This window comes from Herbihabitans rhizosphaerae (assembly GCF_004216555.1).
Classification (GTDB): Bacteria; Actinomycetota; Actinomycetes; order Mycobacteriales; family Pseudonocardiaceae; genus Herbihabitans; species Herbihabitans rhizosphaerae.
This window is the reverse complement of record NZ_SGWQ01000004.1, coordinates 111,817-167,504: the sequence shown is the minus strand read 5'-3', so window position 1 is coordinate 167,504 and position 55,688 is coordinate 111,817. Positions and strand designations below refer to the sequence as shown.

The following is a 55,688-nucleotide window of genomic DNA, read 5'->3' as shown; positions in this document are numbered from 1 at the left end:
GAGGTGTCCTCGTTCCTCGGCGGCGGGCGGCCGGTTCGCCTTGTCCGCCCGGAGACCGCGAAGACCGTCGAGGTGCGCGTCGAGGTGCCGGTCGCCGACATGACCACGATCGAGGCCAAACCGGAGACCGACGACGAGGAGTTGCCCCGGCCGCAGCGCCCGTCGATCTGGCCGTCGGTCGAGGAGCGGATCCTCGCGCTGATCCGCGAACACTCCTCCACGATCGTGTTCGCCAACTCGCGGCGGCTCGCCGAGCGGCTGACCTACCGGCTCAACGAGCTGGCCGGCGAGCACGAGGAGATGGAGCGCTTCCCGGCGGAGGCGATCGGCCAGTCCGGCATCGGCACGCCGAGTACGGAGGTCATCGCGCGGGCGCACCACGGCTCGATGGCCCGCGAACAGCGCACCCTGGTGGAAGAGGACCTCAAGTCCGGCCGGCTGCCATGCGTGGTGGCCACCTCGTCGCTGGAGTTGGGCATCGACATGGGCGCGGTCGACCTCGTCGTGCAGGTGGAGGCGCCGCCCACGGTGTCCTCCGGCCTGCAGCGCATCGGCCGGGCCGGGCACCAGGTGGGTGCGGTGTCCAAGGGCGTGGTGTTCCCCAAGTTCCGGGGCGATCTCGTGTCCTGCGCGGTGGTCGCCGAGCGGATGGCCGGCGGTGCGATCGAGGCGATGCGCTACCCGCGCAACCCGCTGGACGTGCTGGCGCAGCACATCGTCGCGATGACCGCGGTGGACACCTGGACGGTCGAGGAGCTCGGCACGCTGGTGCGCCGCGCGGCACCGTTCGCCTCGCTGCCGGATTCCGCGCTGCACGCCGTGCTGGACATGCTCGCCGGCCGCTACCCGAGCGAGGAGTTCGGCGAGCTGCGCGCCCGCATCACCTGGGACCGGATCACCGGCGAGCTTCGCGGAAGGCCTGGGGCGCAACGACTCGCGGTCACCTCGGGCGGCACGATCCCGGACCGGGGGCTGTTCACCGTGGTCACTCCGGCCGCCGAGGGCGAGACCGGCCGGCGGGTCGGTGAGCTCGACGAGGAGATGGTCTACGAGTCGCGTGCCGGCGACACGATCATGCTCGGCACGTCGTCGTGGCGGATCGAGGACATCACACACGATCAGGTGATCGTCACGCCCGCTCCTGGCGAGCCGGCCAGGCTGCCGTTCTGGAAGGGCGACGCGCCGGGCCGTCCGCTGGAGCTGGGCCGGGCGCTCGGCGCGTTCCTCCGCGAACTGTCCACTTCGGACCCGACGGCCGCCCGCGCGCGGGCCGTGGCGGCCGGACTGGACGAGTGGGCGTGCGACAACCTGCTCGCCTACCTGGACGAGCAGACGGCCGCCACCCGGCACGTGCCGAACGACAGAACCATGGTGCTGGAACGGTTTCGCGACGAGTTGGGCGACTGGCGGCTGATCGTGCACTCCCCGTTCGGCGCGCAGGTGAACGCACCGTGGGCGCTGGCGATCGCGGCAAGGCTGCGCGAACGGCGCGGCATCGAGGTGCAGGCCATGCCGGCCGACGACGGGATCGTGCTGCGGCTGCCGGACACGCTGGACGAGGCCGGCAAGGAGATCGTCGCCGGCGCCGAGGACGTGCTGCTCGACCCGGACGAGATCGAGCAGATCGTGGTCGCCGAGGTGGGCGGCTCGGCACTGTTCGCCTCCCGGTTCCGCGAGTGCGCCGCCCGCTCGCTGCTGCTCCCCCGCCGTGATCCGCGCCGCCGCACGCCGTTGTGGCAGCAGCGCCAGCGCTCCGCCGCGCTGCTGTCCGTGGCGTCCAAGTACGAGCGGTTTCCCGTTGTCCTGGAAGCGATGCGCGAGTGCCTGCAGGACACCTACGACCTGGCCGGGCTGCGCGAGCTGATGACCGACGTGCGCGCGCGGCGGGTGCGCGTGGTCGACGTGGAGACGCCGTCGCCGTCGCCGTTCGCGCGCAGTCTGCTGTTCGGCTACGTCGGCATGTTCCTCTACGAGACCGACGCGCCGCTGGCCGAACGGCGGGCGGCCGCGCTCTCCCTGGACTCGGCGCTGCTGGCCGAGTTGCTCGGCGCTGAGGCGATCCGGGAGCTGCTCGACCCGGACGTGCTCGCCGAGATCGAGCGCTCGCTGCAGCGGCTGGAGCCGGCCAGGCACGCCCGGCACGCCGAGGACGCCGCCGACCTGCTGCGCTTCCTCGGCGATCTGTCCACGACCGAGGGCAAGGAACGCGGGATCGCCCCGGAATGGTTGCGGCAGCTGGAATCCGAGCGCCGCGCGATCCGGGTGCGCGTGGCCGGCGAGGAACGCTTCGTGGCGATCGAGGACGCCGGGCGGATGCGGGACGCGCTCGGTGTGGCGCTGCCGGTCGGCGTGCCGGAGGCGTTCACCGAGCCGGTGGCCGATCCGCTGGGCGACCTGCTCGCCCGCTACGCGCGCACGCACGGACCGTTCCCCGCGCACGACGTGGCGCAACGGTTCGGGCTCGGCGTCGCGGTGGTGACCGGTGTGCTGGACCGGCTGGTCGGCGAGGGCCGGCTGGTGCGGGGCGAACTGCGGCCCGGTGGCACGCACACCGAGTACTGCGACAGCGAGGTGCTGCGCCGGATCCGCCGCGCCTCACTGGCGAAGCTGCGCGCCGATGTGGAGCCGGTGGAGCCGGCCGCACTCGGGCGGTTCCTCCCGGCGTGGCACGGGATCAAGCCACGCGGCGATCGCCGGCTGCGTGCCGCGCCCACCCCGGACGACGTGCTGTCCACCGTGGAGCAGCTCGCCGGGGCACCGTTGCCGGCGAGCGCGCTGGAGTCGCTGATCCTGCCGTCCCGCCTGCCCGGCTACTCGCCCGCGCTGCTCGACGAGCTGACCGCGACCGGCGAGGTCACCTGGTGCGGCTGCGGGTCGCTGGCCGGCGGTGACGGCTGGATCGCCGTGGCGCCGACGGATGTGGCCGATCTGCTGCTGCCCGACGTCGAGGAGACCGTCGACACCACACCGCTGCACGAGGCGATTCGGTCCACATTGGACGGTGGAGCGCTGTTCTTCCGCCAGCTCGCCGACCGGGTGAGCACGGCGCTGATCGAGGGTGGCGAGCAGGCGCCGGCCGACGACACGGTGGTCGGCGCGCTCTGGGATCTCGTGTGGGCGGGCATCGCCACCAACGACACGATCGCGCCGCTGCGCGCGCTGGTCTCCGGACGGGGCGCCGCGCACAAGGCTCGCCGGCCGGCCCCGCGCGGACGGTACGCGCGGCTGCGTTCCGGCCGCGCCTCAATGCCCAGCCGCACCGGCCCGCCGACGGTCGCCGGTCGCTGGTCACTGGTGGCCGACCGGGCGGCCGATCCGACACGGCGAGCGCACGCCAGAGCCGAGGCGTTCCTGGAGCGGCACGGCGTGCTCACCCGCGGCGCGCTGGACACCGAGCGGGTCACCGGCGGGTTCAGCGGGGTGTACAAGGTGTTGCGGCGCATGGAGGAATCCGGCCAGGTCGTGCGCGGCTACGTGGTCGAGGGCCTCGGCGCGGCCCAGTTCGCCGCCCGTGGCGCGGTCGACCGGCTGCGCGCCGTGTCCACAGTGGACAGTACGGGCGAGGACCCGGTAGCGGTCGTACTCGCGGCGGCCGATCCGGCCCAGCCGTACGGCGCGGCACTCGACTGGCCCGACCCGGTGGGCGACGGAAAGCACCGTCCCGCACGAAAAGCCGGCGCACTGGCGGTGCTTGTGAACGGTGCCGCCACCCTGTACGTCGAGCGCGGCGGGCGCACTCTGCTGTCGTTCACCGAGGACGAGCCGGCCCTCCGCGCGGCCGCGTCGGCGCTGTCCAACGCGGTGCACGACGGATGGCTCGGGCAGCTCGTGGTGCAGCGGGCCGACGGTGCGCGAGCGATGTCGTCGAACCTCGCGGCGGTGCTGCGCGAGGTCGGTTTCCGGGCGACGCCACAGGGGCTGCGGCTGCGCGCGTAGGCTCGCGGACCATGGACACAGCCGTCGCGAAGCTGCTGGAACGGCAGGAGCCGCCGGTGCGCGCGCTCGCCGAATCGTTGTACGACAAGCTGAACCGCGCGTTCTCCGGCGCGGTGATCACCTGCGACGACCAGGGCTTCGGGTTCGGCACCGACACCGGCTACAAAGGACTGGTGTTCAGCGCGATGCCGCACCGCGCGCACGTGAACCTCGGCTTCAACCGCGGTGCCGAGTTGCCCGACCCGGCCGGCCTGCTCGAGGGAACCGGCAAGGTGCACCGGCACTACAAGGTGCGCACCGTGGCCGACCTGGACCGGCCGGAGCTGGACGAGCTGATCATCGCGGCGCTCACCAAGGCCGGTGTCCGGTGACCGCCCAGCAGCCGGACAACCAGGCGCTGATCGACGCGTTGCGCCGGGCCTACACCGAGCAGCGCCCGCCTGGCGAGGACTTCGCGGCGGCACTCGTCGGCGCCACCCTGTTCGTGCCGCTGACGCCGGAGGGCGGGCCGGTCGGATTCGGCGATCCTCCGGCGCTGCACGCGTTTCCGGACCAGGAGAGCATGATCGCCTTCTACGCGGCCAACACGACGGCCGGGGAGGTGCCACGCGCCGCGCTGGTGCCCGCCCGCGACCTGTGCGCGATGAGCCTGCAGCACCACTACGACGTGGCCGTGACGATCCCGGAGACGGCGTACCGGCTCGGCCGCGGCGAGACCCAGGCGGTCGCCGAGGGCGTGGTCCGCGTCGACAGCGGCGCGGTCGTCACCACCGACAACACGCCGATCCGGATCGGCCGGCCGGCCCAGGATCCGTCCGCCGAGTGTCTGGCCGACCTGCGCGCCGCCATCGCCGACATGCCCGCGCGGGTGGTCTGGTTCTGGATGCGGCTGGGCGACGGGCCGGCTCACCTGGGGCTCGCCGTGCGGCCCGACACAGCCGAGCTGCGGCAGCGCGTCGGCCACGCGATCCAGCCGGTGTGGGAGCGGCACTCGCCGGACAACGCGGTGATCACGGTCCTGCCGGTGCGGCCGCCGTACGACGCGCACATCGCCGAATCGGGCGAGCCGCTGGAGCCGTCCGCATAACCGGCACCGACTCGGGGTACTCGGGTGGGCACCCGAGCGAGGAGGTGCACGATGCCGCGGCAGGCATGGAGCGACAAGCGAGAACGCCAGTACGAGCACATCAAGTCGGGCGCGAAGAAGCGCGGCACCGGCGAGGACCGTGCGGAGGAGATCGCGGCGCGCACGGTGAACAAGAACCGGGCGCGGACCGGCGAGTCCACGCGCGCCAGCAAGACCTCGACGCGGGACGTGTCGCCGCAACACCGGGGCGGCAAGCGCTCCGGCAAGGGCCTCGGGCCCGGCGGGCCGACGCGTGACCAGCTCTACGAGGAGGCCCGTAAGAAGGGCGTGCACGGCCGATCCAAGATGAACAAGCGCGAACTGGCCAAGGCGCTGGGGCGGTGACCGCCGTTCATGTCGGTGCGCACGACGTCCAGCTGTCCAATGTGGACAGCTGCTCTTCCCCGATGACGGGGTCGGCAAGGGCGACGTGATCGAGTACTACCGGGCGGTGGCGGACGCGATGCTGGCGAACCAGGCGACCATCGAGTTCCACATCACACTGTCCACTGTGGACGCTCTGGAGTGCGCATCTCCCGAGTGTCGATCACGACGTTGATCAGCCGAGTGGTCACGATCACACGGTAGCCCGATTCACTTGGTCGCCAACCGCATCAGCGCCCACAGTTGCGCCACCGCGTCCGGGTCACGGCCCCGGTCGATCGGCAGCACGTAAGTGGGCATCCGGCCCCATAACCACAGGTACACCTGCTCCGCGGTGCCGGTGATCTCCGCGTCGACGTCGGCCACGTCCTCCGGCGCGACCCTGGTGGCCGAGGTGCCCGACGGGCCGGCCTTCGCCCGCCAGATGTGCTCGCCCACCCGCACGGCGACCGACTTCTCCGTGGTGCCGACCATGCCGAGCACGCTCAACCGGTGCTCGAACCACAGCGTGAGCGCCTCGTCCACGCCGTCGATCGCGACATCGTCGGGAATCTCGTCGATGTCCTCCCGCGACCCGAGCGCGCCCTGCACGTCGTACCGGTGGATGGTGGTCTCGTGCGCCATGCGCCGCCGCCAGAACCCGTAGTTCTGATGGCTGGTCCACCACGTCGCGCACGCCTCCTCGGCGTCGTGCGCGACGAGCACCTCCACCAGTTCTCGTTGTCCGGCAAGGAAGAACTCCACGAGGCTCTGACCGGGCGCCGGGTGAGCCTGCCAAGTGGCCGGCGAGTCGCCGGACTCGATCCACGCCTTCGCCGTCCGGTACGCACCGCCGAGATGCCGCACCGCCTCGCCGAGTGTCAGACCTGGACAGTTGGGCACCCGCGCGTCCTCGCTCGCCCCCTCGGCCGACCTGGCGACCAGCCGCGCCTCGATACCGATCACCTCGAGCAGCCGGCCGTAATCGATCAACGGACGGTTCACGGCGGCGGTACCGCCGATCTCGGGCTCGCCCGCAGGGCGTCGCGCACCAGGTCGAGGAACTGGCCGGTCTGGCGGACCAGATCGTCGGCCGCGCGGTCGGTGATGGTGCGGGTGATCCCGGCCTGGATCGCCGCGCGCGTCGACGAGCACGCCGCGAAGAACTCCGCCCACTCCCGCAGCTCCGGCGCCTTCGCCGGCAGCAGCTTCCACACGCTCGTCGGCCGTGAGCGACCGCGGTGCGGGCGGCCGCGCAGGGCGACCAGCGCCGCCGCGCCGCGCAGCGCGGCGAGGTACGCGTCGGCGAACCGCTGCGCCGGCTGCCGCTGCCAGGCCGCCTCGATCAGCCCGCGCTCGGCCTGCTCCAGCAGGCCACGCGCCGAGGAGGCGGGACGAGGGGCGCGAACCGCTCGATGCCCGCGCGGCCGGGCCGCGAGGTCGAAATCGATCACACTGGTCATCGGTGGCCTCCCTGGGTAGGCAGCACTCGTTGTCGCTGCTCCGCCGTGGGGAAGCCGGCGGCGCCCGGTGGCGAGGTGCTTCCCCCACCCCGCCACCGGACAGCTGACGGTCGAACATTTGTTCGAACACGTCCAGAGTAACCCGAGCGCACGCGTGGTTCAACCCGGCCCCGGCGACCACGCTGACGGCACGCAAGGTCACGCCCATAGGGGGCTGCGCCAGCCGCGCGGAAGGAGGATGATCCCCCCTGTGACCGCGCTGCACTCCTCTCGCGTCGCACGCTTCGAGACGCTCACCCAGGAAGCACTGCGCGCCAGGCTGAACGAGGCCCTGGCGCTGTACGTGAGCGCGATGCGGTACCCGAGAGGCACCGTGGAGCAGCGCGCGCCGATGTGGCTCGCGCACATGCTCAGGGACGACTGGCGCTGTGTCGCCGCGTTCGACCAGCAGGACCGTCTCGCCGGGATCGCGTACGGCTACAAGGGGACGCCGGGCCAGTGGTGGCACGACCAGATCGTGCGCGGCATCACCGAACAGGGCCGGTCCGACCTCGCCGAGACGTGGCTCACCGACTACTTCGAGCTGACCGAGCTGCACGTGCGACCGACCGAGCAGGGACGCGGGATCGGCGAGCGGATGTTGCGCATCCTGCTCACCGACACCGGGATGAGCCGCGTGCTGCTGTCCACGCCCGAGGGACCGTCGCGGGCGTGGCGGCTGTACCGGCGGCTCGGTTTCACCGACGTGCTGCGCGACTACCGGTTCGTGGGCGACCCTCGCCCGTTCGGTGTGCTCGGCCGCGACCTGCCGCTCGATCCGCCGACGGAGTGAACGAATTCAGCTCGGCCCGGCGCCCTTCGCGGAAGACGCCTTGGCGTCACTGGAGAACACAGCCCCGACGATCGTCCTCGGCGCGCCGCGCAACAGATCCCGCCGCATCCGCCGCTGGCGCTCGCCCTGCGGAATCGGCAGGCGCATCCGCTCGAGTGTCCTGGCGTTGGCGTACATCTCGTCGGTGTACCGGCGGCGCGCCTGCCGCGGGAGCAGCGAGCCGACCAACTCGATGACGTACTCGGTGCGGTCCAGCGGACTGCCGACCGTGTAGGCGACGGCACCGAAACCGAGTAGCTGCGCGAGCCGGACGGTGACCGGCAGCGCGGTGTGCACGACGGCGGCGAGCACGATGACCCAGGCGAGTACGCCGAGTGCCACGAAGGTGTCGAGCCAGGTGAGCAAGACCGCCGCGGCGATCACATTGAGAGCCCGCAGAACGCCCCAACCGACGCGGCGAACGAGCCCGGTGCGTCGCAACGCCCGGCGCGAGGACCCCCAGCTTCGCAGCATGGTCCGTCCATCTTCCTCCGGACGAGCGTGCGGCGCTACCCCGTTCCCTCCACGGGGCGCAGCCTGGCCCTGGGGCTGGCGCGGCGGGCGTCGGCCAGGTCCAGCGCGCTCCTGGCCGCCTCGACACCTCCCGGCGTGAGCCGGTAGAGCCGCCGCCTCGGGCGCTTCTCCCGCACCGGATCGATGTCCTCGGTCTCGTCGACGACCCAGCCGAGGGCGAGCAGCCGCTGCAGGATCGGGTAGGTGGTGCCGGGCAGCAGGCCGGTGATCTCGGCGATCTGCAAACCGTAGAGGCCCTCGGTGCGCTTCTCGTCGAAAACCGCCAGCAGCGCCTCGACGACGGCTCTGGTCGTCGTGGTCATGCGCGGCACGCGCCCTACGGGTTGCACCTATCCACGGTAATACACACAGGTGGGGTTCATCTAGATCGAGTCACATTGACATCCCCAGGTCAGACCCTATACTAAATACTACATAGGCGGACCTGGGGTGGTCGCGATGAAGAACAAGGTGTTGGCGGGTCTTTCCGCCGTCAGCGCGATACTCGCTCTTTGCGACCGCATCCAGTTGTCCACAATGGACAGTTGGCTGGAGTCGATCGCACAGGGCGAGCGATGTGAGTACCGGGTGGAACGGCCCGCGGAGGTGCGCGCCGAACCGAGCGGCCGCGCGAAGGTGTACGGGCACCACAACCGTGGCGTGATCGTCACCGGGCCCTGCCGGGAACGCTTCGACGACGGCGTCCTGTTCACCGCGGTGAACAGCGGCTGCCCGTGCTCCGGATACGGATGGGTCCGCTCGGACCAGTTGGCCCGCTAGGCCGTGTCCTCAAAGCCAGATGGTGAGGGTGGCCAGGTCGAGCATGGCTTGGTAGGACAGGGCGGTCTTGTCGTAGCGGGTGGCGATGGCCCGGAACTGCTTGAGTCGGTTGAAGCAGCGCTCGACGACGTTGCGGCGCTTGTAGATCGCCGGGTCGAAGGCCGGTGGGCGGCCACCCGCTTGCCCGCGCCGGACACGGTTGGCTTGCTGGTCACGGCGTTCGGGGATGGTGGCCCGGATGCCGCGCTGGCGAAGGTGGGTGCGGATGGCGCGGCTGGAGTAGCCCTTGTCCGCTATCACCCGGTGCGGCCTGGTCGCCGGACGGCCCGCAACCTGTCGCTGGAACACAACACCGGCCAGGACATCGTGGAACATGGTGCAGTCGTTGGTGTTGCCGCCCGTCAACACGACCGACAGCGGACGGCCGTGCCCGTCACACGCGAGATGGATCTTGGTCGAGGGTCCGCCGCGTGACCGACCGATAGCATGATCATCTGGTTCGGTGTGCCCGCCACACGATCCGCTCGCCCCCTGTGTGAGCACGCGGGCGGCGGCGGGCACCGGCCGCGTGCTGATGGGCACGCACGATGCTGGAATCGACCGAGACTTCCCGGTCCAGCTCGTCGATCGCCTCCGCGATCACCCGCACCTTGCCCACCAACATGGTCAAGGTGCCATCGCGCGACCAACGCCAGAACCGGCCGTAGACCGTCTTCCACGACCCATACCGCTCCGGCAGATCACGCCACGACACCCCGGTCTTAGCCTTGAACAACATCCCGTTGATCACACGCCGGTCATCCACCCGCGGACGACCCTTCACCCCCGACGGCGGCAGCAACGGTTCCACCACACACCACTGCTCATCAGTCAACTCATGCCTACGCACCACGACCGAAGATCAAACCAGGTCAGCCAAATCACCTTTGAGGACAGGTCCTAGCCGCCGAGGCGCTCGCGCAGGGTGTCGAGGCCCATGCCGCCGAGGCGCAAAGCGTTGGTGTGGAAGGCTTTCGCGTCGAACGTCGGCCCCTCGCGACGACGCGCCTCCTCGCGCAGCGCCAGCCACAGCCGCTCGCCGAGCTTGTAGGACGGCGCCTGCCCCGGCCATCCGAGGTAGCGGTCGATCTCGTCGCGCGCGTGCGCGGCCTCCGACAGCGTGCGGGTCAGCAGGAACTCCAGCCCCAACTCCGGTGTCCACGTCTGGCCCTCGTGGAACCCGGTGCCGGACGGGATCTCCAGCTTCAGGTGCATGCCGATGTCCACGATCACCCGCGCCGCGCGGAACAGGTGCGCGTCGAGCATGCCGAGGTAGTCGCCGTCGTCGTCGAGGTAGCCCAGCTCGCGCATGAGCCGCTCGGCGTACAGCGCCCACCCCTCGCCGTGCCCGGACACCCAGCACATCAGCCGCTGGAACCGGTTCAGGCCGGCCTCGTGCACCGCGGTGGCGACCTGGAGGTGATGCCCCGGCACGCCCTCGTGGTACACGGTGGTGACCTCGCGCCAGGTGGAGAAGTCCTCCTTGTCCGCCGGCACCGACCACCACATCCGGCCGGGACGGGAGAAGTCGTCGGTCGGGCCGGTGTAGTACATGCCGATCGTGCCGCCCGGTGGGGCGATCCTGCACTCCAGCGTCATCAGCTCGTCGGGGATCGCGAAGTGCTTGTCCCGCAAGGCGATCAGCGCCTTGTCCGACAGTTGCTGCATCCACTCCTCGAACGCCGGCTGCCCGTGCACGCGGTAGCGCGGGTCGGCGTCCAGCGCGGCGGCGGCCTCCGCGGCGGTGACGCCAGGGCGGATCCGGCCGGCCACGGTGGCCATCTCCGACTCGATCCTGGCCAGCTCCTCCCAGCCCCACTGGTAGGCCTCGCGCAGGTCGAGGGAGGCACCGATGAAGTAGCGCGACCACAGCCGGTAGACGTCCTCGCCCACCGCGTCCTCCTGGGGCGCCTTGGGGGCCAGTTCGTCGCGCAGGAACACGGCCATGTCCCCGAACGCGGCACCGGCGCCGGACGCGGCCGTCTCCAACTCGCCGGCCAACGCCGTGGGCACGTCGGCCTGCTTGACGAACGTGGCGAAGAACGGCGTGGCCCCCGTCTGGCCCGACCAGGTCTCGCACTGCTCGGCGGTGCGCACGACCTGCCGGACGGCGGCGACGTTGCCCTGCTCGGCGGCGTGCCGCAGGGACTCGCGCAGGCTGTCCAGCGCGCCGGGCACGGCGGCGAGCCGGTCCCTGATCGTCGTCCAGTCCTCCGCCGTGTCGGTCGGCATCAGGTCGAACACCTGCCGCATGTTCTGCACAGGGCTCTCGATCACGTTCAGCGCGGAGGCGTCCAGACCGGCATCGTGGATCTCCAGTTCGAGCCCGACCCGCTCGGTGAACACGGCTCTCGCCGCGGCCTCGCCGTCGTCGACCGGCTCCGCCTCGGTAACCTGGCGCAACGTGTCCGACGCGAGCCGGGCCCGCTCGTCGTGGGCGTCAGGGGAACAATCGGTGAGCCGGGCGTCGTGGCCGGGGATACCGAGGTATGTGGCGAGAATCGGATCGAGCGCGGCATACCGGTCGACGTAGCCGTCGCTGATCTCGTGCACACTGGGTCGGGCAGAAGACATGACGCGCACGCTACCCGTTCGGGCTGTGCTGACACAGGTATGCGAGCGAAGCTCGGACTCGACTGGCAGGATGGCGCGGTGCACAAGGTCAAGACCGATCGGGCGAAGCGTTTTCGCAGGTGGTTCGCGTTACCGCTGCTCGCGATATTGGTCGTGCTCTCGGCCGGCGGGTGCGTCCGGGTGCGTGCCGCGCTCGCGGTGGCCGGTGACGATCACGTCTCCGGCGACGTGATCATCTCCTCGCTGGCGATCAAGACCGGTGACACCGGCCCGGCGATCACGATCCCGCCGGAGCTGTCCAAGAAGATCAAGGTCGAGAAGTACAGCGCGGACAACTACGTCGGTCAGCGGCTCACCTTCGAAAAGCTGAGCTTCGTCGAGTTCGAGAAGCTGGCCAAGACGATCACCACGGGCAGCTACTTCCAGCTCGGCTTCCGCCGGTCCGGCGACCTGGTGACGCTGTCCGGCTCGGCCGACCTGAACTCGCTGCCGGCCGACCGCGCCGACGTGCAGCTCAAGATCGCCTTCCCTGGCGCGATCACCCGCACGAACGGGATCGCCAACGAGAACGAGATCTCCTGGAAGCCGACGCCCGGCACGGCCAGCGGGTTCGACGCGACCGCCGAGTACACCAGTGGCGCCAGCGGCTCGTTGATGAAGTGGGTGCTGATCCTGGGCGGCGCGACCGCAGTCGTGGCGCTGCTGGTACTCGTTCTCGCGGTCGCCGCGCACCGGCGTCACGTGCGCAAACTCAAGCGCGAAGCCGCTGTGCTGTAACGGGCCATCACGGCGGCGGATCAACGAGCAGCAGTCTTGTCGAACTATGGTCGGTCTTGTTGTCTATGACAACGTTCCTGCCGTATCGACCTGGGCCCATACCCACGTGGACATTGATGGCCCGCTGAGGCTTTCCGTTGCGAAAGAGAACAAGAAGCGTCTTGAATACCGTATTCTTGGCAATCTCGATACTTGCGCCGATATCCTCTTCTACTGTCGAGATCGTAAACCATCCATGCTGATAATACTTGACATAGACAGAATCCCAATCGCCACCAATGACGTCGCGTAGCGGCACAATCTCTTCACGCTGCAGCATCTCGTTGAGCCGGATCCCCGCAGGCGTGGTCTCGCCGAGATCTTCGTAAGGAATTCCCCCCTCGTCTGTCGACTCGCCACCGCCACAGGCCACAGCTAACATCAGCACAAGAGCCGTGACCACGATGTGACCCCATCGCGGCCGATCGCTACCGTGGTCCACGGTGAGGACCATAGGGAGGATCGGCCGGCGACGGTAGAGGCGGACTCGTCCCCGGAGGCACGACCGTGCGCGAGTCCTTCGCGAAACCAGTCTTTCCGTCGAGGACCTCATTGCTGTGGACAAGCTGCCCATCAGAATTGACTACCACCATTTCACCGTTTCGGACGGCACGCTCGACGTGGCCTTTGAGTTCGTCCAACGAGGCACCTGGATGCTCCGCGGCGATCCGACGGCCGACTTCGTTGTTGTGCATGTCCATGGCGACCGTCGTATCGCTCGCGTCAGGTCTGTGCGTCCCTTCGTGTGCGGTGGTGAAGCGTTCGGCCCATTCGTGTCCGAAGCGATTCGCGAGCATGGCGCTCCAATACGTGTGCCGGAACGCGTCCCGATGTCCGTCACCCTCACCGAGTGCGTCGAACATCTGACTTTGCGCGGCCTGGGCGCGATCATAGATATCACCGAATTTGCTCAGTTCACCGAACCCGAGACCGTTGAGCATTTGCGCCTCAGTGGCGGTTATCTCCCGCGGCTTGACATCGAACGGCCACGAGTCGGTCGGCCATTGGTTCGGCCATGTCACCATGCCGCCTGGGTCCTTGGCGACCTTGTACTTCGCGAGGAGTTCCTCATGCAGGGAGCCTTGATGCTCACCAGCCCTGGCGGCGCTCTCGAGAGTCGCTGCGGCGCCGTCAGAGATCATGTTATGCACCGCCTTGGTGAGCACCTTGTCCAGATCCAGATCGATGCTCTGCGCCTGCTCCAGGATGCGCTTCACGCGATCGCCAAGCTCAGCTTTGACGCGATTGCGTTCCTCGTTCACCTGCTGTTGCTGGTCAGGTGGAACGTCCCGAGGTGGATTGACGTCGTGAATCGCGCCGTCATCACTGATGGAGAATCCGTGCCGCGAGGCGAGGTGTTCGGCTTCGACGATCGCGTGTCGCAGCGGAACGACCGCATCGGAAGCACGAGCTACGGCGGTGCGAACCGCCGAGAGCTCCGCGACCAAGTGCTCCATGTCGTTCGCCATGCGGTTGCGCTCGGCAGCCGCAGCATCATGCGCGGTTCCGTGCCAGACATCCGTGGTGGCCGCGCCGAGGAGTTCATCTTGAAGCGTGAGCAGATGATCTTGTCGTGACTTGAGGTCCTTTTCCACGGTGTCGAGTGGCTCGGGTCGCCAGGTGCGCGTCTGCCCGAATGTGAGCATCAGCGGGGCCTTTCCGCGCGGCGGAGATTGGCCTTGGCGCTTTCCTCATTGCGTTCGTACTCGGTGGCGGACGCGTTCAGGCTGTCGGCATAGCGGTCTGCTTGCGAGGTCCACCCACCGATGGTGTTCTGCCAGGTCGTGCCGACCATGCTGGTGGTTTGCGCGGCCCAACCGCCGGGCAACGCGTCCTTGATTCCGCGTACGACGCCCGCAAGATCGACGGATCGAGTCTGATCAGCGGCACTGCGCGACGCGCGTGCGGACTTTCTGATGCTTTCGATCTCAGCTTGAAACCCCAATGTGCACCCCCAGTGCGCAATCGTGCGACTACGGTAGCCAAGCTGCAGGCGCGAACGCAAGGAGTGTGCGAGTGGTTACAACTATCTGAGCAACAAGGCGTTCTCGCGGTGGCCGCGCACCGGCGTCACGTGCGCAAACTCAAGCGCGAAGCCGCTGTGCTGTAGCGGTCCGCCCGGGCACCAGGCCGAGGCGCGCGACGACCTCCCTGGTCGCCTTGGAGCGGTTCAGCGTGTAGAAGTGCAGCCCTGGCACGCCCTCGGCGATCAGCCGCTCGCACAGCTCGGTGACCAGGTCGATCCCCTCCGCGCGGAACGCGGCCGGATCGTCGGCCAGCGGGTCCAGTCGCGCGGCGACCTTGGGCGGCACCTGCGCGCCGGACAGTTCCACGGTCTTGTTCAGCGTGCGCGGGGTGGTGAGCGGCATGACGCCGGGCACGAGCAGCGCGTCGCCGTCGTACCCGCTGGCCGCGACCCTATCGCGCATCCGCAGGAAGTCGTCGGCCTCGAAGAACAGCTGCGCGATGGCGAAGTCCGCGCCGGCGTCGAACTTGCGCACCAGGTGGCGGGTGTCGGTGTCCAGGTCGACCGAACGCGGGTGGCCGTACGGGAAAGCGGCCACGCCGACGCAGAAGTCGCCCAACTCGCGCACCAGGCGCACCAGTTCCTCGGCGTAGCTGAGGCCCTCGGGATGGGTGCGCCACTCGCCGTTGGGGTCGCCGGGCGGATCACCGCGCAGCGCGAGGATGTTGCGCACGCCGACCGCCGCGTACCAGCCGATCACGTTGCGCAGCTCGGCGACGGAGTGCTCGACCGCGGTGAGGTGCGCCATCGGGACGAGCGTGGTCTCCTGGGCGACCCGGCCGGTGGTGCGGATCGTGCGGTCCCGGCGCGATCCGCCGGCGCCGTAGGTGATCGACACGTAGGCCGGGTCGAGCGACTCGAGTTCGCGCACCGCGCGCCACAGGACGCGTTCGTCCTCCTCGCTCCTCGGTGGCATGAACTCCACCGAGAACACCGGGCGATCGACGCGCAGCCGCTGAACCACCGAATCCACGTGGCCAGGGTACCCAGTGCCCGCTTATTGGGATAACCCTCCCGAATCGCGGGCATCGGTTCTCAGGTGAGGGACCCGGCGCGCCGCTCGGATGGGCGACAGCGGACGATGTAAGCGTGCACGTCAACGCCACACCGGACACCCGCTCGGTCGATGCCACTCCCCCGGCGCACGTCGAGGCGGCGCTGCGCGAGTACCTGGATACCCGGCTGGCCGAGATCACCTCGCTGGACGAGGCCGTCGGTGCCGCGGCACGGGCGCTGGCCGACTTCGTACTGGGCGGCGGAAAGCGGATCCGGCCCACGTTCGCCTGGTGGGGCTGGCGCGGCGCGGGCGGCGCGGCCGACGGGCCCGAGGCGCACCGGGTGCTGACCGCGGTGAGCGCGCTGGAGCTGCTGCAGGCGTGCGCGCTGGTGCACGACGACGTGATGGACGCCTCCACGATGCGCCGTGGCTCGCCGACCGTGCACGTGGCCTTCGCCGCCCGGCACCGCGACAACGGCTGGCACGGCGACTCCGACCACTTCGGGCTGGCCGCCGCGATCCTGCTCGGCGACCTGGCGCTGGCCTGGGCGGACGACATGTTCGCCTGCTCCGGTGTGAACCCCGCGGCACTGGCCGCGGCCGCCGAGCCGTGGCGGGCGATGCGCGGCGAGATGCTGGCCGGCCAGTACCTCGACGTGCTGAGCCAGGTGCGCGGCGACGTGACCGAGGACGCGGCGCTGCGGGTCGCCCGCCTCAAGACCGCCGCGTACACCGTGGAGCGGCCGCTGCACCTCGGTGCCGCGCTGGCCGGCGCCGCACCGTCCACAGTGGACTCATTGCGCGAGTTCGGGGCGGACATCGGGGTGGCTTTCCAACTGCGCGACGATCTGCTCGGCATGTTCGGCGACACCGACGTGACCGGCAAGCCGGCCGGCGACGACCTGCGCGAGGGCAAGCGAACCCTGTTGGTGGCACTGGGTTTGCGGTCCGACCGCAGCGGGCTCCTGCGCGCCGCGCTCGGCCGGCCGGACCTCGATACGGACACCGTCGAGCGGGTCCGCTCGATGCTCGCCGACGTGGGCGCGGTGGCCGATGTGGAGCACCGGATCGGTGAGCTGACCGACTCCGCCATGCGCGCGCTGGACGCGGCGAACCTGGCCGAGCCGGCCGCCGGCAGGCTGCGCGAGCTGGCGATCGCCGCGACGAAGAGGAATCGCTGACGCCGTGCGCACTGTGCCAGGGAAGACCGACGACGTCGTGGTGATCGGCGCCGGGCTCGCCGGGCTGTCCGCCGCGCTGCACCTGCTCGGCGCCGGCCGCAACGTCACCGTGCTCGAGTCGGCCGACACCCCTGGCGGCCGAGCCGGTCTGTCCACAATGGACGGTTACACGGTGGACAGCGGCGCCACCGTGCTGACCATGCCGGAGTTCGTGGACGAGGCGCTCGCCGCGGTCGGCTCGTCGCTGGCCGAGCGGGTGCGCCTGCGGCAGCTGCACCCCGCCTACCGCGCGCACTTCGCCGACGGCAGCTCGATCGACGTGCACACCGACGCGGACGCGATGGAGGCCGAGGTGCGCCGGTTCGCCGGGCCGACCGAGGCCGCCGGGTACCGCTCCCTACGCCGCTGGCTCACGAAGCTGTACAAGGCGCAGCGCAACAGCTTCATCGACGCCAACTTCGACTCGCCGCTCGGGCTCGTGACGCCCGCGCTGGCGAAGTTGGTGGCACTCGGCGGTTTCGGCCGGCTGTCCCCCGCCGTGGCGCGGCACCTCAACGACGAGCGGGTGCGCCGGCTGTTCTCGTTCCAGTCGCTGTACGCGGGGGTGCCGCCGGCCCGCGCGCTGGCCGCCTACGCCGTGATCGCCTACATGGACACGGTCGCCGGGGTGTACTTCCCGCGCGGCGGGGTGGGCGCGGTGGCGGCCGGAATGGCAAGTGCCGCAGGCGAATCCGGCGCGCGGATCCGGTACGGCACGACGGCGGCGTGGCTGGAGCGAATCGGCACGAGGGTCACCGCGGTGCGCACCACGTCCGGCGAGCGGATCCCGTGCGACGCCGTCGTGTGCACCGCCGACCTGCAGGCCAGCTACCGGCTGCTCGGGGTGGCGCCGCGCCGGCCGCTGGCACTGCGCTGGTCGCCGTCGGCGGTCGTGCTGCACGCCGGGGTGCGCCGCTCCTGGCCGGTGCTGGACCACCACACGATCTTCTTCGGCCAGCGGTGGGACCGCACGTTCGACGAGATCACCCGGCGCGGCGAGCTGATGTCCGACCCGTCGCTGCTGGTCACCCGCCCCACGGCGACCGAGCCGTCGCTGGCCCCGCCCGGCCGCGAGCTGATCTCGGTACTCGCGCCGTGCCCGAACACGCTGACCGGCCCGATCGACTGGCGGCGGATCGGGCCGGTGTACCGCGACGAGCTGCTGTCCACATTGGACGCTCGCGGACTGTCCGGTGTGGACGGTGAGATCGAGGTGCAGCGGCTGGTCACGCCGGCCGACTGGGAGGAGGCCGGACTCGCCGCCGGCACGCCGTTCTCGCTGGCGCACACGTTCGGCCAGACCGGCCCGTTCCGCCCGCGCAACCTGGTGCCCGGCGTGGACAACGTGGTGCTGGCCGGCTGCGGCACCACGCCGGGCGTGGGGATCCCGCCGGTGGTGCTGTCCGGAAAGCTTGCCGCGCAACGGATCGTGGGCGCCGAACGCCGCCGCGCCGTGCGCCGCCAGGTCGAGACACCGGCGAGCACGACGAGCTGATGGGCGAGCTGACCGCTGCCGGGATCACCGATCCGGCGATGCGCGCGGCCTACCGGTCCTGCCGCGCGATCAACGCCGCGCACGGCAGGTCCTACTTCCTGGCCACCCGCCTGCTGCCGGCGGCGCGCCGGCCGGCGGTGCACGCGCTGTACGGGTTCGCGCGGCTGGCCGACGAGATCGTGGACTCCGCGCGACCGAGGCCGGTCGAGGAGCGCGCGTCCATGCTGGACCGTCTCGCCGCCGAGTTACACGGCACGCTGGCCGGCGAACCCGCGTCGCCCGCGCTCACCGCGCTCGCGGACACCGTGCGGCGGCACGACATCGCGCCGGAGCTGTTCGACGCGTTCCTGGCGTCGATGCGGATGGACCTGACCGTGCGCTCCTACGCCACGTTCGCCGATCTGGGCGGCTACATGCACGGCTCGGCCGGGGTGATCGGGCTGCAGATGCTCCCGGTGCTCGGCACGGTGTGTCCGCGCGAGGAGGCCGAGGCGCCCGCAATGGCGCTGGGCGAGGCGTTCCAGTTGACCAACTTCCTCCGCGACGTCGGCGAGGACCTGGACCGCGGCCGGGTGTACCTGCCGGCCGACGAGCTGGCCGTGTTCGGTGTGGACACCGACCGGCTGCGGCGTGCCCGCCGAACCGGTCGGCCGGACCCGGCGATCCGTCGCGCGCTGACCCATCTGGTGGCGCACACCTACGCCGTATACCGCCGCGCGGAACCCGGGATCTCGTTGCTGCACAAGGAATCCCGGCCGTGCATGCGCACCGCGGCGACGTTGTACCGGGGCATCCTGGACGAGATCGTGGCGGCCGACTACGCGGTGCTGGACCGGCGCGTCGTAGTCTCCCGCGCACGACGCGCGGCGGTGGCCGCACGCGGGTTGATCGCCGGAACAAAGGAACGCCGATGGAGTGGGTGAGCTCGGCCGATCTCGACAAGCACGACGAACTGCGTGAGCAGGTCCGCCGAGCGATCGGCGAGCAGTGGGGCGAGCGGCCGAACGTGGCGTACTTCCGGCGCCGCAAGACCGTGGTGCGCAAGGCCCGTCCGGTGCACGGGTCGAGCAAGACGATCGTGGGCGAGATCTACCAGGCGGTGCGGAACTACGGCGCCCAACTGCTCGGCATCTGGTTCCGCGACGTCGGGCGAGTCGCGCGAACCCTCGTGGTGCACGGCGACCTGCCCGACCTGGTGCGCGCGATCGGCGACCGAAAGGAGCTGTGGGTCGTCTGGTCGGCGTCGCACACCGGGTTCGCGTTCGCCGACGGTCACCTGCCGCCACAGTTGATCTGGGAGGGCCGACGAGACCGGCGGCCGGCGGTCAACGCCACCCGCCTGGCGATCGACTGGCCGGACGGGAACATGGTCGTGGCGCATCTGTCCCGCCGCGAGCGCGCCTGGGCCAACCGGCACGACGGCAGGCCTTGATCACGGCGTGAGCAGTTGCACGACGTTGGCCTCGAAGTCGGCGGCGGTGGGCGGCGTGCTGGTGAGCAGCGCCTGCAGCAGCAGCCCGTCGTAGGCGCCGACGAAGTTGTGCACACGCACCGGATCATCGGTGTGCCGCCGCGCGAACTCGGCGAGTGCCGCCTTCCAGCGGTCAGTCGCCGCGCGCAGTTCGACCTTGCGCGCGGCGAGCAGGTACAACTCGAACTCGGCGAGCAACCGGCCCGGCTCACCGGCCACCAGGTCGGCCATCAGCTCGGCGAGCTCCTGGATGTCTTGCACCGCACGGATCTTCTCGGCGTCCTCGTCCAGGCAGCTGGTGAGCGCGGCGGTGAGCAGATCGTCGATACCGTCGAAGTAGTAGGCGGCCATCGTGGGCGGAAGGCCGGCCTCGCGGGCGACCGTGCGATGGCTGACGCCGGCCACACCGTCCCGCGCGACGACGCGCAGCGTGGCCTCGGTCAGCTCACGCTTGCGGCGCTCCCCCTTGATGCGGCGCCCGTCGGTCGTCTTCTCCTCGATGGACATCAGCGCGACGGTACCCGTTCCGCGCGTGCGGTCAGCGGCGCGTGCGCGAGCAGGGCGATCAGCAGCGCGGCGCCGCCCGCCACGATCGCCACGACGAAGCCACCGATCGGGCCGAACGCGTCCACCGTCCGCCCGGACACCGCGGCGCCGAGTGCGACACCGGTACTGAGGCCGGTGATCGCCCAGGTCATGCCCTCGGTGAGCCGTTCGGACGGAACGAGCCGCTCGATCAGGCTCATGATCGTGATCATGCTCGGGGCGAAGAACACACCGGCGACGAAGACCGCCGCGGACAGGCTCAGGATGCCGTCGACGAGCAGCAGCGGCACGGTGGTGACGGCGGTGCCGGCGACCAGGAGCACGAGCAGGCGCGGGAACGGCACGGTCACCCGCAGCGTGCCGAAGATCAGCCCGGAGACACCGGAGCCGACGGCGTAGACCGACACGACGATGCCGGCCGACGCCGGGCTGCCGAGGTGTTCGGCGAACGCGACGCTGACCACGTCCACGGTGCCGACGATCACGCCGCCGGCGAGCAGGATCAGCACCAGCAGGAGCACCGGAGCGTCGCGGATCACCGACCGGGTGCGCTCGGCGGTCGCGGGCAGCACGGGCGGTTCGGTCGAGCGCTGCGCGGCGAACAGCACGACGCCGATCGCCAGGAAGATCGCCGCCAGGAGCGGGCCGGCCTCCGGGAAGACGATGGTGCACAGCGCGACGGAGAGCGCGGGCCCGACGACGAAGGTGAGTTCGTCGATCACCGCCTCCAGCGAGTACGCGGTGTGCAGCCTCGGCGAGTCGCGGTAGATCTCGGTCCACCGGGCGCGCACCATCGCGGCCAGGTTCGGCAGACAGCCGGCGACGGCGGCCAGTACGAACCAGGTCCAGGCCGGCGCGCCGGCGCGGACCGCGAGCACCAGCCCGCCGAGTGCGGTGGAGCTGACGATCGCCGCGGGCACGATGACTCGCCGCTGGCCGCGCCGGTCGACCACCCGGGACACCTGTGGACCGAGCAGCGCCATGGACATCGTGAAGGTCGCCGAGACGGCGCCGGCCAGCCCGTAGGAGCCGCTTGTCTTGGCGAGCATCGTGATGATCCCGATCCCGATCATCGGGACCGCCATCCGCGCGACGAACCCCGCCAGCGTGAACGCGACGGCGCCGCGCGCGGTGAACAGCTGCCCGTACGGATTGCCCACAGGTATCTCCCAGTCCAACAACTTGAACACTCGTTAGAGTTTGAACAGTCGTTAGACTTTCTACCCGCGGCGCTCATCGGATCGCAAAGATCAGTGACGCCCGCCACGTCGGCGAGAAACCTGTCGCGGCCGGGCCGAATCAGTTAAAGTCAGTAACAGTTTAAGGCGAACGCAGATCGTGAGCGGCAGATGGTGGACAGACGAGACCTGCCGCCGGGCATCGGGCTGGCCTGGGGGGACAGCCCGCTGTCCCGCCGTGGACCGAAGCCGGCGTACAGCGTCGAGCAGATCGTCACCACGGCGATGGCGGTGATCGACACCTATGGGTACGCCGCGCTGTCCATGCCGAAGGTCGCCAAGCGCCTCAGGATCACGCCGGCCGGGCTGTACCGCTACGTCGCCTCGAAGGACGAACTGCTCGTCCTGCTGTCCGACGCGGGCTGGGGCGAGCCGCCGGCCGACCTGTACCGGCCGGGCGACTGGCGTGCCACGGTCACCGCCGTCACGCACGCGATCATCGATCGGCTGTGCGCCCGTCCGTGGCTGCTCGACATTCCGATCCCCGGAGCCCCGGTGACGCCGAACCTGTTGCGGTGGACCGAGGTTCAGGTCACCGCGTTCCTCGGCGCCGGCCTGGACGGGACGGAGGCGCTGCGGTGTGTCGTGCTGCTCGACGGGTACGCGCGGAGCATCGCGAGGCTCGCCCGCGACATCGATCACAGCAAGGCCGCGCCGGTGCAGTCGGCCGCGATGACCGCGTTCCTCGAGCCACTGTTGAAGGAGCGCGGCTATCCGGTGCTGGCGGCGATGCTGACCGAGGGCCAGTACCGCGACCCCGAGCGGATGGCGTCGGCCATCCTGGACGACGATCTCGACTTCGGGCTCGAGCGGATCCTGGACGGCATCGAGAAGCTCGTCCAGACCAGGGCCAGCGGCTAGGACCTAGAACGCGGACGCTTGTGCGCGCCGTTTGACCTCGCGGCCCCGGTTGCCCCGCAGCGCCTCGATCGGCGTGCCCGGCAGCGTGTCGTCGGCGGTGAACAGCCAGCTCAGCGTGTCCGTCGGGGTGTAGCCGGCGTCGGCGAGCACGGTGATCGTGCCCGACAGCCCCTTCACCACGTTGCCCTCGTCGTCCAGCATGTCGGCCGGGATGAACAGCTCTCCCCCGCGCCGCACGGCGAGCAGCTGCCCGTCCCGCAGCGCTTGCTGCACCCTGGTCAACGGACAGTCCAAACGCTTGGCCACATCATCGAGCGACAGCACGTCGACACCGGAGTCGAGCACGTCGTCAGCGACAGGAATCGCACCCACGCGAACACGATGCCACAGGTAGGGGTCCTCGCGCGTCACGAAATAGCCGCCCTGCACACATGTGCCGGCCGTGCTCCGTACGATCGCCATCGTGGAGGACCGGGGAGCCCATCTGATCGGCACGCTGCTGGAGCAGCGCTATCGCGTGGACGCATCGCTCGCGCGTGGCGGCATGTCCGCGGTGTACCGCGGGTTGGACACGCGGCTGGACCGGCCGGTGGCGATCAAGGTGATGGACCAGCGGTTCGCCGACGACCGCTCGTTCGTGGAGCGATTCGAGCGTGAGGCGCGCTCCGCCGCGAAGATTCATCACCCGAACGTGGTGGCCGTGCATGATCAAGGTGTCGACTCCTCCGCCTCCGGGCAGCAGCTCGTCTTCCTGGTGATGGAACTGGTCAACGGCGGTACCCTGCGCGACCTCGTGATGGACCGCGGCGCGCTCGGCGTTCCCTTGGCGTGCAACGTTTTCGAGCCGGTGTTGAGCGCGCTGGCCGCCGCGCACGGCGCCGGGCTGATCCACCGCGACGTGAAGCCGGAGAACGTGCTGATCGGCCGCCAGCGCGCGGGCCAGGAAGGCGCGCCGACCGTGGTCAAGGTCGGCGACTTCGGGCTCGTGCGCGCGGTCTCGTCGGCCGGCACCACGAACAGCAGCGTGATCTTGGGCACGGTGGCCTATCTGTCACCCGAACAGGTCACCACCGGCGCCGCCACCGCCCGCGGTGACGTCTACTCCGCCGGCATCGTGCTCTACGAGATGCTCACCGGCCGCCCGCCCTACACCGGCGACACCGCGCTGTCGGTGGCCTACCGGCACGTGAACGACGACGTGCCGCCGCCGAGTGCCACCGTGCCGGAGATCCCGAAAGAACTCGACGACCTGGTGCTGCGCGCGACCAGCCGCGACCCCGCCGCGCGCCCGGCCGACGGCGCTGCGTTCCTCGCCGAGCTGCGGCAGGTCCGGTCCGAGTTGGGCATCGGCACCGTGCACGTCCCGGTGCCCGGACACGCCACCGATGAGCCGGCGTGGCCCGCCGAACACGAGGACCTCGACCGGCTGCTCGAGTCCCCGCAGGAGCGCACCGACCAGATGCCGGTCGTCGCCGGCGCCACCGCGATCGGTCGCCCGGCCGGCGGGTCGGGAACCGTTGGGCCACAAGGAACCCGGTCGATGCTGCGGGTGGAGCTCGGCCAGGCGGTGAGCACGCCGCCGGTGCCCGACGACGTGCCGCCGCGCGCCGCGCCGCGTCAGCGTCCACGCCGCCGTCCGTGGCTGTGGGCGATCATCGGCGTACTCGTGCTGGCACTGGCCGGCACCGGCATCTGGTGGTTCGCCGCCGGCCGGTGGACCGAGGTGCCACAGCTCGCCGGGCGCGACTCGTTCGCCGCCGAGCAGGCGGTCACCGACGCGAAGCTCACCCCGAAGATCAACCGCGTGCGGCACAACACCGCCCCGGCCAACACAGTGATCAACACCACACCGCCGGGCGGCGAGAGCGCGCTGCGCGGCGACGAGGTGATCCTGACCGTGTCCGCCGGCATGCCGGTCGTGCCCGGCGCCCGGCCCGGTGCGCCGGTGCCCGAGGTGGAGGCCTTGATCCGGGCCGTCGAGCTGGACCCGATGCGCGGCGACCAGGTCTACGACTCCGCTGTGCCCAAGGGAGCCGTGGTCCGCGTCGACCCGCAGCCGGGTACCCAACTGCCGATCGGCGCCCGGGTGAGCCTGGTGCTGAGCAAGGGCCCAGAGCCCAAGCCGATTCCCCCGGTCGCCGGCAAGACTCGCGACGAGGCGTTCAAAGCCTTGCAGGCGGCCGGTTTCGAGCCCTACGACCTGCCGCAGGAGTTCTCCGACGAGGTCGACGGCGGCCAGGTGATCCGCACCAGCCCGACCGGCGGCACCAAGATCGACTCCGACGGCAACCGGCGCGTCGGCGTCGTGGTCAACAACGCGATCACCGTGCCCGACGTGAAGGGCATGCGGGTGGCCGACGCCCAGAAGACGCTCGCCGACGCCGGCCTCACCGCCCAGGTCCGACACGTGTTCGTGCAGACCGACGGCAGCCAGGTGGTCAGTCAGGACCCGTCGTCGGAGAGCAAGGTCGCCAAGGGCACCACGATCACCCTCCTCGCCCTCCCCTGATCGTCCACAGTGGACTCAAGCGTGCCGCCGCACCGCGTCCCCGTGTCCGAAACTGAGCGATCGCTCCGTTCATGTTTTGCGTACTTTAGCCCGCTAAAGTACGCAAAACACGAAGGCAGCTCGAGTCAGGAGCGCAGCATCTCGGCGACGAGGAAGGCCAGCTCCAGCGATTGCTGGGTGTTCAGGCGCGGGTCCATGGCGGTCTCGTAGCGCCCCTCGAGGTCCAGGTCGGAGATGTCCTGCGCGCCGCCGAGGCACTCGGTGACGTCCTCGCCGGTCAGCTCGATGTGCATGCCGCCGGGGTGCGTGCCGAGCCGGCGGTGCACCTCGAAGAAGCCCTGCACCTCGTCCACGATCCGGTCGAAGTGCCGCGTCTTGTACCCGGTGGACGACTCGTGCGTGTTGCCGTGCATCGGGTCGCACTGCCAGATCACCTTGTGCCCGGACGCCTCCACCTTCTCGATGATCGGCGGCAGCACGTCGCGCACCTTGCCGTTGCCCATGCGGCTGATCAGCGTGAGCCGGCCCGGCGTGTTGTTCGGGTCGAGCCGCTCGACGTACTCGACGGCCTGCTCCGGTGTCGTGGTCGGGCCGATCTTGAGGCCGATCGGGTTGGCCAGCATCCCGGCGAACGCGATGTGCGCGCCGTCGAGCTGACGGGTGCGCTCCCCCACCCACAGGAAGTGCGAGGACAGGTCGTACAGCTTCGGCTCGTCACCGCTGGTGTCCAGCCGCAGCATCGCCCGCTCGTAGTCCAGCAGCAGAGCTTCGTGGCTGGCGTAGATGTCCACCGTGTGCAGGGTGGAGTCGTTCACGCCGCACGCCTGCATGAACCGCAGGCCGCGGTCGATCTCGGTGGCCAGCGCCTCGTACCGCTCGCCGGCCGGCGAGACGCGCACGAAGTCCTTGTTCCAGTCGTGCAGGTTGGACAGGTCGGCCATGCCCGCGCCGGTGAGCGCGCGCAGCAGGTTCATCGCGGCGCTGGCGTTGGCGTAGGCGCGCACCATCCGCGACGGGTCCGGCACGCGCGCCTCGGGTGTGGCGACCAGCGAGTTGACGATGTCGCCTCGGTACACCGGCAGGCCGAGCGCGTCGAGCGGGTTGCTGCGCGGCTTGCCGTACTGGCCGGCGATCCGGCCCACCTTCACCACCGGCGTGCTGGCACCGTAGGTGAGCACGACCGCCATCTGCAGCAGGGTGCGCATGTTCGCGCGGATGTGCGGCTCGGTGTTGTCCGCGAACGTCTCGGCGCAGTCGCCGCCCTGCAGCATGAACGCGCGCCCCTCGGCGACGTCGGCGAGGCTCGCCCGCAGCTTGTCGATCTCGGCGGGCACGGTGATCGGCGGCACGCTCTCCAGCACCGTGCGGACCTGACGCACCTGCTCGGCGTCGGGCCACTCGGGCTGCTGGGCGGCCGGGCGGGCCAGTGCGTCGTCGAGTTGGGTACGCAGGTTGGGCGGCAGCGGTGGCAACTCGGGAAGGGTGTCCACCGGCACGTCCACGGTCCAGTTCACGACTCCAAGAGTAAGCCGCGCACGCTGAGGCGACTCTCACGGGTGGCTGTCCGGTCGGGCATTGTCACGTGAGGAGCACGGCGACCAGTGCCACGGCGACGGCCAGCGACAGCAACACGCCTGCCGCCGTGCGCGGGATCGGTTCAGTCGGCACCGTCGCCGTCCTCATTCGACGCCGCCGCACGCGCCCTCCGCGCGATCTCCTCCAGCACGGGAACCAGCCACTCGCGTACCCGGTCGGCGGTGATGCCCAGGTTGGCGAGCGTGCGCCCGCCGGGGCCGTCCGGCTCGTCGAGCACGCCGAGCAGGATGTGCTCGGTGCCGATGTAGTTGTGCCCCAACTGCAGCGCGGCGCGGGCGGTCAGCTCGAGCGCCTTCACCGCGGTGGAGGTGAGCGGGACCTGCTCGCGGGTGGTCGATTCCCCGCCGGGAAGGTGTTCGACGATCGAGGCGCGCAGTTCGGCGGCGGACACGCCGAGCACCTCGATCGCTTTCGCGGCAAGGGCTTCCGGCTCGCTGAGCAGTCCGAGCACCAGGTGGTCGGTGTCGATCTTGGCGCTGCCGGCCTCGCGCGCCTCGGTCTGCGCGGCGACCACGGCGGAGCGCGCCCGGTCGGTGAAGCGGGTGAACAACCGGAGGTCGAGCGCCGGGCCGTCGTCGGATTCCTTAGGCACGAAGCGCTTCTGCGCGGCCTGTTTGGTGACGCCCATGCTCTGGCCGATGTCGGTCCAGGACGCGCCGGATCGGCGGGCCTTGTCGACGAAGTGCCCGATCAGGTGATCGGCGATCTCACCAAGGCGCTCACCGAGCACCACGGCGTCGGACAGTTGGTCGAGCACGTCCTCGTCGGGGTCACGGTGGCGGGCGACGGACAGGTTGCGGACGACCTCGATCAGGTCGTCGAGTCGTGGCGTGGTCTGCATGCCGTCAACCCTAGGTTGACGATCGCCTGTCGTCAACCACGAGTTGACGCGCTGGCGGATTACATGATTACACTGTTGGCGTGGCTGACCATGTGATCGAGCACGTCCACTACCGGGTGCCCGCCGAGCGCGCGGCCGAGTTCGAAGAGGCGTGCCAGCGTCTCAGCACCGAACCGGAATGCGTCGAATACGAGCTGACCCGCGGCGACGACGAATACATTCTGCGCATCGTCTGGAAATCAGCGGCCAATCCCCTACCGGAACCGCTCAACGCGGAGGCGCGACACTTTCGCGCGACCGGAATCGCCGGTCGAGGCGCGGCGATTCCGACCCTGTACGAATGGCTCGGCGGCACCGAGGCACTGGAGAAACTGTTCGACGCGTTCTACACGCGGGTGCGCGACGACGACGTGCTCGAACCGGTGTTCCGAGGCATGGATCCCCGTCACCCCAAGCATGTCGCGGCGTGGCTCGCCGAGGTTTTCGGCGGCCCGGCACGGTATTCGGCCGACCACGGCGGGCACCGGCACATGGTCGGCCGGCACCTCGGCCGGGCGATCACCGAGGAACAGCGACAGCGCTGGATCGCCTTGCTTCTCGACACGGCGGACCAGGTCGGCCTGCCGGACGATCCCGAATTCCGCGCGGCGTTCGTCGGTTATCTGGAATGGGGCACGAGAATGGCCCGCATTCTCTCCCAGCCGGGTATGGACGCACCACGGGAGGAGCCGATGCCGAAATGGGACTGGCCCCTCCCGCCGTGGCAGCCGGAATAGTCCGGGAACGACTCAGCCGAAGAACACCTCGGCCTCGGCGTACCGCTCCAGCGGCACCGTCTTCAACTCCGCCGTGGCGTCGGCGAGCTTGACCCGCGCGATCTCGGTGCCGCGCAGGGCGACCATCGTGCCGAAGTCGTTCTCCGCGACGGCGTCCACCGCGTGCAGCCCGAACCGGGTGGCCAGCACCCTGTCGTAGGCGGTCGGCACACCGCCGCGCTGGGTGTGCCCGAGCACCACGGCGCGCGACTCCTTGCCGGTGCGGTCGGCGATCTCCTCGGCCAGCCAGGTACCGACACCGCCCAGCCGCACGTGCCCGAACGAGTCCCGCTCACCGCTCTGCAGCACCTCGGCGCCACCCTCGGGCAGCGCGCCCTCGGCCACCACGATGATCGGGGCGTACTGCCGCTCGAACCGGCGGGTCACCCACTCGACGACCTTCTCCACGCTGAACGGGCGCTCCGGCACCAAGATCACGTTCGCGCCGCCGGCGAGCCCGGAGTGCAACGCGATCCAGCCGGCGTGCCGGCCCATCACCTCGACGACGAGCGCGCGGTGGTGCGACTCGGCCGTGGTGCGCAGCCGGTCGATCGACTCGGTCGCGATGTGCACCGCCGTGTCGAACCCGAACGTGTAGTCGGTGCCGGCGAGGTCGTTGTCGATCGTCTTCGGCACGCCGACCACGCCGACGCCGTCGTCGGTGAGCCGCTTCGCGACGCCGAGCGTGTCCTCGCCGCCGATCGCGATCAGCGCGTCGACGCCGTGCTCGGCCAGGGTGCTCTTGATCTTGTCAACACCACCGTCGACCTTGTACGGGTTGGTGCGCGAGGAGCCGAGCACGGTTCCGCCCCTGGCGAGAATGTCCTCGACGTGGTCGAGGCCGAGCGGCTTCACCAGCCCCTCGACCGGCCCCTGCCACCCGTTGCGGAAGCCGAGGATGTCCCACCCGTGCGTCTCGATTCCCTTACGCACCACCGCGCGGATCACCGCGTTGAGTCCTGGGCAGTCACCGCCACCGGTGAGCACGCCTACCCGCATCTGCCTACCTCCAAGCCGAATTCGGGGACGCCGCACAGCCTGGCACGGAACCGATCCAGACGCCACCACCCACCGCTACCCTTTCCGGGTGCGTCAGATGTGGACCGGACGGACGCTGCGGGTGTCCGGCCCCGCGGTTCCCGATCTTCGGGTGGAGCTCGCCGGCGCGGGACTTTTCCTTCTGCGCCAAGGGGGTCAGCCGGTGCTGATGGCCCGGCGGCGGTACGACTGGTACGGCGTGCACCTGCGCAGGGCCGGCAGGTATCGCTCGCCGCTGCCGCCGCCGACGGCGGATCTGGCGCGATCGCTCGGCGGTGACCCGGCACGCTGGGCCGAGTGGTTCGCCGCCTCACTCAGCGCGGCCGGCACGCCGCTGCACGCCGGCGAGTGGCTGTTGCGCTCGCCGAGCCTGCCGTCTGTCCACAGCGGACTCGTGGAGGATCGGGTGCTCGGCTACGTGGACTGGTTCCGCCCTGGCCGGCGGATCGTGGCGCTGCGCGAGCCGTCACCGCCGGACGCCGCGCGGGTGAAGGCGTACCGCCGACAGGCACGGGAGGGCGTGCTGCCCTCGCTGCTGCTGTGGTGGGTCAGCGGGCTGGACGCGTGGGTGCTGCTCGACGGGCACGACCGCCTGGCCGCCGCGATCGCCGAGGACACCAACCCGGACGCACTCGAACTGTGCCGCGCGGCCGAGGCACCCACCCTGGCATCGCCCCTGCCAGGTGGCTCGACCGCGTGGCGCCGCCTCGCCCGCATCCACGCCACCGGCCCGTGAACGCGGGTGCGGGGCGCGGAACTCGCGGATGCAGGGCGCAGGACTCGGGGGTGCAGGGCGCGGGACTCGCGAGTCAGGCCGGGAAGCCGCGCTTGTGGCGGGCCTCCTCGATCACCCGCCAGCGCGCGAGGTTGTGCCGCGCGTCGGCCAGGGCGTCGTGCGCGTCGTTCGGCGCGCTGGGCAGGGACGGCTTTCCGACGTCCTCCCAGCGCTGGCGCAGTTCCCGGGTGAACCTCGGCAACTGGCGCGGCAGCTCGACCATCGGCCCCCACAGCTGGGCGAACACGACGTGGTCGTACGCGGCGAACCACGCCCACAGCTCGACCTTCTCGCCGCGCGGGGACAGGAACTTCAGCAGGTCCTCACGAATTCGCTCCCGGCTGCGCCACGCCTGGTCCGCCGGTGACGGCAGTTTGTCCAGCACGTTCGCGCGCACCCACGCGCCGGCCTTCTCGGGGTCGAACTCGGTGGACACGGCGTAGAACTCTCGCCCGTTCTCGTCGACGACACCGATCGAGACCAGGTCGATGGTCACTCCGTCTTCGATGAACTCGGTGTCGTAGAAGAAACGCACCCGAGCACCTTAGGACCCCAGGTACCGGAGCACGGCGAGCACCCTTCGGCTGTAACCGGAGGTATGCGTCAGATCGAGTTTGTCGAAGATCGAGTTCACGTGCTTCTCCACCGCGCTCTGCGAGACGAACAGCTTCTCCGCGATCGCCGCGTTGGTGTGCCCCTGCGCCATCTGATCGAGTACCTCGCGTTCCCGAGGAGTGAGACGGCGGAGCGGATCGGTGTGGCTGGTGCGGGCCAGCAGCTGCCGCACGACCTCCGGATCGAACGCGGCGCCACCATCGCCGACCCGTTGCAGCGCGGTGAGAAACTCCTCGACCTGCGCGACGCGATCCTTGAGCAGATATCCCACGCCGGTCGTGTCGGAGGTGATCAGCTCGGTGGCGTACCGCTTCTCCACATACTGGGACAACACGAGCACGCCGATGCCCGGCCAGCGTCGCCGGATCTCCAGCGCGGCGCGTAGCCCCTCGTCGGTGTGCGTCGGCGGCATCCGCACGTCCAGCACCACCACGTCCGGCTGATCGGCGGCCAGCGCCTCCAGCAGCGCCTCGCCGTCGCCCACGGCGGCCACCACCTCGTGGCCCTCCTCGGCGAGCAGGCGCACCAGCCCCTCGCGCAGCAGCGTCGAGTCCTCGGCGAGTGTCACGCGCACGGCAGCTCCGCGGTGATCACGGTCGGGCCGCTGGCCGGACTGTCCACTGTGAACACCCCGTCGATGGCGGCGACTCTCCTGGCCAACCCGGACAGCCCGTGGCCGGACGGGTCCGCACCGCCCCGGCCGTCGTCGCTGACACACACGGTCACGAGTGTGTCATTTCGTTGCACCACAACGGAAATCGCCCCGGCGCCGGAGTGCTTCGCCGCGTTGGTGACCGCCTCGCACACCACGAAGTAGGCCGCCGTCTCCACGGTCGGCTCCGGCCGCTCGGCGAGTCGGTAGTCCAGGGTGACCGGCACGCTGGACCGCTCGGCCACGGCCGCCAGCGCCTCGGACAGCCCCAGCGAGTCCAGCGCCGTCGGATACACCCGCCAGGCCACGTCGCGCAGATCGCCGAGCACCCGCTGGGACTCGTCGTGCGCCGCGGCCAGCAGCTCGCCGACCCGCTCCGGCTCGCTTGTCGATGTGCGGCGGGCCCGGCCGAGCAGCATGGCCAGTGCCACGACCCGCTGCTGCACACCGTCGTGGATGTCGCGTTCGATGCGCCTGCGCTCGGCGTCCACGGCCTCCACGATGCCGGCGCGGGACTCGGCCAGCTCGCTGATCCGCCGGCGCAGCAGCTCGTCGGGGCTCGGTCCGAGGAACCGGCGCACGAGCCGCCGCTCCAGGTTGACCAGTCCGAGAAACCCTTGCAGCGCGAGGAAGAACAGCACGACCACCAGCACGCCGAAGTACAGCCCGAGCCCGAGGGTGAGGTCTATCCCGTCCGGCCGTCCGCCGGTCACCCACTCCACCACGACGGTCGCGGACACGACCGCGCCGTAGCCGAACAGCACCAGCACACACCCGCCGAGCAGGCCCACGGCCGCCCGTGCGCCGAGGTAGCCCCACACCCGCCACGACTCCGGCGCGGCGGTCTCGATCTCGGGCGGGCCGTACCACCGTGCCACTCGATGTCGCGCGCGATCGGCCAGCCGCCGCGCACCCGGGTCCATCCGCCGTGAGCTTGCCGCCAGCGCGAACCCGCCGGCCACCAGGTAGGCCAGCTCGACGAAGGCCGCGAGCGCGCCGAGCCCGAGGCCGGCGAAGACCCGGGCCCAGCGCGTCAGCATGGCTTTCACAACATCACCGTGTCACGAGCGGGTGGCACCGGCACGCCCGCGTAGCCGGGTGACGACGAAGACCGCGATCGCGAGCGCCACCAGCACCAGTACGGCCTTGGAGAACACCCCGACGTAGTCTTCGACCGACCGCCAATTCTCCCCCAGCCAGTATCCGGCCAGCACGAATATCGTGTTCCAGATGAGGCTGCCCAGTGCGGTGAACGCGAGAAACGTGGTGAGCCGCATTCGCTCCACACCGGCCGGAATGGATATCAAACTGCGGAAAATGGGGATCATCCTGCCGAAGAAGACCGCCTTGACGCCGTGCTTGGCGAACCATTTCTCGGTCTTGTCCACATCGGACACCTTGACCAGCGGCAGCTTGTCGGCGATCCGCCTGATCCGGTCCGGGCCGAGCAGAACCCCCAGGTAGTACAACAGAAGCGCGCCCACGATCGAGCCGAGGGTGGTCATCACGATCGCCATCAGCAGGCTCATCCTCCCCTGTCCGGCGGTGAAGCCGGCCAGCGGGAGAAACACCTCGCTCGGCAGCGGGGGAAACACGTTCTCGAGCGCGATGGCGAGACCGGCGCCGGGCGCGCCGAGCGTCTCCATCAAGTCGGTCGCCCAGCCGGCGAATCCGCCGATCTCATTTCCGGAAACGTCAGAAGCAAGGTTCAGGTTCACACGTGAAACGCTAGAAAATCGCGCGCCTTCGAACCATGAGGTGCACCGCCGACCTACCCTGCGGAAAACCTCAGGCCGTGAGGTGTGGCGACCCCGAGGCTCGGAGGCCCTCCACGACTAGCGCACCAGCGCGTCGTGATACACCCGTAGAGCGTCGAGGATTGGAGCGGAGTTGCGCCGAGCTACCCCGATCCGAACCCTTATGTACGCGAGGAGCGCTTCGCGGGAGACATCACCCCAGACTGGGACCTGCCTGGCCCACCGCTCGGCTTCCTTCGGTGAATGGCCGGCCTGAATGAGCCGGACAACCATCGACGCCGTGTCGAGCCATGACGCCCCAACACTCGGCCATGCCCAGTCGATGACGTGCGTCCGGGCGCCAATGATGAAGTTTTCGGCTGTCAGATCGGTATGGACAAGATAGTCTCCGGTGAGCGAGGCCAATTCCTCCTGCGCTGCGAAGGGTGCCCATCTCCGCTGCGCAGGAAGACAGGCAACTCTGGACAACGATACTCCGCAAGCGCGCCGACTACATCAGCGATCAACGGCAGGTCAATGCTCACGCTTGCTGGTGGACAAGGTGCGCAGCGCCTCTGTACCAGTGGCGACGAGTTTTGTCAGCGCACGGTCTGTCACGATCAGGTCGAATCCGTCCGTCATGCTGCCAAGACGAAATTCGATGTCGTCTCCGCAGATTGCGTAAGTCATTGACACGTCGTCGATCTTCACCCATGTACCGACCTGAACCCGTCCCATGAAATCTGCCCTCCACCGGCATGTCGACTGCCCTACGTGAAGGAACGATACGGTCGCGACCAGTTCGCACACAGGGCCAGAACGGGGGCCACGTCATGAGTCGCGGATCTCACCCAACAGCATTCGCAACGTCAGGCTGTGCTTCTCGGGCGGAAGGGCATTGAGCGCCTCTTCCGCGTACGCCACGCCGCCTTTCCGATCACCAGACCTGACCATCATGAGCCCGTGGTGCATTTCCAGATGTGTACGGAAACGCGGCAACGTAGCAGGCAGATATTCCATCGCCGTCTCCCGCGCCACGATCGCATTGCGCTCCGCGCCGTGTCGGGCGAGCAACAGCGACATGAAGACGTTCATTCGCCAGAACGGCACCGCATAGTCCGACGATGCGACGTCGTCGCTTCCTGCCCGATCGAACAGGCGCTTTCCTTCATACAGGAGTTCCGTGGCACGATTGTCGTCGCCTCGCAGGGCGGCGACATGGGCCTTGCCCATGACCGCGTTGAGCCTGCCGATCGACGGCTTGTCCTCGATCTGCGTCGCTTGTTCGGCGAACAGGTCGGCGACTGGCAGGGCGGCACCCTCGTACCCAAGCGCGATCGCCGCCCGTCCCCGCACCCAGACGCGGGTCTCGTTGTCCTCGGACCGGTCGGCCGCGATCGCCGCCCTCCGGTACCACGTGACCGCCTTCGCGCCGTCCGCGCCGGGGAATGTCTTCGCGAACAACGTCATCAACTTGGCGGCGACGCCCCACATCACCGGGGACTCCAGCTGTTGCTGGATCACGACAAGGTCGTGCGCGACTCGCTGCTGTATCTGCGCGGCTCCAGCGGTCATGTAGTCGGCGCCGTAGCGGGCAAGTCGGTCCAGCCATGCTTCGGTGTCCGGGCCGCCGTGCAGTGCGGCATCGAAGCCCTCGCGGATCAGATCCGCCGTCACGACCGGAGCGACCGCGGTCGCGGCGAGCGAGGTGACGAATGTCCGCCGATCCATCTTGGCGTCCTCCAACACATGCAGCGGAACCTCGAGAACGGTCGCCAGGTGTGCCAGCCAGTACGGCCCAGGGGTCCGCTTCCCCCGCTCCCACCTGGACACGTCTTCCCTGGTCGCCGTCGAATGCCCGGACACACGGCAAAGCTCGTCGGCGAGCCTGCCCTGGGACCAGCTCAGCGCCACACGAAGGTCGCGGATCAAGCAGCCGATCGAGGTCGAGGTCACATGTTCATCCTGGCCGACAACCTGCCATGACGGAATCAGGACGGCCGGGGCCAGCCCAGGGGCCAATCTTGAGTCTCAGGCCGTGAGGGTGTGCGGAACCCGAGGCTCGACCTCGACCGCCTGGTCCTTCACCTTCGCGGCGTAGACGTCCACGTACTCCTGACCGGACAGCTCCATCAGCGCGTACATGATCTCGTCGGTGATCGAGCGCTCCACGAACCGGTCGCCGTCCAGGCCCTCGTACCGCGAGAAGTCCAGCGGCGCGCCGAACTTGACCGTGATCGGGTGCGGCTTCCACATCTTCGAGCCGATCGGGTTCGCCTTGTCCGTGCCGACCATGGCCACCGGAATCACCGGGACCCCCGCCGCGAGCGCCATCCGCGCGACGCCGGTCTTGCCCTTGTACAGCCTGCCGTCCGGCGAGCGGGTGCCCTCCGGGTAGATGCCGAGCAGCCGGCCCTCACGCAGCAGGCGCACGCCGGTCTCCAGCGCGTCCTGCGCCGCCGATCCGCTGGTCCGGTCGATCGGGATCTGCCCCATACCGGTGAAGAACCACTTTTTCAGCCGCCCCTTGGCGCCCGGCTGGGTGAAGTACTCCATCTTCGCCGGAAAGGTCACCCGCCGGGACAGCAACAGCGGCATGAAGAACGAGTCGGCCACGGCGAGGTGGTTGCTGGCCAGCAGCGCGCCCCCGGTCTCCGGCACGTTCTCCAGACCCTCGGCCCTCGGCTTGAACCCGACGCGCAGCGCCGGCCCGAGCAGCACGTGCTTCATCCACCAGTACAGCACCGGGCGGTACTCCTCCCCAGTTCGTGGTTCCAGTGATCAGCCTACGACGTATGGGACTACCCAGAGTCTTCCCGGGATCACCGTCACAGGCACAACGATCGGACAAGTGTCCGGCGACTACTTGTAGCCAACGGAGTTCGTGCGACGATGACAAGACCAGACGAGGCCGGTCACCCATCGCGAGGAGGGCCGTGAAGGGCACATCGGGCGGCAAGGACGGTCCAGAGGACGTCGACGCCGCGTTCGCCGAGATCGTCGCGGATCTCGAGGCCCAAGGGGTGGGCACGGGTGAGCGCGACAAGGACGACGGCGGGGACGACGAGAAGTCGAAGGGCGACCAGGAGCCGCGCGAGGCCGCGCCCACCGCTCCCTCCTCGTCGTGGCGCGCGCACCAGACCGAGTACGACCCGTCGTGGACGCCCTACGACGATGACGACGAGCACTACGTGCCGCCCGAGCCGCCGCCGCTGCCGTCGCTGCGGCCGATCACCATCCTGGCGATCGTGCTGCTGGGGATCGGTCTGCTGCTGCTCGCGGTGCCCAGCGTGATCGGGCTCCCGACGAAGATCGCCACGCCGATCTCACTGGTCGCGTTCGCGTCCGGAGCCGGGTTGCTCGTGCTGCGCATGCGGCAGCGCCCGCCCGGTGGGCCTGACGACGGCGACGACGGCGCGCAGGTCTGACACTGCGTATACTCTGGTTCGAGTATTCGATCCGGAGGTTGTCGTGGCTCGTCGGAAGGTCTCGAATCCGCTCGCGCTTGCGGCGCTGGCGCTGCTGACCGAGAAGCCGATGCACCCGTACGAGATGTCCACGACGCTGCGGGAGCGATCGAAGGAAGAGAGCATCAAGCTCAACTACGGGTCGCTCTACTCGGTGATCCAGTCGCTGCAGCGGCACAAGTTGATCGACGTGCACGAGACGGTGAAGGACGGCAAGCGGCCGGAGCGGACCGTGTACTCGATCACCGAGGCCGGGCGGGCGGAGCTGATCGACTGGCTCAGCGAGCTGATCTCCACGCCGGTCAAGGAGTTCACCCAGTTCGAGGCGGGACTGTCGCTGATCGGCGTGCTGCACCCCGATGAGGCGCTGGACTTGTTGCGACAGCGGCGAAACCGGCTCGACGTGCTGATCACCGGATGGGACACGGTGACCGAGAAGATCAAGGAGACGCACGCCCTCGCGGAGATCCTCCTCATCGAGCACGACTACACCCGCGCGCTGCGAGCGGCCGAACTGGAGTTCGTGGACGCGCTGATCGAGAAGATCGAGAAGGGCACGCTCGGCGGTATCGAGGGCTGGCGGCAGGTGAATGAGACCGGCGTTGTCACCGTCGACCTGGGCTGGCTGGCGACTCGACCCCCAACGGGCAGGGCCGACTGAAACAACCCGCGACATCATCGCGACACCATATTGACGTCAGAGGCGACACCGCGACATACTCGGGCTCGGATATATAGCGGCAGAGAGGGGAACCGGCGACTTTGTCGTGACACACCGCTGGCCGGGTGCGGCAACACCCGGCCAGCGATCGAATCCCAGGTCGGCTCGTACGAGCACAGCACCCAGGCGCAATTTCAGGATAGCTGAGCCCGTGAGCCGATCCGTTGACCCACAACGCATCGGAGGAACGGATATGGCTGTCCGCCATGATCAGCGGCGCGCGCCCGAACACGCCGCGGACACGATCGCGCCCGCCATCCAGGCGCGCGAACTGGTCAAGACCTACAACGCACGCGGCGCCGATCCCGTGCACGCGCTCGGCGGGATCAGCTTCTCGGTCGAGCAGGGCACGGTATTCGGACTCCTCGGCCCGAACGGTGCCGGCAAGTCCACCACGGTCAAGATCCTCACCACGCTGACCACGCCGACGTCCGGCACGGCCACCGTGGCCGGCCACGACGTGCTGCGGCACCCGGACCGGGTGCGGCGCGGGATCGGCGTGGTCACCCAGGGGCACAGCACCGCCCCGGAGGCGACCGGGCGGGAGAATCTCCTGCTGGCCGGCCGGATCCACGGCCTGCGCGGTCAGGACGTCCACCGCCGCGCCGACGAGCTGCTCGGCACGTTCGGGCTCACCGACGCGGCGAACCGGATCGTCAAGACCTACTCCGGCGGCATGCAGCGCAAGCTCGACGTCGCGCTCGGCCTGATGCACCGGCCGGCCGTGCTGTTCCTGGACGAGCCCACCACCGGGCTCGACCCGCAGGCGCGCGCCGAGATGTGGGCGGAGATCTCCCGGCTGTCCGCGGAAGAGGGCCTGACGATCCTGCTCACCACGCACTACCTGGAAGAGGCCGACCGACTGGCCAGTCAACTGGCCATTGTGGACAGTGGGCGGCTGATCACCACCGGCACGCCGGAACAGCTCAAGAGCGAGCTGCGCGGCGACGCCGTGGTGGCCGAGATCGCGCCGGAGTCGGAGATCTCCTCGGCCCTCCAGGCCATCGAGCGCCTGGACGGCACCCGTGAGTCCACTGTGGACGGCCGGACGGTGCGGGCGCGCGTCGACCACGGAGCGAGTGCCGTACCCAGGGTGCTCGCCGCGCTGGAGTCGGCGGGCGTCGGCGTCGCGTCGATCACCGTCGCGCGGCCCTCGCTGGACGACGTGTACCTGAGGCACACCGGCAGGACGTTCGCGTCCGCAGAGGACGGAGGCGCGCGATGACCACCATGGTGACGCACACCGGCTACCTCATCGCCCGTGCGCTGCGGGCGCTGCTCCGGCAACCCGTGTTCATCGTGATCACGTTGGTACAGCCCATGATCTGGCTGCTGCTGTTCGGGCAGCTGTTCAAGCGGGTGGTGGAGATCCCGGGGTTCACGGGCGGCTCCTACATCGACTTCCTCACCCCCGGCGTGGTCGTGATGACCGTGCTGTTCTCGGCGGGCTGGGCCGGTATGGCGTTCATCGAGGACATGGATCGCGGCGTGATGGACCGGATGCTGTCCTCCCCGGTGAGCCGCGCCGCGTTGATGGCCGCGGGCTCGGCCGACGCCGCGGTGTCCACCATCGTCCAGTCGATCATCATCGTGCTGGTCGGGCTGGCGGTCGGCGCGAGCTTCTCCGGTGGTGTGCTCGGCGTGCTGATCATGCTGCTGGCCGCGGTGCTGCTGGCGGTCGCGTTCTCCTCGCTGTCCAACGGGGTGGCGCTGCTGGTGCGCACGCGGGAGTCGCTGATCGGCTTCTCCATGATGCTGACGCTGCCGCTGTCGTTCCTGTCCTCGGCGATGATGGCCAAGGAGACCTCGCCGGAATGGGTGCGCACGGTGTCCGGCTTCAACCCGGTCGACTGGGCGGTGGTGGCCAGCCGGTCCGCGCTGTCCGCCGATCCCGACTGGGGCGCGATCCTGTCCCGCCTCGGCGGGCTGCTCGCGGTCGCGCTGATCATGGGATGGCTGGCCACCAGGGCGTTCCGCTCGTACCAGAGGTCGGTGTGACATGCGGCCGATGTTCGAGGTGGACGGCGTGGTGCGCGCGCCGCTGTCCGAGGTGACCGATCTGGTGTTGACCGTGCACGCCCAGGCGGTCCAGCCGGACGGCTACCAGGTGCACGTCGACGTCGACCGGGATCGCAGAACCCTTGGTGTGCAAGGAAACTGGTGGTACCGCGGCGAGTACCGGCTGGAGCCCGATCCGGCCGGCACGCGGATCGTGTACAGCGTGTTCAACGTGGCCAAACGAGGTCGCGCGCTGGTGCCGCTGGCGAACAAGCTGTTCATCGGCTACCGCGAGTCCATGCGGCGCGCGCTGGCCGAGATGATCCGCGATCTGGAGCGGAAGCTGGCCTGACCCGCGCGGGCGGCGGCACGACGCGGTGCCGCCGCCCGCGTCCGGTCACGCGGACCGGCGCAGCAGCTCGAACACACTCGCGATGCTCTCCGCACTCCGGCCCGCCTCGACCTGGCGCCCCAGCAGTGTCCGAAATGGACGGTGGATCTCGGCGTCCACACCGGACTGCTCGCTGACGGACGTGATCGCGCCGAGCGCCCAGTGGTTGATGCCCACCGGCAACGCCCCACCGGTGTAGTCGCCCGCCTCGATCTCGGCGGCCAGACCGGGCAACAACGCCATCGCGCCGACGAGCCACTTGCTCGCGAGGCCGGCCACCTCGGTCGGTGTGACGTTCGCGGTGTCCGCCAGTGCCGCGGTGTGCAGGAACCCGGCGAGCAGCAAGTACAGCGAGCCGACCAGACCGGCGTCGACCACTTCCGCCGTGCCAGGATCCTCGCCGAGGTGCCGGCCTTCGCCGAGCACGTCCAGGACACCGGCATGCGCGTCGTACACCTCGCGCGGGCCGCTGTAGATCAGCTGCGCGTCGGTCGTGCCGACCATCTCCGCCACGGCCAGCACCGCACCGTCCACATAGGACGCATCGTGCCGTGCGGCGAACTCGGCCATCTCGCGCACCTGATCCAGGGTGCCCGAGGTGAGGTTGACGATCGTGCGCCCGGCCAGCGTGCCGGCGATCGGGTCGAGCACCTGGTGCACGGCGTCGTAGTCGGCGACGCAGATCACCACCAGCGGGCTCGCCGCCACCGCGTCCGCCGCGCTCGCCGCCTCCGACGCGCCGCTCGGCGCCTTCCCTGGCGTGCGGTTCCACACCGTGGTGCGGAGCCCCGCGCCGAGGAACGTGGTGGCGAGCGCGTGGCCCATGTTGCCCAACCCGATCACGGTCACCGATTTGTCCGACATTCGATTCTCCTTGTGTGTCACCGAATCAGGCGCCGACCGCGAACCGGCGCTGGATGTGCCGCGGAATCTCGATCTCGTCGACGATGGCGACCGCCAGGTCCTCGGCGGAGATGTCGGCGTCGACGGCGAGCAGCTGGTCGCCGCCGGTCCGGTACCGGCCGGTGCGCTCGCCGGAGTGGATCAACCCGGCCGCCGGGCCGACGTAGGTCCAGTACCGGTTGGACAGCCGGCACAGTTCGAGCACCTCGACCTCGGCGAGCACCACCTTCCGGTAGTCCAGCGGCACGCCGAGGTTGTCGGTCAGCACCGTGTCCAGCCGCTGGTCGTCGTCGATCAGCCGATCCCCCGGCGCCACCTCCAGGCTGCCGCCACCGCCGACCACGATCAGCCTGGTCGCCGGCCGTCGTTCGAGTGCGGTGAGCAGGGTGCGCGCGGCGGCCGGGAGCACGCCGGCGTTGGCGATCTGGTCCTCGATCGAGCCGCCCGCGTTGACCACGACGTCGAGCCGCACGGTCGCGCCGAGCACTCCGATGTCCATGGATATCCCCTCGTTCATGCATGCCGTTCGATTACTACACGGCGTTTAGAGTTTGCACGGCCCACAGTATCTCGACGTTGTAGAGTGTCAAGTCGTGATGCCCACCAGACGAGAGCGGCTGCGCGCCGAGACCGCCACGGAGATCAAGACGATCGCGCTGCGGCTGATGGCCGCCGGCGGACCGGACGCGATCTCGTTGCGGGCCATCGCCCGCGAGATGGGCATGACCGCCGGCGCGATCTACAGCTACTTCCCCACCCGGGACGACCTGGTCACCACGCTGATCGCGGACCTGTACACGGCACTGCTCGACGCGGCCGAACGGGCCCGCGACGCGGCCGGCAGTGCGCCCGGCGCGCGCCTGCTGGCCTGGGCCGAGGCCGTCCGGGAGTGGGCGGTGGCCAATCCCGAGGGCTACAAGTTGATCTACGGCGACCCGGTGCCCGGCTATCGCGCGCCGACCAGCGGCCCGGCGGCCGACGCCGAACTGCGGGCCTGTGCCGGGCTCACCGAGCTCGTCGCCGAAGTGTGGCCCGCGATCACCGTGACGCCGTCCGGCACCGCGCGCTGGACCGACTTCGATGCCGACATCGTCGCCCTGACCCGGAAGGCGCTCCCCATGCTGCCGCCGGCCGGCTTCGCGCTGGCACTGCGCATGTGGGGCAGGATGCACGGGCTGATCGCGCTGGAGGTGTACGGGCACCTGACCGGGCAGACCCGCAGGCCGGAGAAGCTCTTCCACGCCGAGATGATCGACATGATCACCTCGCTCGGGCTGCGCGCCCCGAAGTGATCACACGATCTCGGCGGCCAGCGCGGCCGCGCCGACGATGCCCGCGTCGTCGCCGAGCTGTGCGGTGCGGATCCGCGCCAGCGGCCGGTACCCGGCACCGGTGATCCGCTTGGCGTAGTGCTCCCGCGCCGCGTCCAGGAACAGCGGCGCCGACTCCGACACTCCCCCGGCGATCACCACGATCTCCGGGTCGTACAGATCGGCGATCAGCGTCAGGCCGTCGCCCAGCCACCGGGCCAGCTCCGCCATCGCCCGCTGTGCCAACGGATCGCCGTCCCGGGCGGCTCCGGCGACCTTGCGACCGGTGATCGCCCGCGAGTCGACCCCGGCCTCCCGCGCCAGCACGGTGGACATTCCGGGATGGCGCGCCATCAGGTCCACCGCGGTGGACGCGAGCGCCGTGCCGCTGCAGTACCGCTCCCAGCAGCCGCGCTTGCCGCACGGGCACGGCCGGCCGCCGGGCACCACGCACAGGTGACCGAACTCCGGTGCGACCCCGTGCGCGCCCCGGAAAGGCTTGCCGTCCAACAGAAGTCCGCCGCCGATGCCGGTGCCGATCGCGACCAGTACGGCCACCCTGCTGCCCCGCGCCGCGCCGTAGCGGTACTCGGCGAGCGTGGCCGCGTTGGCGTCGTGTTCGAGCACCACGGGGAGTTTGACCCGCCCGGCGATCCGGTCGGCCACCGCGACACCCCGCCACGGCAGGTGCGGCGCGAACATCACCGAGGCGCGGTCGCGGGTGACGAACCCGGCCACGGCGAGCCCGACTGCGGCGACCGTGTGCCGGCGGGCGAGCTGGCACACCACCGAGGTGATCGCGTCCTCCAGCGCCGCCTCCTCGGGAGGCGTCGGTGCGCGTGCCGTGTCCACGACGGTGCCGTGCGAGTCCACCACGCCGGCTCGCACGCTCGTCCCGCCGACGTCCACTCCGATCGTGTTCATGTCCGGCGAATGGGTATCCGTTGCACTCGAGGACGTTCCCGACTGTCCGAAGTGGACTCCGCGGTGTACGCGGGTTCGCGTTCTCTCGGCGGCGGCCGGAATCCGGGCATGTGCGTGGTCCCCGGCTCCCAGCGGTCCGCGAGCACCGCGCGCAGCAGCGCGATCAGCTCGGCCGCGCGCTCGACCGCCTTGCCGGCCAGCTCCGACGGCTCGCCGCGCAGCAGCGCGATGACCGAGCACAGCGGGCACCAGCCGCAGGCGACCGGCCGGGTCGGCTCACCGTCCACATCGGACTGCCCGGCGTGCTCGTCGTGCGTGCTCGCCGCGACCCGGTCCAGCCACGGGCCGGCGCGATCGGCCACGGCGTCCAGCAGGAGGCCGATCTCCTCTGCCAGCCGCGTGCCCGCCTCCTGCTCGGTCATCGGTTCACTCCCGGCTCGAAGCGCACCACGAGGCCGTCGGAGGTGGCCTCGGCGTCGGTCACGGTGTACCGACGCAACAGCATCGGCAACGCGACGAGCCGGCGCAACCCGTCCACCGTCACCGCGAGATCGTCGCCTACCCTGGCCAGGTCCAGATCGGTGGAATCGTTGAGCGGCAAGGAGATCCGCAACTCGTAGGCCGTTCCCACCTGCTGGACGGCGAGCAGCTGACGGGCCTGGCCGGACGCCTCGCCAAGCGGATCGGCGCCCGCGTACAGCTCCTCGGCCAGCTCCAACAGTGCCGGTGTGCCGACCGGTTCGGCCGCGCGGTGCTCGACCGTGCGCAGCGGCACCGGCGCGGAGGAGTCCAGTTCGGACAGCACCGCGTCCTGCTCGCGCCTGCGGGTGCGCAACCAGCCGGCCGCGCGCCCCCAGTTGCGACCGGCACGCGGCATCAGCCGGTTGGCGATCATGGCGTCCACCTGGATGTCGCGCAGCGCCAGCGCGGCCAGGGTGCGCCTGGTCTCGGCGACCACGAGCCGCTCGGGCGTGAGCACCAGGCGCACGGTGGTGGTACGCGCGTCGGTCAGCAGGGCGCGCAGCCCGCGCAGGTGCTCGGCGAGCCGGCGCACCGGCGCGCCGACCGAGGACAGCGGAAGGCGATCGAGATAGCTGGACACCGCCTCGGGCAACGCGAGCAGGCGCAGCGTCTCGGCGGTGGGGCCGCAGTCGACCACCACGACCTCCCACGGGCCGGTCTCCGCGAGCCGCCGCACCTCGGTCAGGGCGAGCAGCTCGTCCACGCCGGGAAGTACGGTCAGTTCTTCGGCGTCCAGCTCGTGTACCCCGGCACCGGCCAGCAGCGTGCGAGCCTGGCGGCGCAGGTCGTCCCAGGACTTGTCGACCAGCGCGCGGGCGTCCACGTGGGACGCGTACAGCCCGTCGTCCACTTCGGACGGTTCACCGGTGAGCTTGGTGCCGAACGCGTCAGCCAGGGAGTGTGCCGGGTCGGTGGACACCACGAGCGTCTTGCGCCCGGCCGAGGCGAGTGCGGCCGCGGTCGCCGCGGCGAGCGTGGTCTTCCCCACGCCGCCCTTGCCTGTGAACAACAGGATCCGCACGCCGGGTTAGGACCCCTCGACTCGGCGCTTGAGCTCCTTCAGCGCGGTGTCCATGATCATCTTTTCCGCTTTGCGGCGGAACAGGCCGATCATCGGGACTACGAGCTGGACGGACAGCGTGTAGGTGACCTTGGTCTGGCCGTCTTGCGGGTCGAGTCTGTAGGTGCCGCGCTGCATGCGCTGCATCTGGCCTTCTACGAGGTTCCAGTTGACCTCGCGGCCGTCGGCGGCCCAGTCGTACTCGAGCGTGTAGACGTCCTTGAACACGCCGGCGTCCAGGGTGAAGCGGACTTTCTTCGCTCTGTTGCTGTCGGCGTTGGCGTCGTCGGCGTCCAGGACTTCGGTTTGCTTCACGGCGGCGGCCCACTCGGGGTACGCCGGGAAGTCCGCGATCACCGCCATGATCTCGTCCGCGCTCGCGTCGACGACGATGGACTGAGTCGACTCGTCGGCCATGGGCGGCAGGCTACCTGGTCGTGGTCGATGTTGGGGTGGCGGCTGCGTGAGGCTTGGGGTGTGGCGGCGCGGAATTGTGCGGGCCGATACTCACAAGTCAAGGGCGCCTACGGCGTCGGCTTCGCCGACTCACCCCTTGGCGGGGTTCGCCCTGGACTTGTGAGCCTCGATCGGCCCTAACCGCAGGCGCTACGGGCAGGCTCCGCCTGCCTTTTGCCCGTACCGCGCCGCCACCTTGCTCCCATTGTTCACCCCATAGTGGTCGGTCGAATTGGGTAGAATCGAGGTATGAGGGGACAGCAACTAATCGACGAGCTACGGGCTCGCGAAATCCACATTCGACAACTCGAATACGAGCGACTTCAACTCGTCCACGAAATCCATGAGCAAGGCCTCGCCAAAGAAATGGGCGCCTACTCCACATCCTCGTTCCTACGGGACACCGTGCGGATCTCACCCGCCGACGCACGACGGCGAGTAGCCGACGCCAACGCGCTGTTCGGCTCCACCACGCTCACCGGCCAGCCCATCGAGGCACCGCTACCTGTGGCGGCGAAGGCACTCGCCGCTGGGGCGATCAGTCGCGATCACGTGCAGGTTGTGCGCGCCACGATCGACAAGCTTCCGGTCGAGCATCACGCCGAGGTCGAGCAACTGCTCGTGGACGAGGCCGAACGCTTCGACCCGGTGAAGCTCGGCAAGCTCGCCCTCCGCACACGGGCACACCTGCAGCCCGAACAGGTTGTCCTGGAAGAACAAGCTGCACGCAAGCGCATGGAGTTCTCGATGATCGAGAACGTCGACGGGACGATCCTGATGCGCGGGCGGCTCTCACCCGAATGCGCCGAGGTGTTGAAAGCAGCGCTGTCACCGCTGGCGAAACCCGCCGGCAAAGACGACGACCGCTCCGCGAGCCTGCGGTGGGCCGAAGCGCTGATCGAGTTGGCGCATCGGATGCTCAACTCGGACACGCTGCCGCAGGACGGCGGACGCCGGCCGCACTTGGCGTTGACGATTTCTTACGAACAACTTCGCGACCAGATCGGGCTCGGTAGGGGCGACTTCGGAGCGCTGATCACACCTCAAACCATTCGGCAGATCGCCTGCGACGCCGGGATCACACCCATCGTGTTGAACAGCGAAGGGAAGCCACTCGACGTCGGACGCGAGCAACGAACCGCCACCCCGGCAATCCGCGCCGCCTTGATCGCCCGAGACAAAGGCTGCACATTCCCCGGCTGCGACCGGCCACCAGAATGGACCGACGCACACCACATCGTGCACTGGCTCAACGGTGGGATCACCAGTGAGGAAACGATGGCACTATTGTGTCGATTCCACCACACCATCATTCACGAGCAGGACTGGGAAATCGTCATGCGCAACGGCCTCCCGCACTACATTCCGCCCACGTGGATCGACCCACAACGGAAACCCATCCGCAACACGATGCACGCAGCGTGAGTTATGCAACACCCGTCACCAGCGCAGCACGTGTGGGCGTTCGGTGCGCTGGAAGTGGCCGACATTCACGCATTCGGTACGGCCCACCCGCGCGCGGCCGGCCAGCGGCTGGTGCACGTGACCGAACAGCGACCACCTCGGGCGCTGCGCGTGGATCAGCTTGAGCAGCGCCGCCGACCCGTACTCGGCACGCCGCGCGATCACGTCGTAGGTCAGCTCCGGCACGTCCGGCGGAATGTGGCTGCACAGCACGTCGACCGCGTCCAGCGCGTCCACCGAGCCGGCGAAGTCCGCCTCGGTACGCAGATACGGCCGCCACACGCCGGGCGCGCGCCGCAGCACCGCACCACGCGGCAACAGCGCGCCGCCGACGAACCCGAAGCGCAGCCCACCGATCTCGGCCACCTCGCCGTCCAGCACTCGCACACCCTCGCCCGCGTACTCCGGCCACAGCGCCGGCACGTCGACGTTGCCCGGTGTGGCGTAGGTGGGCGCGCTCATCGCGGCGAACAGGGTCGCGTACTGCTCCCGGATCGCCTCCTCCACCACGGTGGACGCGTCACCGAGTTCAGCCCACAGGGAGCGCGCGTACGCGGCCGCCTCACCGTGGTGCCGCTCGCGGCGCAGCGCGGCGAACCGGCCCACCCGCTCAGCCCCGAACACCGCGCCGAGGATCCCTTTCGAGTGATCGTGGTAGTCCACGAAGTCGATCAGGTCGCCGAGCACCACCAGCGCGTCAGCCCCGTCGCCGGCACGGGCCAGCGCCTCGGCATTGCCGTGGATGTCCGAGACGACGTGAAGGCGCACACCGTTCACATTAGTGGCGCTTCGGCGGAACCCCTGGCGCGCGGCCATCCTCCAGGATCACCTTCAGGTCCAACGCGACAGCCTTGGCGGCGAGCTGGCGGCGGGTTCGCTCGGCCAGCAGCTTGCCCGGCCGCAGCTCGTGCGGCGGGTCGGCGCGCAGGAAGTAGTGCAACTGCGTGCCGTCCAGCATCGGCTCCAGCCAGACCTCCATGGTGCCGACCAGCGCGCCGGTCACCGTCCAGCGCAGACCCTCGGCACCCCGGTCCGCGTATACCTCCAGCTCCAGGTCCGGCCAATAGGCCTGCCACGTCCCTGGACTGGCGAAAGCCGCGGCCACCACCTCGGGCGGCACGGCGACGAACGTCTCGTCCACCACGTCGATTGCCGGCACCCGTGCAGCATCGCACGACCGTGCGCGCTAGTTTTCGGGTGTCCTGACGCAGACGGAGGGTGTCGACGTGCGGGAGTTCAGCGCCCCGGACAACACGAGTGTCTCCGACGAGGAGAACCTCACCGACATGGTGTGGGCCAACGCCGAGCGGTTCGCCGACTCGGTCGGGTTCCGCCGCAGAGTCGACGGATCCTGGGTGGACGTCACCACCAAGGCCTTCGCCGCCGACGTGCTCGCGGCGGCCAAGGGCCTGATCGCCGCCGGGCTGCGGCCGGGCGACCGCGTGGCACTGCTGTCCAAGACGCGCTACGAGTGGTCACTGCTCGACTTCGCGATCTGGACCGCCGGCTGCGTCACCGTGCCGATCTACGAAACCTCCTCGGCCGAGGCGATCGAGTGGATCCTGTCCGACTCCGGCGCGCGGGCGATCGTGGTGGAGACCGACGAGCACCACAAGCGGGTCGAGTCGGTGATCGGCAGCCTCGCCGAGCTGGAGCGGGTGTGGCAGATCGAAGCCGGCCCCGACGTGGAGCCCGCGGTCGACGAGCTGACCGACCTGGGTACCGAGGTGTCCGACGACGACGCGCACAAGCGCCGGCTCGAGGTGCGCGCCGAGGACACCGCCACGCTGGTGTACACGTCCGGTACGACCGGCAGGCCCAAGGGTGTCGTGCTCACCCACCGCAACCTGCTGGCCGAGGTGCGCGCGGACATCGCGGCGTTTCCGCAGCTCATGCGGCCGGGCAACTCGATGCTCGTGTTCCTGCCGATGGCGCACGTGTTCGCGCGCGCGATCACACTCTGCTGTGTGTACGCGCGCACAACGCTCGGGCACGTGCCGGACGTGAAGAACCTGGTGAGCGATCTCGGCACGTTCCGCCCCACGTTCGTGGTGGCCGTGCCGCGCGTGTTCGAGAAGGTCTACAACTCGGCGAAGCAGAAGGCGCACGCCGAGGGCAAGGGCCAGATCTTCGACCTGGCGGACCGGCTCGCGGTCGCCTACAGCGAATCGCTGGACACCGGTGGGCCGTCGCCGTGGCTGCGCGTGCAGCACGCGATCGCCGGCCGGCTGGTGTACACGAAGCTGCGGGCCGCGCTCGGAAGTCGTTGTGTGGCGGCGATTTCCGGCAGCGCACCGCTCGGCGCGCGGCTGGCGCACTTCTTCCGAGGCGTGGGCGTGCCGGTGTACGAGGGCTACGGGCTGACCGAGACGTCGGCCGCCGCCACCGTGAACAGCGAGGGCGCGTTCCGGGTGGGCACCGTGGGCCGCCCGATCTCCGGCACGTCGGTGCGGATCGCCGAGGACGGCGAGATCCAGATCGCCGGTGACGTGGTGTTCTCCGGCTACTGGCACAACGACGAGGCCACCAGCGACGCGGTGGACGACGGCTGGCTGCGCACCGGCGACATCGGCGAGCTGGACGGCGACGGATTTCTGCGGATCACCGGGCGCAGCAAGGAGATCCTGATCACCGCGGGCGGCAAGAACGTGGCACCCGCGCCGCTGGAGAACCGGCTGCGCGCGCACCCGCTGATCAGCCAGTGCATGGTGGTCGGCGAAGGGCGCCCGTTCGTGGGCGCGCTCATCACGCTGGACCCGGAATTCGCCGCGACCTGGGCGCGCGACGCCGGCCGCGCGGGCGCGCCGATCACCGAGCTGGCCACCGACGAGCGGCTGCGCGCGGAGCTGCGGCGCGCCGTCGACGACGCGAACTCGCTGGTGTCACGCGCCGAGTCGATCCGCGAATTCCGTGTGCTGCCAACGGATTTCACCGAGGAGGCCGGCGAGCTGACGCCCAGCATGAAGCTGCGCCGGGCGATCGTGGCCGAGCGGTACGCCGCCGACATCGAAGCGATGTACGTGCCTTCCTGAGCCCCTCACCGAGCGGGCGGGACACCAGGCATGTCTTCGGGAACGGCGCTGCGCATACGTTCGGAGTTCCAGTAGCTCGGATCGTGCGAGGGGACGACATAGGACGTCGGCCGAGGCGACGGCGTGTTCGGCCCGGCCTCGGGCCTGCTGAAGCCCAGGTACACCAGCAGCAACACGCCCGCCGCGGTGAGCAACGCCCGTCCCCGGCCCCTCATCGGAGCCTCCTACGGGGAGGCTCCATCGGCCGCGAAGTAGACCTCGGCGGTGTGATCATTGGACACGTCCTCCGTCCCTATCGACGGGGTAGCCGGCGATATGCACTAAAGGCCGGTCAGGATTGACAGTCAGGCCATGCCCGCCCGCAGCGTCGACGACTCTACGTCCATCGGCATTGTTGTTAGTGATCACGAAAGCGAAGTCGCGCGCACGATCACTTTTCCAGTCGTGTATGAGAACCAGGCATCGTTGATCTTCTTCTCTTTCGGGTTCCAAACCGGCGATCGGCTTGGCAAGCTCACGCTCTATCAGCCGTTCACGGTCCTTGTCCTCGGCACCCCCGGTCCGGTCGACACCTGTGGCGTCCGCCGGCACCGCAGCCGCCATTCTTTCTGGTGTCCAGTACTCCGCAACCTTCGTAGGCGACTCCAGGACTTTCGAGCCAACGATTCGGTCCACTTTCACGGCCGCACTAGCCGCGTTTGATGCCAACACGCTGACCACAAGTCCAGCGCACGCCATAAAGGCGACACTCTTCAACTTGTTCACTGCTTTTACCCCAATTTCCCCACAGATGGGGTCACAAACGAACCCCATGCATATCGACTGTCGCTGTATGTCGATTCGTCACAGCCAAACCAGCTACAGCACCTCTGCGTCAGGCAGCACCGCACCGATGCGGCGAGCCGGAAGGCGCGCAGCGCTACGCCGCCCGCATCGAGGCGATGTAGGTGTCTTAGCTTGAGTTTCACAGTCTGAGCAGTCGGTCTGACCGGGCGTGCAGGGCCAGTACCGCCACGCCGCCCGCGCGGCGAGGCTTGCCGCATGAGCACGCTGTCAGCGCAGGAGATCGCGCAGTACGCCTACGACGCCGGCTTTCGCGGCCGGGGGTTGACCACGGCGGTCGCGGTCGCGTTCGCCGAGTCGGGCGGCAACCCACGCGCCCACAACTCCACCCCGCCGGACAACTCCTACGGCCTGTGGCAGATCAACATGCTCGGCGACCTCGGGCCGGCGCGGCGCGACGAGTTCAACCTCAAGTCCAACCGCCAGCTGTTCAATCCGGCGCGCAATGCCAAGGCGGCCAACAAGATCTCCAGCGACGGCACGAACTGGCAGCCGTGGACCACCTACACCAGCGGCGCGTACAAGCAGTTCCTCGGCAAGGCGCGCAAGGCGGCGCGGGCGGTGTCCCGCAGCGGCGGCCACGCCGGCTCCGCTACCGCTCAGTCGGGCGGCGCGAAGGGTGACGGCTTCACCGTGAACACGCCGGCACTGGAGGCGTACGCCAAGCGTGCCGGCGGGGTCGGGGACGACCTGCGCAGGCTCGGCAAGACCCACCTGGAGCCGCTGCGCGAGACCGGTGCGGACAGCTTCGGCCAGATCGGCAGGGAGACCGGGTTCCTCGGCGCACTCAACGGGTTCACCACCGCGCTGCAGCGGCAGGTGAAGGTCACCGGCTCGAACGTGGACCGACTCGGCACGAAGGTCGCCACCGTCGCGCGGGACTACCGGGGCATCGAGGACGACATCGAAAAGCTGATGCGCAAGAGCATCGAGAAGAACTTCTAGGGGCGACGTCGTGACACCAGAACAGATCGCGCAATCGTTCGCGCACGAATTGATCGCACACCGGGACAAACTGCGCGGACGTGCCGAGGACGCACAGAAGACGCATCAGGCGTTCCAGCGCGTTTCCCAGGAGATCAGCGAACACGAGACGGCGCACAAGAAGCAGGTCGCCACCGTGTTGGGTGAATGGGACAGCGCCGGTGCGAAGGAATTCGAGAAGAAGTCGACCCGGCTCGGCCATGATTTCCAGGTGACCGCGACCGCGGGGACGAACGGCGCGAAGATCGTCGCGGATATGGCCGGCTCGATCTCCGGCGCGCACACCGCGACCGAGCGGCTCGCCACCAGCTACACCAACGAGGCGAAAGGGCTGCTCAACACGGGTTTGAACCTCTCGGGAGCCGGCGCGCGGGGCGGCATCCTGCACGCGCTCGGCCAGGTCGAGGCGCTCGGGGCACGGTATGCCAAGGAATCCGGCGGACACCTGAAGAAGGTGCGCGCCGAACTGGTCGAGGCGGCCAAGGAACTGCGCGCGCTGGAGAAGGAGGTCAAGCACGACGGGGTGGCCGAGAAACCGCGCGGCAAGAAGCACCATGAGCCCGCGAAACGGCGGCGGCGCGACCACGACAAGCCGCGCCACGCGAACACCAATGGATTGCGCAACGGTCACGTTCCGGCGAGCCGGCTCTCGTCGGTCGGCGACGGCGAGAAAATGCACAAGGCGGCCGCCGAGCAGTTCCGCAGAATGGACGCCGCCGCCAAGAAGGATGGCATCACCCTGCACGTGAACTCCGGTTATCGCACCTACGCCGAGCAAAAGCATCTGTGGGATCTGTACCAGTCCGGGCAGGGCAATCTGGCGGCGCGACCCGGCACCAGCACGCACGGCATCGGGCTCAGCGCGGACATCAACATCCCGGACCAGAAGACGTTCAACTGGCTGCGCCAGCACGCCGACGAGTACGGGTTCGTCAACGACGTGCCGAGCGAGAAGTGGCACTGGACCTACACGAGGTGAACCGATGATCACCGGATCCGCACGCGACGCCTCGGGCACGGTCACCGTCGAGGCGCACCCCGGCGGGGCGCTGTCCTCGCTCACCCTCACCAGGCAGGCCCGCACACTCGGCGCCCGGCTGCTGGCCGACACCATCCTGGAGACGATCAGGATGGCCACCGCGGAGGCGGACCAGCGGGCGCGCAACGCGCTGCGCGACCCGTCCGTCGGGGTGGGCGACGCGCAGTTCGACGCGCTCGGCCTCGGCGGCGACCTGGTGCTCGTCGAGCGGGTCGAGTCGACCACGCCGGACACCTGGAGGGCGCGATGAGGGACTTCTCCAGCTACAGCGTGGACGAGCTGATCGAGATCGCCGACCAGCCCGATCGGGGTGCACTGCCCGCAGCGCTGCGGGCGGTCACCGGCAGCGCGAGCGGCAGCCGCGTCGGCGGGGGCGTCGAGGTGACGGTGAACCTGGACGGGCGGATCGTCGGCCTCGAGCTGGCCGACTCGGCGCTGACCGATATGGCGGCGCTGGCGGCCGAGATCGCCCGACTGGCCGGGCGCGCGACCGAGGCGGCCCTGGAAGCCGGCATCGCCCTACTGGCACCGGTTCTCGGCGACCAGCTCACCACCGAGCTGCGCGCGATCGTGCTGCCGGACGAGCCCGCCGCGCCCCGACCACGAGTGTCACCACTGGACGATCGCGACGACTTCTCCACCGTCGAAACCTGGGCCGTGTAAACCCGCGAGTCCCGCGCTCAGACACGGTGAGTCCCGCGCTCTGCACGGTGCAGGGCGCGGGACTCGCCGGTGCACAGCGCGGGACTCGCGAAATCAGGGCAGGCGGGGCGACTCGAGCCAGGGGGTGAGGAGATCGCGGTGGCCGGCCAGGGCGAGGAAGTCCTCGGTGGTGGCGGTGCCGTGCCGGTGGCGGCTGGTCCACTCGCGCAGCAGCTCGAAGAACGCCGCGTCGCCGAGCCGCTCGCGCAGCGCGTGCAGGGTGAGCGCCCCACGCTGGTACACGCGATCGTCGAACATCCGGGCCACACCGGGGTCGGACAGCCGGATGTCCTGCGGCAGCGCGGCGATCACCGCCCGCGAGTGCTCGGCCAGCGTCGCCGCCGACGGCCCGCCGGACGACTCGGACCACAACCACTCCGCGTAGGTCGCGAACCCCTCGTTCAGCCAGATGTGCCGCCAGTCGGCCAGCCCGACGCTGTTGCCGAACCACTGGTGCGCCAGCTCGTGCGCGACCAGCCGCTCGAACCCGCGCCGCCCGTCGACGTGGTTCGCCCCGAAGATCGACAGGCTCTGCGCCTCCACCGGCACCTCGAGCGGATCGTCGGTCACCACCACGGCGTAGGAGTCGAACGGGTAGTCGCCGAACAGATCGCAGAACAGCGCCATCATGGTCGGCTGGCGGGCGAAGTCGTGCCGGAACGCGGGCAGCAGCCGAGCCGGCACGGCGGCCACCTGATCGCCACCCAGCTCGACCCGCTCGTACTGTCCGATTTGCACGGTCGCCAGGTACGGGGCCATCGGCGCGTCGGACGCGTAGACCCAGCTCGTCGTGCTGCCGCCGACCTTCCCGTCCACCAGGACACCGTTCGCGACAACCGTGTACGGCGACGGCGCGGTGACCGCGATCCGGAACGGCGCCTTCGCGGAAACCCTGTCGTCGCAAGGAAACCAGGACGGCGCGCCGACCGGCTGGCTGGCCACCAGCGATCCGTCGGTGAGCTGATCCCAGCCGAGGTCACCCCAGTGCCGGGTGCGCACCGGTCGCGGCGTACCGACGTAGCGCACCTCGACGGTGAACGCGCCGCGCACCGCCTTCGCCGGCCGCACGCGCAGCTTGCCGCCGCCGTGCGTGTAGCGCGCCGGCTTCCCGTCCACCAGCACGCGGTTGATCCGGAACGCGCCGAAGTCCAACTCGAAGCGCGGCAGCGTGCCATCCGCTTCCGCGGTGATCAGCGCGCGCCCGGACAGCCGCGCCGGCCCCGGCTTGTAGTCCAACTCCAGGTCGTAGTGCCGCACCCGGTAGCCGGCATTGCCGTGCCCGGGCAGGTAGGAGTCGGTTACCACGCCGTGATCGGGTTGCCCAGCCAGCGAGTGCCCGCCGGGACGTCTTCACCCCGCATCACCAGCGAGGCCGGTCCGACAGTGGCGTGCGCGCCGACCTTCGCGGCCGGCAGCACGATCCCGTGCGGCCCGAGCGTGGCACCCTCATCGATCGTCACCTGGTCCATGCGCATGATCCGATCATGGAACAGGTGGGTCTGTACAACGCAGCCCCGGTTCACCGTGGCGCCGTCGCCCAGGCGCACCAGATCGGCCTCGGGCAACCAGTACGACTCGCACCACACGCCCCGCCCGATCGACGCGCCCTGCCCGCGCAGCCACGCGTTCATGATCGGGGTGCCGTCCACCGAGCCGACCAACCACGGCACGGCGAGCATCTCCACGAACGTGTCGGCCAGCTCCGTGCGCCACACGAACGCGCTCCACAGTGGACGCTCGATCGTGCGGAAACGCCCGACCAGCAACCACTTCGCGGCGATCGCCACCGCGCACGCGACCCCACCGGCGGCCAGCAGCACCAGCCCACCGAGTGCGGCCGCGGCGGGGAAACCGATCCACCAGAGGGTGGCCAGGGTCAGCACGGCGAGCGCGGCCGAGGCCATCACCGGCACGATCCGCAGCATCTCGACGAGCCCGCGCGCGATCATCAGCCGGCGCGGCGGGTCGAACGTGCGACTGGTGTCGGATTCCTCGGCGGCGCGCGGCAGCTTCATCGGCGGCATGCCCAGATACGAGCTGCCCGCCTTGGCCCCCTTCGGGGCGGAGGACAGCACGCCGACCAGGCCGCGCTTCGGTACCGACCGTCCCGGCGCGGTCATGCCGGAGTTGCCGAGGAACGCCCGCTTGCCGACCCGCGCGGCGGCGATGCGCATCCAGCCGCCGCCCAACTCGTAGGAGCCGACCATGGTGTCGTCGGCCAGGAACGCGCCGTCGCCCACCTTGGTCAGCGACGGCAGCGCGAGCACGGTCGACGCCTCCACGCGCCGGCCCACCTTCATGCCCAGCGCGCGCAGCCAGACCGGGGTGAACAGGCTGGCGTACAAGGGAAACAGTGCCTGCCGGGCGATGTTCATCAGCCGTTCGACGGTCCACGCCTGCCAGGCGACGCGGCTGTGCACGGCGTGGTGGCCCTCGCGCAGGCCGATGGACATCGCGCGCACGGCCACCAGGATCAGCAGCGCGTAGCCGGCGAACCAGGCCAGTGTCGCGGCCGGCACGGCGAGCAGCGCACGGCCGGTCGCGGCGCCGAGTGTGGGCGCGCCGTCCAGGAACGCGGCCATGATCAGCAGCGCCGGTACCGCGGCCATCAGCGGCAGCAGGCCGAGGATGAACGAGCTGGCGCCGTAGGCGAACGACCACCGGCGGCTGCGTGCCGGGCGCTTGCCCGGCCAGCGGTGCGCCGCCTTGCCGGTCTTCGCCGCGGGCACGCCGGCCCAGCGCTGACCGGTCGGCACCGAGCCGACCACGCCGGACCCGGGCGCGATCTCGGCCCGCTTGCCGATCCTGGCGCCGGGGAACAGCGTGCTGCGCGCCCCCACGGTCGCGCCGGATCCGATCCTGATCCGTCCGATGTGGACAGTGTCGCCGTCCACCCAGTTGCCGGACAGGTCCACCTCCGGCTCCACCGCGCAGTTGCGGCCCAGCCGAAGCATTCCGGT

General features: G+C 69.8%; 62 protein-coding genes and 1 pseudogene (2 of these 63 only partly in view). 28 read left to right on the top strand and 35 right to left on the bottom strand.

The genetic code is table 11. The features are described 5' to 3' along the window. The 5 genes from EV193_RS14145 to EV193_RS34445 all read left to right on the top strand — a co-directional run. A protein-coding gene (locus EV193_RS14145) for an ATP-dependent helicase (RefSeq protein ID WP_130344571.1) crosses the window boundary here: on the top strand, positions 1-3,936 show its 3' portion. 645 nt of this gene lie to the left of the window's left edge; only the last 3,936 of its 4,581 coding nucleotides appear in the window; the start codon falls outside the window, past its left edge; its stop codon occupies positions 3,934-3,936. Positions 3,937-3,947: 11 nt separating this feature from the next. Next, positions 3,948-4,307, top strand: coding sequence for a DUF1801 domain-containing protein (locus EV193_RS14140; protein ID WP_130344570.1), 360 nt, complete (start codon positions 3,948-3,950; stop codon positions 4,305-4,307). Further along, entirely contained in the window at positions 4,304-5,023 is a 720-nt protein-coding gene (locus EV193_RS14135) for an SseB family protein (protein WP_130344569.1), read from the top strand. The genes EV193_RS14140 and EV193_RS14135 overlap by 4 nt, the downstream gene beginning before the upstream one ends. A 51-nt stretch (positions 5,024-5,074) precedes the next feature. Further along, positions 5,075-5,407, top strand: coding sequence for a plasmid stabilization protein (locus tag EV193_RS14130; protein WP_130344568.1), 333 nt, complete (start codon positions 5,075-5,077; stop codon positions 5,405-5,407). Between the two features lie 85 nt (positions 5,408-5,492). Next, positions 5,493-5,621, top strand: coding sequence for a hypothetical protein (locus tag EV193_RS34445; protein ID WP_278044180.1), 129 nt, complete (start codon positions 5,493-5,495; stop codon positions 5,619-5,621). A gap of 35 nt (positions 5,622-5,656) precedes the next feature. On the opposite strand, the gene EV193_RS14125 is transcribed toward EV193_RS34445, so the two are convergent. After that, positions 5,657-6,430: a maleylpyruvate isomerase family mycothiol-dependent enzyme gene (locus EV193_RS14125; protein WP_130344567.1), complete on the bottom strand. Its 774-nt coding sequence runs from the start codon at positions 6,428-6,430 to the stop codon at positions 5,657-5,659. Further along, the gene (locus EV193_RS14120) at positions 6,427-6,888 is read right to left on the bottom strand and encodes an SAV_6107 family HEPN domain-containing protein (protein ID WP_130344566.1); all 462 of its coding nucleotides are present in this window, start codon (positions 6,886-6,888) and stop codon (positions 6,427-6,429) included. Before EV193_RS14120 ends, EV193_RS14125 begins: the two co-directional genes overlap by 4 nt. A 238-nt stretch (positions 6,889-7,126) precedes the next feature. On the opposite strand from EV193_RS14120, the gene EV193_RS14115 reads away from it, so the two are divergent. Continuing rightward, entirely contained in the window at positions 7,127-7,720 is a 594-nt protein-coding gene (locus tag EV193_RS14115; RefSeq protein WP_130344565.1) for a GNAT family N-acetyltransferase, read from the top strand. Positions 7,721-7,726: 6 nt separating this feature from the next. Here the strand turns inward: EV193_RS14115 and EV193_RS14110 are convergent, their stop codons facing one another. Continuing rightward, positions 7,727-8,233: a hypothetical protein gene (locus EV193_RS14110; protein WP_130344564.1), complete on the bottom strand. Its 507-nt coding sequence runs from the start codon at positions 8,231-8,233 to the stop codon at positions 7,727-7,729. A 35-nt stretch (positions 8,234-8,268) separates the two neighbouring features. Then, positions 8,269-8,622 (bottom strand): PadR family transcriptional regulator, encoded by a 354-nt coding sequence (locus EV193_RS14105; protein ID WP_242613374.1) that lies wholly within the window; start codon positions 8,620-8,622, stop codon positions 8,269-8,271. Positions 8,623-8,731: 109 nt separating this feature from the next. Between EV193_RS14105 and EV193_RS14100 the strand changes: the two genes are divergently transcribed. Next, positions 8,732-9,052 carry a hypothetical protein gene (locus EV193_RS14100; protein WP_130344563.1) on the top strand — a complete coding sequence of 107 codons (321 nt, stop codon included), beginning with the start codon at positions 8,732-8,734 and terminating at the stop codon, positions 9,050-9,052. 9 nt (positions 9,053-9,061) lie between these two features. Here the strand turns inward: EV193_RS14100 and EV193_RS14095 are convergent. Together EV193_RS14095 and EV193_RS14090 are read right to left on the bottom strand one after the other, a co-directional pair. Further along, positions 9,062-9,941, bottom strand: a pseudogene (locus EV193_RS14095) (IS5 family transposase). Positions 9,942-9,991: 50 nt separating this feature from the next. Further along, positions 9,992-11,665: a DUF885 domain-containing protein gene (locus EV193_RS14090; RefSeq protein WP_130344562.1), complete on the bottom strand. Its 1,674-nt coding sequence runs from the start codon at positions 11,663-11,665 to the stop codon at positions 9,992-9,994. Positions 11,666-11,704: 39 nt separating this feature from the next. Here EV193_RS14090 and EV193_RS14085 point away from each other — a divergent pair, with 39 nt between their 5' ends. Beyond that, entirely contained in the window at positions 11,705-12,442 is a 738-nt protein-coding gene (locus EV193_RS14085; RefSeq protein ID WP_130344561.1) for an LppM family (lipo)protein, read from the top strand. Between the two features lie 7 nt (positions 12,443-12,449). Here the strand turns inward: EV193_RS14085 and EV193_RS14080 are convergent, their stop codons facing one another. The 4 genes from EV193_RS14080 to EV193_RS14065 all read right to left on the bottom strand — a co-directional run bounded on the left by EV193_RS14080 (position 12,450) and on the right by EV193_RS14065 (position 15,480). Next, on the bottom strand, positions 12,450-12,923 hold the full coding sequence (locus EV193_RS14080; RefSeq protein WP_130344560.1) for a hypothetical protein: 474 nt from the start codon (positions 12,921-12,923) through the stop codon (positions 12,450-12,452). Beyond that, positions 12,910-14,127, bottom strand: a complete 1,218-nt coding sequence (locus EV193_RS14075) for a DUF6973 domain-containing protein (protein ID WP_130344559.1) — start codon at positions 14,125-14,127, stop codon at positions 12,910-12,912. Before EV193_RS14075 ends, EV193_RS14080 begins: the two co-directional genes overlap by 14 nt. Continuing rightward, positions 14,127-14,426 (bottom strand): hypothetical protein, encoded by a 300-nt coding sequence (locus tag EV193_RS14070; RefSeq protein WP_130344558.1) that lies wholly within the window; start codon positions 14,424-14,426, stop codon positions 14,127-14,129. Before EV193_RS14070 ends, EV193_RS14075 begins: the two co-directional genes overlap by 1 nt. A gap of 139 nt (positions 14,427-14,565) precedes the next feature. Beyond that, positions 14,566-15,480, bottom strand: a complete 915-nt coding sequence (locus EV193_RS14065; RefSeq protein WP_130344557.1) for a methylenetetrahydrofolate reductase — start codon at positions 15,478-15,480, stop codon at positions 14,566-14,568. A gap of 116 nt (positions 15,481-15,596) precedes the next feature. On the opposite strand from EV193_RS14065, the gene EV193_RS14060 reads away from it, so the two are divergent. The 4 genes from EV193_RS14060 to EV193_RS14045 are packed head-to-tail and all read left to right on the top strand — an operon-like array spanning position 15,597 to position 19,651. Beyond that, positions 15,597-16,685 (top strand): polyprenyl synthetase family protein, encoded by a 1,089-nt coding sequence (locus tag EV193_RS14060; protein ID WP_207222637.1) that lies wholly within the window; start codon positions 15,597-15,599, stop codon positions 16,683-16,685. Between the two features lie 4 nt (positions 16,686-16,689). Continuing rightward, positions 16,690-18,219 (top strand): phytoene desaturase family protein, encoded by a 1,530-nt coding sequence (gene crtI / locus EV193_RS14055; protein WP_130344556.1) that lies wholly within the window; start codon positions 16,690-16,692, stop codon positions 18,217-18,219. Then, entirely contained in the window at positions 18,219-19,142 is a 924-nt protein-coding gene (locus EV193_RS14050; RefSeq protein WP_130344555.1) for a phytoene/squalene synthase family protein, read from the top strand. The genes crtI and EV193_RS14050 overlap by 1 nt, the downstream gene beginning before the upstream one ends. Then, positions 19,130-19,651 (top strand): hypothetical protein, encoded by a 522-nt coding sequence (locus EV193_RS14045; RefSeq protein WP_130344554.1) that lies wholly within the window; start codon positions 19,130-19,132, stop codon positions 19,649-19,651. Before EV193_RS14050 ends, EV193_RS14045 begins: the two co-directional genes overlap by 13 nt. Here EV193_RS14045 and EV193_RS14040 read toward each other — a convergent pair whose 3' ends face one another. After that, on the bottom strand, positions 19,652-20,197 hold the full coding sequence (locus tag EV193_RS14040) for a TetR/AcrR family transcriptional regulator (protein WP_130344553.1): 546 nt from the start codon (positions 20,195-20,197) through the stop codon (positions 19,652-19,654). After that, positions 20,197-21,426 carry an MFS transporter gene (locus EV193_RS14035; RefSeq protein WP_242613373.1) on the bottom strand — a complete coding sequence of 410 codons (1,230 nt, stop codon included), beginning with the start codon at positions 21,424-21,426 and terminating at the stop codon, positions 20,197-20,199. The genes EV193_RS14040 and EV193_RS14035 overlap by 1 nt, the downstream gene beginning before the upstream one ends. Before the next feature lie 159 nt (positions 21,427-21,585). Here EV193_RS14035 and EV193_RS14030 point away from each other — a divergent pair, with 159 nt between their 5' ends. Next, positions 21,586-22,335, top strand: coding sequence for a TetR/AcrR family transcriptional regulator (locus EV193_RS14030; protein WP_130344552.1), 750 nt, complete (start codon positions 21,586-21,588; stop codon positions 22,333-22,335). A 3-nt stretch (positions 22,336-22,338) separates the two neighbouring features. Here the strand turns inward: EV193_RS14030 and EV193_RS14025 are convergent, their stop codons facing one another. Beyond that, positions 22,339-22,707 carry an Rv2175c family DNA-binding protein gene (locus EV193_RS14025; protein WP_130344551.1) on the bottom strand — a complete coding sequence of 123 codons (369 nt, stop codon included), beginning with the start codon at positions 22,705-22,707 and terminating at the stop codon, positions 22,339-22,341. A gap of 91 nt (positions 22,708-22,798) precedes the next feature. On the opposite strand from EV193_RS14025, the gene EV193_RS14020 reads away from it, so the two are divergent. Next, positions 22,799-24,844 (top strand): Stk1 family PASTA domain-containing Ser/Thr kinase, encoded by a 2,046-nt coding sequence (locus EV193_RS14020; protein WP_242613371.1) that lies wholly within the window; start codon positions 22,799-22,801, stop codon positions 24,842-24,844. 125 nt (positions 24,845-24,969) lie between these two features. On the opposite strand, the gene EV193_RS14015 is transcribed toward EV193_RS14020, so the two are convergent. Together EV193_RS14015 and EV193_RS14010 are read right to left on the bottom strand one after the other, a co-directional pair. After that, the gene (locus tag EV193_RS14015) at positions 24,970-26,358 is read right to left on the bottom strand and encodes a class II 3-deoxy-7-phosphoheptulonate synthase (RefSeq protein WP_130344550.1); all 1,389 of its coding nucleotides are present in this window, start codon (positions 26,356-26,358) and stop codon (positions 24,970-24,972) included. A gap of 143 nt (positions 26,359-26,501) precedes the next feature. Further along, positions 26,502-27,281: a Clp protease N-terminal domain-containing protein gene (locus EV193_RS14010; protein ID WP_130344549.1), complete on the bottom strand. Its 780-nt coding sequence runs from the start codon at positions 27,279-27,281 to the stop codon at positions 26,502-26,504. An 80-nt stretch (positions 27,282-27,361) separates the two neighbouring features. Between EV193_RS14010 and EV193_RS14005 the strand changes: the two genes are divergently transcribed. Next, on the top strand, positions 27,362-28,057 hold the full coding sequence (locus tag EV193_RS14005; RefSeq protein ID WP_130344548.1) for a group II truncated hemoglobin: 696 nt from the start codon (positions 27,362-27,364) through the stop codon (positions 28,055-28,057). A 12-nt stretch (positions 28,058-28,069) separates the two neighbouring features. On the opposite strand, the gene EV193_RS14000 is transcribed toward EV193_RS14005, so the two are convergent. Beyond that, positions 28,070-29,095: a 6-phosphofructokinase gene (locus tag EV193_RS14000; RefSeq protein ID WP_130344547.1), complete on the bottom strand. Its 1,026-nt coding sequence runs from the start codon at positions 29,093-29,095 to the stop codon at positions 28,070-28,072. Between the two features lie 88 nt (positions 29,096-29,183). Here EV193_RS14000 and EV193_RS13995 point away from each other — a divergent pair, with 88 nt between their 5' ends. Then, positions 29,184-29,870 (top strand): hypothetical protein, encoded by a 687-nt coding sequence (locus EV193_RS13995; RefSeq protein WP_130344546.1) that lies wholly within the window; start codon positions 29,184-29,186, stop codon positions 29,868-29,870. 73 nt (positions 29,871-29,943) lie between these two features. On the opposite strand, the gene EV193_RS13990 is transcribed toward EV193_RS13995, so the two are convergent. From EV193_RS13990 to EV193_RS13965, 7 genes are all read right to left on the bottom strand, one after another. After that, positions 29,944-30,444 (bottom strand): polyadenylate-specific 3'-exoribonuclease AS, encoded by a 501-nt coding sequence (locus tag EV193_RS13990; RefSeq protein ID WP_130344545.1) that lies wholly within the window; start codon positions 30,442-30,444, stop codon positions 29,944-29,946. A gap of 9 nt (positions 30,445-30,453) precedes the next feature. Continuing rightward, positions 30,454-31,098 (bottom strand): response regulator, encoded by a 645-nt coding sequence (locus EV193_RS13985; RefSeq protein WP_165401349.1) that lies wholly within the window; start codon positions 31,096-31,098, stop codon positions 30,454-30,456. Continuing rightward, entirely contained in the window at positions 31,089-32,216 is a 1,128-nt protein-coding gene (locus EV193_RS13980; protein WP_130344544.1) for a sensor histidine kinase, read from the bottom strand. The genes EV193_RS13985 and EV193_RS13980 overlap by 10 nt, the downstream gene beginning before the upstream one ends. Positions 32,217-32,237: 21 nt before the next feature. After that, positions 32,238-32,894 (bottom strand): DedA family protein, encoded by a 657-nt coding sequence (locus tag EV193_RS13975; protein WP_423202167.1) that lies wholly within the window; start codon positions 32,892-32,894, stop codon positions 32,238-32,240. Between the two features lie 552 nt (positions 32,895-33,446). Next, complete coding sequence (locus tag EV193_RS33275) at positions 33,447-33,623, bottom strand: hypothetical protein (protein ID WP_165401348.1); 177 nt, start codon at positions 33,621-33,623, stop codon at positions 33,447-33,449. A gap of 120 nt (positions 33,624-33,743) precedes the next feature. Beyond that, on the bottom strand, positions 33,744-34,868 hold the full coding sequence (locus tag EV193_RS13970) for a helix-turn-helix transcriptional regulator (RefSeq protein ID WP_207222636.1): 1,125 nt from the start codon (positions 34,866-34,868) through the stop codon (positions 33,744-33,746). A 75-nt stretch (positions 34,869-34,943) separates the two neighbouring features. Next, positions 34,944-35,657 carry a lysophospholipid acyltransferase family protein gene (locus EV193_RS13965; RefSeq protein WP_130344543.1) on the bottom strand — a complete coding sequence of 238 codons (714 nt, stop codon included), beginning with the start codon at positions 35,655-35,657 and terminating at the stop codon, positions 34,944-34,946. A 191-nt stretch (positions 35,658-35,848) separates the two neighbouring features. On the opposite strand from EV193_RS13965, the gene EV193_RS13960 reads away from it, so the two are divergent. The 5 genes from EV193_RS13960 to EV193_RS13940 all read left to right on the top strand — a co-directional run bounded on the left by EV193_RS13960 (position 35,849) and on the right by EV193_RS13940 (position 39,450). Beyond that, entirely contained in the window at positions 35,849-36,340 is a 492-nt protein-coding gene (locus EV193_RS13960; protein ID WP_130344542.1) for a hypothetical protein, read from the top strand. A gap of 43 nt (positions 36,341-36,383) precedes the next feature. Next, the gene (locus tag EV193_RS13955; protein ID WP_207222635.1) at positions 36,384-37,040 is read left to right on the top strand and encodes a PadR family transcriptional regulator; all 657 of its coding nucleotides are present in this window, start codon (positions 36,384-36,386) and stop codon (positions 37,038-37,040) included. Between the two features lie 253 nt (positions 37,041-37,293). Then, positions 37,294-38,325, top strand: coding sequence for an ATP-binding cassette domain-containing protein (locus EV193_RS13950; protein WP_130344541.1), 1,032 nt, complete (start codon positions 37,294-37,296; stop codon positions 38,323-38,325). Continuing rightward, positions 38,322-39,098 carry an ABC transporter permease gene (locus EV193_RS13945; protein WP_130344540.1) on the top strand — a complete coding sequence of 259 codons (777 nt, stop codon included), beginning with the start codon at positions 38,322-38,324 and terminating at the stop codon, positions 39,096-39,098. The genes EV193_RS13950 and EV193_RS13945 overlap by 4 nt, the downstream gene beginning before the upstream one ends. 1 nt (position 39,099) lies before the next feature. Next, positions 39,100-39,450 (top strand): hypothetical protein, encoded by a 351-nt coding sequence (locus EV193_RS13940; protein WP_242613370.1) that lies wholly within the window; start codon positions 39,100-39,102, stop codon positions 39,448-39,450. Positions 39,451-39,495: 45 nt separating this feature from the next. Here the strand turns inward: EV193_RS13940 and EV193_RS13935 are convergent, their stop codons facing one another. After that, positions 39,496-40,374 (bottom strand): NAD(P)-dependent oxidoreductase, encoded by an 879-nt coding sequence (locus tag EV193_RS13935; RefSeq protein ID WP_278044179.1) that lies wholly within the window; start codon positions 40,372-40,374, stop codon positions 39,496-39,498. A 4-nt stretch (positions 40,375-40,378) separates the two neighbouring features. Further along, positions 40,379-40,891 carry an NAD(P)-dependent oxidoreductase gene (locus tag EV193_RS13930; protein WP_207222634.1) on the bottom strand — a complete coding sequence of 171 codons (513 nt, stop codon included), beginning with the start codon at positions 40,889-40,891 and terminating at the stop codon, positions 40,379-40,381. 97 nt (positions 40,892-40,988) lie between these two features. Here EV193_RS13930 and EV193_RS13925 point away from each other — a divergent pair, with 97 nt between their 5' ends. After that, complete coding sequence (locus EV193_RS13925) at positions 40,989-41,684, top strand: TetR/AcrR family transcriptional regulator (RefSeq protein WP_207222633.1); 696 nt, start codon at positions 40,989-40,991, stop codon at positions 41,682-41,684. On the opposite strand, the gene EV193_RS13920 is transcribed toward EV193_RS13925, so the two are convergent. From EV193_RS13920 to EV193_RS13905, 4 genes are read right to left on the bottom strand one after another with little or no spacing between them, the layout of a single operon-like run. Beyond that, on the bottom strand, positions 41,685-42,626 hold the full coding sequence (locus tag EV193_RS13920; protein WP_207222632.1) for an ROK family protein: 942 nt from the start codon (positions 42,624-42,626) through the stop codon (positions 41,685-41,687). It lies immediately after the preceding gene. After that, positions 42,623-43,048 (bottom strand): hypothetical protein, encoded by a 426-nt coding sequence (locus EV193_RS13915; protein ID WP_130344537.1) that lies wholly within the window; start codon positions 43,046-43,048, stop codon positions 42,623-42,625. The genes EV193_RS13920 and EV193_RS13915 overlap by 4 nt, the downstream gene beginning before the upstream one ends. After that, positions 43,045-44,169 (bottom strand): ArsA family ATPase, encoded by a 1,125-nt coding sequence (locus tag EV193_RS13910; protein WP_130344536.1) that lies wholly within the window; start codon positions 44,167-44,169, stop codon positions 43,045-43,047. The genes EV193_RS13915 and EV193_RS13910 overlap by 4 nt, the downstream gene beginning before the upstream one ends. A 6-nt stretch (positions 44,170-44,175) precedes the next feature. After that, a complete protein-coding gene (locus EV193_RS13905) occupies positions 44,176-44,625 on the bottom strand; it encodes an SRPBCC family protein (protein ID WP_130344535.1) in 450 nt (149 codons plus the stop codon). Positions 44,626-44,913: 288 nt separating this feature from the next. Between EV193_RS13905 and EV193_RS13900 the strand changes: the two genes are divergently transcribed. Then, entirely contained in the window at positions 44,914-46,089 is a 1,176-nt protein-coding gene (locus EV193_RS13900) for an HNH endonuclease signature motif containing protein (protein ID WP_130344534.1), read from the top strand. Positions 46,090-46,104: 15 nt separating this feature from the next. Here the strand turns inward: EV193_RS13900 and EV193_RS13895 are convergent, their stop codons facing one another. Together EV193_RS13895 and EV193_RS13890 are read right to left on the bottom strand one after the other, a co-directional pair. Continuing rightward, positions 46,105-46,896, bottom strand: coding sequence for a metallophosphoesterase family protein (locus EV193_RS13895; RefSeq protein ID WP_130344533.1), 792 nt, complete (start codon positions 46,894-46,896; stop codon positions 46,105-46,107). 10 nt (positions 46,897-46,906) lie between these two features. Beyond that, a complete protein-coding gene (locus EV193_RS13890; protein WP_130344532.1) occupies positions 46,907-47,287 on the bottom strand; it encodes a polyketide cyclase / dehydrase and lipid transport in 381 nt (126 codons plus the stop codon). Positions 47,288-47,354: 67 nt separating this feature from the next. On the opposite strand from EV193_RS13890, the gene EV193_RS13885 reads away from it, so the two are divergent. Next, positions 47,355-49,160: an AMP-dependent synthetase/ligase gene (locus EV193_RS13885; protein ID WP_130344531.1), complete on the top strand. Its 1,806-nt coding sequence runs from the start codon at positions 47,355-47,357 to the stop codon at positions 49,158-49,160. Positions 49,161-49,165: 5 nt separating this feature from the next. Here EV193_RS13885 and EV193_RS13880 read toward each other — a convergent pair whose 3' ends face one another. Both EV193_RS13880 and EV193_RS13875 read right to left on the bottom strand, forming a co-directional pair. Continuing rightward, complete coding sequence (locus EV193_RS13880) at positions 49,166-49,375, bottom strand: hypothetical protein (protein WP_130344530.1); 210 nt, start codon at positions 49,373-49,375, stop codon at positions 49,166-49,168. A 55-nt stretch (positions 49,376-49,430) separates the two neighbouring features. After that, positions 49,431-49,925, bottom strand: coding sequence for a hypothetical protein (locus tag EV193_RS13875; protein WP_130344529.1), 495 nt, complete (start codon positions 49,923-49,925; stop codon positions 49,431-49,433). 276 nt (positions 49,926-50,201) lie between these two features. Here EV193_RS13875 and EV193_RS13870 point away from each other — a divergent pair, with 276 nt between their 5' ends. Genes EV193_RS13870 through EV193_RS13855 form a run of 4 tightly spaced genes read left to right on the top strand, consistent with a single transcriptional unit; the run spans position 50,202 to position 52,689 of the window. After that, positions 50,202-50,948 (top strand): transglycosylase SLT domain-containing protein, encoded by a 747-nt coding sequence (locus EV193_RS13870; protein WP_130344528.1) that lies wholly within the window; start codon positions 50,202-50,204, stop codon positions 50,946-50,948. 10 nt (positions 50,949-50,958) lie between these two features. Further along, on the top strand, positions 50,959-51,966 hold the full coding sequence (locus EV193_RS13865; RefSeq protein WP_130344527.1) for a M15 family metallopeptidase: 1,008 nt from the start codon (positions 50,959-50,961) through the stop codon (positions 51,964-51,966). A 4-nt stretch (positions 51,967-51,970) separates the two neighbouring features. Further along, positions 51,971-52,276 (top strand): YbaB/EbfC family DNA-binding protein, encoded by a 306-nt coding sequence (locus tag EV193_RS13860; protein WP_130344526.1) that lies wholly within the window; start codon positions 51,971-51,973, stop codon positions 52,274-52,276. Then, the gene (locus tag EV193_RS13855) at positions 52,273-52,689 is read left to right on the top strand and encodes a hypothetical protein (RefSeq protein WP_130344525.1); all 417 of its coding nucleotides are present in this window, start codon (positions 52,273-52,275) and stop codon (positions 52,687-52,689) included. The genes EV193_RS13860 and EV193_RS13855 overlap by 4 nt, the downstream gene beginning before the upstream one ends. A 93-nt stretch (positions 52,690-52,782) precedes the next feature. Here the strand turns inward: EV193_RS13855 and EV193_RS13850 are convergent, their stop codons facing one another. Both EV193_RS13850 and EV193_RS13845 read right to left on the bottom strand, forming a co-directional pair. Beyond that, positions 52,783-54,033 carry a M1 family metallopeptidase gene (locus tag EV193_RS13850; protein ID WP_130344524.1) on the bottom strand — a complete coding sequence of 417 codons (1,251 nt, stop codon included), beginning with the start codon at positions 54,031-54,033 and terminating at the stop codon, positions 52,783-52,785. Further along, a protein-coding gene (locus tag EV193_RS13845; protein WP_242613369.1) for a Pls/PosA family non-ribosomal peptide synthetase crosses the window boundary here: on the bottom strand, positions 54,027-55,688 show its final stretch. It continues 2,187 nt past the right edge of the window; 1,662 of the gene's 3,849 nt are visible here — the last part of the coding sequence; its start codon lies beyond the right edge, outside the window; it ends in the stop codon at positions 54,027-54,029. Before EV193_RS13845 ends, EV193_RS13850 begins: the two co-directional genes overlap by 7 nt.

Excerpts from the sequence above, each read along its gene's own strand:
- EV193_RS14140 (WP_130344570.1), top strand. The coding sequence starts at position 3,948 with ATGGACACAGCCGTCGCGAAGCTGCTGGAACGGCAGGAGCCGCCGGTG.
- EV193_RS14130 (WP_130344568.1), top strand. The coding sequence starts at position 5,075 with ATGCCGCGGCAGGCATGGAGCGACAAGCGAGAACGCCAGTACGAGCAC.
- EV193_RS14120 (WP_130344566.1), bottom strand. The coding sequence starts at position 6,888 with ATGACCAGTGTGATCGATTTCGACCTCGCGGCCCGGCCGCGCGGGCAT.
- EV193_RS14115 (WP_130344565.1), top strand. The coding sequence starts at position 7,127 with ATGATCCCCCCTGTGACCGCGCTGCACTCCTCTCGCGTCGCACGCTTC.
- EV193_RS14110 (WP_130344564.1), bottom strand. The coding sequence starts at position 8,233 with ATGCTGCGAAGCTGGGGGTCCTCGCGCCGGGCGTTGCGACGCACCGGG.
- EV193_RS14100 (WP_130344563.1), top strand. The coding sequence starts at position 8,732 with ATGAAGAACAAGGTGTTGGCGGGTCTTTCCGCCGTCAGCGCGATACTC.
- EV193_RS14090 (WP_130344562.1), bottom strand. The coding sequence starts at position 11,665 with ATGTCTTCTGCCCGACCCAGTGTGCACGAGATCAGCGACGGCTACGTC.
- EV193_RS14085 (WP_130344561.1), top strand. The coding sequence starts at position 11,705 with ATGCGAGCGAAGCTCGGACTCGACTGGCAGGATGGCGCGGTGCACAAG.
- EV193_RS14075 (WP_130344559.1), bottom strand. The coding sequence starts at position 14,127 with ATGCTCACATTCGGGCAGACGCGCACCTGGCGACCCGAGCCACTCGAC.
- EV193_RS14050 (WP_130344555.1), top strand. The coding sequence starts at position 18,219 with ATGGGCGAGCTGACCGCTGCCGGGATCACCGATCCGGCGATGCGCGCG.
- EV193_RS14045 (WP_130344554.1), top strand. The coding sequence starts at position 19,130 with ATGGAGTGGGTGAGCTCGGCCGATCTCGACAAGCACGACGAACTGCGT.
- EV193_RS14040 (WP_130344553.1), bottom strand. The coding sequence starts at position 20,197 with ATGTCCATCGAGGAGAAGACGACCGACGGGCGCCGCATCAAGGGGGAG.
- EV193_RS14030 (WP_130344552.1), top strand. The coding sequence starts at position 21,586 with ATGGTGGACAGACGAGACCTGCCGCCGGGCATCGGGCTGGCCTGGGGG.
- EV193_RS14010 (WP_130344549.1), bottom strand. The coding sequence starts at position 27,281 with ATGCAGACCACGCCACGACTCGACGACCTGATCGAGGTCGTCCGCAAC.
- EV193_RS14000 (WP_130344547.1), bottom strand. The coding sequence starts at position 29,095 with ATGCGGGTAGGCGTGCTCACCGGTGGCGGTGACTGCCCAGGACTCAAC.
- EV193_RS13980 (WP_130344544.1), bottom strand. The coding sequence starts at position 32,216 with ATGCTGACGCGCTGGGCCCGGGTCTTCGCCGGCCTCGGGCTCGGCGCG.
- EV193_RS13950 (WP_130344541.1), top strand. The coding sequence starts at position 37,294 with ATGGCTGTCCGCCATGATCAGCGGCGCGCGCCCGAACACGCCGCGGAC.
- EV193_RS13945 (WP_130344540.1), top strand. The coding sequence starts at position 38,322 with ATGACCACCATGGTGACGCACACCGGCTACCTCATCGCCCGTGCGCTG.
- EV193_RS13940 (WP_242613370.1), top strand. The coding sequence starts at position 39,100 with ATGCGGCCGATGTTCGAGGTGGACGGCGTGGTGCGCGCGCCGCTGTCC.
- EV193_RS13930 (WP_207222634.1), bottom strand. The coding sequence starts at position 40,891 with ATGGACATCGGAGTGCTCGGCGCGACCGTGCGGCTCGACGTCGTGGTC.
- EV193_RS13925 (WP_207222633.1), top strand. The coding sequence starts at position 40,989 with ATGCCCACCAGACGAGAGCGGCTGCGCGCCGAGACCGCCACGGAGATC.
- EV193_RS13920 (WP_207222632.1), bottom strand. The coding sequence starts at position 42,626 with ATGAACACGATCGGAGTGGACGTCGGCGGGACGAGCGTGCGAGCCGGC.
- EV193_RS13915 (WP_130344537.1), bottom strand. The coding sequence starts at position 43,048 with ATGACCGAGCAGGAGGCGGGCACGCGGCTGGCAGAGGAGATCGGCCTC.
- EV193_RS13905 (WP_130344535.1), bottom strand. The coding sequence starts at position 44,625 with ATGGCCGACGAGTCGACTCAGTCCATCGTCGTCGACGCGAGCGCGGAC.
- EV193_RS13900 (WP_130344534.1), top strand. The coding sequence starts at position 44,914 with ATGAGGGGACAGCAACTAATCGACGAGCTACGGGCTCGCGAAATCCAC.
- EV193_RS13880 (WP_130344530.1), bottom strand. The coding sequence starts at position 49,375 with ATGAGGGGCCGGGGACGGGCGTTGCTCACCGCGGCGGGCGTGTTGCTG.
- EV193_RS13870 (WP_130344528.1), top strand. The coding sequence starts at position 50,202 with ATGAGCACGCTGTCAGCGCAGGAGATCGCGCAGTACGCCTACGACGCC.
- EV193_RS13860 (WP_130344526.1), top strand. The coding sequence starts at position 51,971 with ATGATCACCGGATCCGCACGCGACGCCTCGGGCACGGTCACCGTCGAG.
- EV193_RS13855 (WP_130344525.1), top strand. The coding sequence starts at position 52,273 with ATGAGGGACTTCTCCAGCTACAGCGTGGACGAGCTGATCGAGATCGCC.